The organism is Variovorax sp. P4_B10 (genome assembly GCF_056402375.1).
In genome coordinates, this window is sequence record NZ_JBFUHN010000007.1 from 56,615 (window position 1) to 111,259 (window position 54,645).

57 protein-coding genes (1 of these 57 running past the window's edge) are annotated in these 54,645 nt (G+C 68.0%); 31 read left to right on the forward strand and 26 right to left on the reverse strand.

The window, feature by feature from the left end; translation table 11 throughout:
- The first annotated feature begins 107 nt into the window (after positions 1-107).
- Genes AC1DXX_RS05610 through AC1DXX_RS05635 form a run of 6 tightly spaced genes read left to right on the forward strand, consistent with a single transcriptional unit; the run spans position 108 to position 4,569 of the window.
- On the forward strand, positions 108-1,274 hold the full coding sequence (locus AC1DXX_RS05610) for an MlaE family ABC transporter permease (RefSeq protein WP_478133180.1): 1,167 nt from the start codon (positions 108-110) through the stop codon (positions 1,272-1,274).
- Positions 1,271-2,107 (forward strand): ABC transporter ATP-binding protein, encoded by an 837-nt coding sequence (locus AC1DXX_RS05615; RefSeq protein WP_478133181.1) that lies wholly within the window; start codon positions 1,271-1,273, stop codon positions 2,105-2,107. Before AC1DXX_RS05610 ends, AC1DXX_RS05615 begins: the two co-directional genes overlap by 4 nt.
- 14 nt (positions 2,108-2,121) lie before the next feature.
- On the forward strand, positions 2,122-3,084 hold the full coding sequence (locus tag AC1DXX_RS05620) for an MlaD family protein (protein ID WP_478133182.1): 963 nt from the start codon (positions 2,122-2,124) through the stop codon (positions 3,082-3,084).
- Between the two features lie 5 nt (positions 3,085-3,089).
- Positions 3,090-3,758 (forward strand): ABC-type transport auxiliary lipoprotein family protein, encoded by a 669-nt coding sequence (locus tag AC1DXX_RS05625; protein ID WP_478133183.1) that lies wholly within the window; start codon positions 3,090-3,092, stop codon positions 3,756-3,758.
- 49 nt (positions 3,759-3,807) lie between these two features.
- The gene (locus AC1DXX_RS05630) at positions 3,808-4,029 is read left to right on the forward strand and encodes a hypothetical protein (RefSeq protein ID WP_478133184.1); all 222 of its coding nucleotides are present in this window, start codon (positions 3,808-3,810) and stop codon (positions 4,027-4,029) included.
- A gap of 15 nt (positions 4,030-4,044) precedes the next feature.
- Positions 4,045-4,569: a GFA family protein gene (locus tag AC1DXX_RS05635; RefSeq protein ID WP_478133185.1), complete on the forward strand. Its 525-nt coding sequence runs from the start codon at positions 4,045-4,047 to the stop codon at positions 4,567-4,569.
- Here the strand turns inward: AC1DXX_RS05635 and AC1DXX_RS05640 are convergent.
- Together AC1DXX_RS05640 and AC1DXX_RS05645 are read right to left on the reverse strand one after the other, a co-directional pair.
- A complete protein-coding gene (locus tag AC1DXX_RS05640; RefSeq protein WP_478133186.1) occupies positions 4,566-5,327 on the reverse strand; it encodes an SIR2 family NAD-dependent protein deacylase in 762 nt (253 codons plus the stop codon). The two genes, AC1DXX_RS05635 and AC1DXX_RS05640, sit on opposite strands and share 4 nt — an antisense overlap.
- Positions 5,324-6,205: an IclR family transcriptional regulator gene (locus tag AC1DXX_RS05645; RefSeq protein ID WP_478133187.1), complete on the reverse strand. Its 882-nt coding sequence runs from the start codon at positions 6,203-6,205 to the stop codon at positions 5,324-5,326. Before AC1DXX_RS05645 ends, AC1DXX_RS05640 begins: the two co-directional genes overlap by 4 nt.
- A 136-nt stretch (positions 6,206-6,341) precedes the next feature.
- Here AC1DXX_RS05645 and AC1DXX_RS05650 point away from each other — a divergent pair, with 136 nt between their 5' ends.
- From AC1DXX_RS05650 to fahA, 6 genes are read left to right on the forward strand one after another with little or no spacing between them, the layout of a single operon-like run.
- Entirely contained in the window at positions 6,342-7,301 is a 960-nt protein-coding gene (locus AC1DXX_RS05650) for an MBL fold metallo-hydrolase (protein ID WP_478133188.1), read from the forward strand.
- 59 nt (positions 7,302-7,360) lie between these two features.
- The gene (locus AC1DXX_RS05655) at positions 7,361-8,998 is read left to right on the forward strand and encodes an FAD-dependent oxidoreductase (RefSeq protein WP_478133189.1); all 1,638 of its coding nucleotides are present in this window, start codon (positions 7,361-7,363) and stop codon (positions 8,996-8,998) included.
- Positions 8,999-9,003: 5 nt separating this feature from the next.
- Positions 9,004-9,198 (forward strand): DUF2783 domain-containing protein, encoded by a 195-nt coding sequence (locus AC1DXX_RS05660; protein ID WP_478133260.1) that lies wholly within the window; start codon positions 9,004-9,006, stop codon positions 9,196-9,198.
- Between the two features lie 44 nt (positions 9,199-9,242).
- On the forward strand, positions 9,243-10,550 hold the full coding sequence (gene hmgA, locus AC1DXX_RS05665) for a homogentisate 1,2-dioxygenase (RefSeq protein WP_478133190.1): 1,308 nt from the start codon (positions 9,243-9,245) through the stop codon (positions 10,548-10,550).
- Positions 10,547-11,521, forward strand: a complete 975-nt coding sequence (locus AC1DXX_RS05670) for a Bug family tripartite tricarboxylate transporter substrate binding protein (RefSeq protein ID WP_478133191.1) — start codon at positions 10,547-10,549, stop codon at positions 11,519-11,521. The genes hmgA and AC1DXX_RS05670 overlap by 4 nt, the downstream gene beginning before the upstream one ends.
- A 22-nt stretch (positions 11,522-11,543) precedes the next feature.
- Positions 11,544-12,812, forward strand: coding sequence for a fumarylacetoacetase (gene fahA / locus AC1DXX_RS05675; protein WP_478133192.1), 1,269 nt, complete (start codon positions 11,544-11,546; stop codon positions 12,810-12,812).
- A gap of 47 nt (positions 12,813-12,859) precedes the next feature.
- On the opposite strand, the gene mrdA is transcribed toward fahA, so the two are convergent.
- The 4 genes from mrdA to AC1DXX_RS05695 form a co-directional block, all read right to left on the reverse strand.
- Positions 12,860-14,824, reverse strand: coding sequence for a penicillin-binding protein 2 (gene mrdA / locus AC1DXX_RS05680; protein WP_478133193.1), 1,965 nt, complete (start codon positions 14,822-14,824; stop codon positions 12,860-12,862).
- Positions 14,825-15,000: 176 nt separating this feature from the next.
- Entirely contained in the window at positions 15,001-15,522 is a 522-nt protein-coding gene (gene mreD / locus AC1DXX_RS05685) for a rod shape-determining protein MreD (RefSeq protein WP_478133194.1), read from the reverse strand.
- Positions 15,519-16,478 carry a rod shape-determining protein MreC gene (mreC, locus tag AC1DXX_RS05690; RefSeq protein WP_478133195.1) on the reverse strand — a complete coding sequence of 320 codons (960 nt, stop codon included), beginning with the start codon at positions 16,476-16,478 and terminating at the stop codon, positions 15,519-15,521. The genes mreD and mreC overlap by 4 nt, the downstream gene beginning before the upstream one ends.
- An 87-nt stretch (positions 16,479-16,565) precedes the next feature.
- Positions 16,566-17,609, reverse strand: coding sequence for a rod shape-determining protein (locus tag AC1DXX_RS05695; protein ID WP_007833435.1), 1,044 nt, complete (start codon positions 17,607-17,609; stop codon positions 16,566-16,568).
- Between the two features lie 213 nt (positions 17,610-17,822).
- On the opposite strand from AC1DXX_RS05695, the gene gatC reads away from it, so the two are divergent.
- Genes gatC through gatB form a run of 3 tightly spaced genes read left to right on the forward strand, consistent with a single transcriptional unit; the run spans position 17,823 to position 21,101 of the window.
- Positions 17,823-18,122: an Asp-tRNA(Asn)/Glu-tRNA(Gln) amidotransferase subunit GatC gene (gene gatC / locus AC1DXX_RS05700; protein ID WP_478133196.1), complete on the forward strand. Its 300-nt coding sequence runs from the start codon at positions 17,823-17,825 to the stop codon at positions 18,120-18,122.
- A complete protein-coding gene (gene gatA, locus AC1DXX_RS05705) occupies positions 18,122-19,609 on the forward strand; it encodes an Asp-tRNA(Asn)/Glu-tRNA(Gln) amidotransferase subunit GatA (protein ID WP_478133197.1) in 1,488 nt (495 codons plus the stop codon). The genes gatC and gatA overlap by 1 nt, the downstream gene beginning before the upstream one ends.
- Position 19,610: 1 nt before the next feature.
- Complete coding sequence (gene gatB / locus AC1DXX_RS05710) at positions 19,611-21,101, forward strand: Asp-tRNA(Asn)/Glu-tRNA(Gln) amidotransferase subunit GatB (protein WP_478133198.1); 1,491 nt, start codon at positions 19,611-19,613, stop codon at positions 21,099-21,101.
- A gap of 37 nt (positions 21,102-21,138) precedes the next feature.
- Here the strand turns inward: gatB and AC1DXX_RS05715 are convergent, their stop codons facing one another.
- Together AC1DXX_RS05715 and pyrE are read right to left on the reverse strand one after the other, a co-directional pair.
- Positions 21,139-21,837 carry a DUF4124 domain-containing protein gene (locus AC1DXX_RS05715; RefSeq protein WP_478133199.1) on the reverse strand — a complete coding sequence of 233 codons (699 nt, stop codon included), beginning with the start codon at positions 21,835-21,837 and terminating at the stop codon, positions 21,139-21,141.
- An 11-nt stretch (positions 21,838-21,848) separates the two neighbouring features.
- On the reverse strand, positions 21,849-22,532 hold the full coding sequence (gene pyrE / locus AC1DXX_RS05720; RefSeq protein WP_478133200.1) for an orotate phosphoribosyltransferase: 684 nt from the start codon (positions 22,530-22,532) through the stop codon (positions 21,849-21,851).
- A 12-nt stretch (positions 22,533-22,544) separates the two neighbouring features.
- On the opposite strand from pyrE, the gene AC1DXX_RS05725 reads away from it, so the two are divergent.
- Positions 22,545-23,348, forward strand: a complete 804-nt coding sequence (locus AC1DXX_RS05725; protein ID WP_478133201.1) for an exodeoxyribonuclease III — start codon at positions 22,545-22,547, stop codon at positions 23,346-23,348.
- Positions 23,349-23,351: 3 nt separating this feature from the next.
- On the opposite strand, the gene AC1DXX_RS05730 is transcribed toward AC1DXX_RS05725, so the two are convergent.
- From AC1DXX_RS05730 to AC1DXX_RS05795, 14 genes are all read right to left on the reverse strand, one after another.
- A complete protein-coding gene (locus AC1DXX_RS05730; RefSeq protein ID WP_478133202.1) occupies positions 23,352-24,128 on the reverse strand; it encodes a GntR family transcriptional regulator in 777 nt (258 codons plus the stop codon).
- Positions 24,125-24,793 (reverse strand): cysteine hydrolase family protein, encoded by a 669-nt coding sequence (locus AC1DXX_RS05735; RefSeq protein ID WP_478133203.1) that lies wholly within the window; start codon positions 24,791-24,793, stop codon positions 24,125-24,127. The genes AC1DXX_RS05730 and AC1DXX_RS05735 overlap by 4 nt, the downstream gene beginning before the upstream one ends.
- Positions 24,784-26,379, reverse strand: coding sequence for an ABC transporter ATP-binding protein (locus AC1DXX_RS05740; RefSeq protein ID WP_478133204.1), 1,596 nt, complete (start codon positions 26,377-26,379; stop codon positions 24,784-24,786). Before AC1DXX_RS05740 ends, AC1DXX_RS05735 begins: the two co-directional genes overlap by 10 nt.
- Before the next feature lie 7 nt (positions 26,380-26,386).
- Positions 26,387-27,106, reverse strand: coding sequence for a biuret amidohydrolase (gene biuH, locus AC1DXX_RS05745; RefSeq protein WP_478133205.1), 720 nt, complete (start codon positions 27,104-27,106; stop codon positions 26,387-26,389).
- Positions 27,103-28,095: a formamidase gene (locus AC1DXX_RS05750; RefSeq protein WP_478133206.1), complete on the reverse strand. Its 993-nt coding sequence runs from the start codon at positions 28,093-28,095 to the stop codon at positions 27,103-27,105. The genes biuH and AC1DXX_RS05750 overlap by 4 nt, the downstream gene beginning before the upstream one ends.
- Before the next feature lie 5 nt (positions 28,096-28,100).
- Positions 28,101-29,024, reverse strand: coding sequence for an ABC transporter permease (locus AC1DXX_RS05755; RefSeq protein ID WP_478133207.1), 924 nt, complete (start codon positions 29,022-29,024; stop codon positions 28,101-28,103).
- Entirely contained in the window at positions 29,021-30,082 is a 1,062-nt protein-coding gene (locus AC1DXX_RS05760) for an ABC transporter permease (protein ID WP_478133208.1), read from the reverse strand. The genes AC1DXX_RS05755 and AC1DXX_RS05760 overlap by 4 nt, the downstream gene beginning before the upstream one ends.
- A gap of 15 nt (positions 30,083-30,097) precedes the next feature.
- Positions 30,098-31,216, reverse strand: coding sequence for a BMP family ABC transporter substrate-binding protein (locus tag AC1DXX_RS05765; protein ID WP_478133209.1), 1,119 nt, complete (start codon positions 31,214-31,216; stop codon positions 30,098-30,100).
- 48 nt (positions 31,217-31,264) lie between these two features.
- A complete protein-coding gene (gene hpxZ / locus AC1DXX_RS05770; protein ID WP_478133210.1) occupies positions 31,265-31,645 on the reverse strand; it encodes an oxalurate catabolism protein HpxZ in 381 nt (126 codons plus the stop codon).
- Positions 31,642-32,475 carry an ABC transporter ATP-binding protein gene (locus AC1DXX_RS05775; RefSeq protein WP_478133211.1) on the reverse strand — a complete coding sequence of 278 codons (834 nt, stop codon included), beginning with the start codon at positions 32,473-32,475 and terminating at the stop codon, positions 31,642-31,644. Before AC1DXX_RS05775 ends, hpxZ begins: the two co-directional genes overlap by 4 nt.
- Positions 32,472-33,299: an ABC transporter permease gene (locus AC1DXX_RS05780; RefSeq protein ID WP_478133212.1), complete on the reverse strand. Its 828-nt coding sequence runs from the start codon at positions 33,297-33,299 to the stop codon at positions 32,472-32,474. The genes AC1DXX_RS05775 and AC1DXX_RS05780 overlap by 4 nt, the downstream gene beginning before the upstream one ends.
- Positions 33,300-33,301: 2 nt before the next feature.
- Positions 33,302-34,300, reverse strand: coding sequence for an ABC transporter substrate-binding protein (locus AC1DXX_RS05785; RefSeq protein ID WP_478133213.1), 999 nt, complete (start codon positions 34,298-34,300; stop codon positions 33,302-33,304).
- 13 nt (positions 34,301-34,313) lie between these two features.
- Positions 34,314-36,032, reverse strand: coding sequence for an allophanate hydrolase (atzF, locus tag AC1DXX_RS05790; RefSeq protein WP_478133214.1), 1,719 nt, complete (start codon positions 36,030-36,032; stop codon positions 34,314-34,316).
- Between the two features lie 125 nt (positions 36,033-36,157).
- Positions 36,158-37,021 (reverse strand): M48 family metallopeptidase, encoded by an 864-nt coding sequence (locus AC1DXX_RS05795; protein WP_478133215.1) that lies wholly within the window; start codon positions 37,019-37,021, stop codon positions 36,158-36,160.
- An 81-nt stretch (positions 37,022-37,102) separates the two neighbouring features.
- Here AC1DXX_RS05795 and AC1DXX_RS05800 point away from each other — a divergent pair, with 81 nt between their 5' ends.
- The 6 genes from AC1DXX_RS05800 (at position 37,103) to AC1DXX_RS05825 (ending at position 44,152) form a co-directional block, all read left to right on the forward strand.
- On the forward strand, positions 37,103-38,470 hold the full coding sequence (locus tag AC1DXX_RS05800) for an AmpG family muropeptide MFS transporter (protein ID WP_478133216.1): 1,368 nt from the start codon (positions 37,103-37,105) through the stop codon (positions 38,468-38,470).
- Between the two features lie 143 nt (positions 38,471-38,613).
- Positions 38,614-39,822 (forward strand): beta-ketoacyl-[acyl-carrier-protein] synthase family protein, encoded by a 1,209-nt coding sequence (locus AC1DXX_RS05805; protein ID WP_478133217.1) that lies wholly within the window; start codon positions 38,614-38,616, stop codon positions 39,820-39,822.
- Positions 39,819-40,649: a beta-ketoacyl synthase chain length factor gene (locus AC1DXX_RS05810; RefSeq protein ID WP_478133218.1), complete on the forward strand. Its 831-nt coding sequence runs from the start codon at positions 39,819-39,821 to the stop codon at positions 40,647-40,649. Before AC1DXX_RS05805 ends, AC1DXX_RS05810 begins: the two co-directional genes overlap by 4 nt.
- A 183-nt stretch (positions 40,650-40,832) precedes the next feature.
- A complete protein-coding gene (locus AC1DXX_RS05815; RefSeq protein WP_478133219.1) occupies positions 40,833-41,555 on the forward strand; it encodes a response regulator in 723 nt (240 codons plus the stop codon).
- Between the two features lie 7 nt (positions 41,556-41,562).
- Positions 41,563-42,762 (forward strand): ATP-binding protein, encoded by a 1,200-nt coding sequence (locus AC1DXX_RS05820; protein WP_478133220.1) that lies wholly within the window; start codon positions 41,563-41,565, stop codon positions 42,760-42,762.
- A 142-nt stretch (positions 42,763-42,904) separates the two neighbouring features.
- Complete coding sequence (locus AC1DXX_RS05825) at positions 42,905-44,152, forward strand: O-antigen ligase family protein (protein ID WP_478133221.1); 1,248 nt, start codon at positions 42,905-42,907, stop codon at positions 44,150-44,152.
- A 17-nt stretch (positions 44,153-44,169) separates the two neighbouring features.
- Here the strand turns inward: AC1DXX_RS05825 and AC1DXX_RS05830 are convergent, their stop codons facing one another.
- Together AC1DXX_RS05830 and AC1DXX_RS05835 are read right to left on the reverse strand one after the other, a co-directional pair.
- Positions 44,170-44,379 (reverse strand): zinc-finger domain-containing protein, encoded by a 210-nt coding sequence (locus AC1DXX_RS05830; protein WP_478133222.1) that lies wholly within the window; start codon positions 44,377-44,379, stop codon positions 44,170-44,172.
- A gap of 5 nt (positions 44,380-44,384) precedes the next feature.
- On the reverse strand, positions 44,385-45,335 hold the full coding sequence (locus tag AC1DXX_RS05835) for a branched-chain amino acid transaminase (RefSeq protein ID WP_478133223.1): 951 nt from the start codon (positions 45,333-45,335) through the stop codon (positions 44,385-44,387).
- A 131-nt stretch (positions 45,336-45,466) separates the two neighbouring features.
- On the opposite strand from AC1DXX_RS05835, the gene AC1DXX_RS05840 reads away from it, so the two are divergent.
- The gene (locus AC1DXX_RS05840; protein ID WP_478133224.1) at positions 45,467-46,474 is read left to right on the forward strand and encodes a recombination-associated protein RdgC; all 1,008 of its coding nucleotides are present in this window, start codon (positions 45,467-45,469) and stop codon (positions 46,472-46,474) included.
- A 21-nt stretch (positions 46,475-46,495) separates the two neighbouring features.
- Here the strand turns inward: AC1DXX_RS05840 and AC1DXX_RS05845 are convergent, their stop codons facing one another.
- Complete coding sequence (locus tag AC1DXX_RS05845; protein WP_478133225.1) at positions 46,496-46,924, reverse strand: glycerate kinase; 429 nt, start codon at positions 46,922-46,924, stop codon at positions 46,496-46,498.
- 195 nt (positions 46,925-47,119) lie between these two features.
- On the opposite strand from AC1DXX_RS05845, the gene AC1DXX_RS05850 reads away from it, so the two are divergent.
- On the forward strand, positions 47,120-47,575 hold the full coding sequence (locus AC1DXX_RS05850) for a hypothetical protein (protein WP_478133226.1): 456 nt from the start codon (positions 47,120-47,122) through the stop codon (positions 47,573-47,575).
- 50 nt (positions 47,576-47,625) lie between these two features.
- On the opposite strand, the gene radA is transcribed toward AC1DXX_RS05850, so the two are convergent.
- Positions 47,626-49,014: a DNA repair protein RadA gene (gene radA / locus AC1DXX_RS05855; RefSeq protein ID WP_478133227.1), complete on the reverse strand. Its 1,389-nt coding sequence runs from the start codon at positions 49,012-49,014 to the stop codon at positions 47,626-47,628.
- A gap of 99 nt (positions 49,015-49,113) precedes the next feature.
- Between radA and hpaR the strand changes: the two genes are divergently transcribed.
- The 7 genes in view from hpaR to AC1DXX_RS05890 are tightly spaced (at most 55 nt apart) and all read left to right on the forward strand, a layout consistent with a single transcriptional unit that may run on beyond the window.
- Entirely contained in the window at positions 49,114-49,548 is a 435-nt protein-coding gene (gene hpaR, locus AC1DXX_RS05860; RefSeq protein ID WP_478133228.1) for a homoprotocatechuate degradation operon regulator HpaR, read from the forward strand.
- Positions 49,545-50,195 (forward strand): fumarylacetoacetate hydrolase family protein, encoded by a 651-nt coding sequence (locus AC1DXX_RS05865; RefSeq protein WP_478133229.1) that lies wholly within the window; start codon positions 49,545-49,547, stop codon positions 50,193-50,195. Before hpaR ends, AC1DXX_RS05865 begins: the two co-directional genes overlap by 4 nt.
- A complete protein-coding gene (locus AC1DXX_RS05870; protein WP_478133230.1) occupies positions 50,192-50,962 on the forward strand; it encodes a fumarylacetoacetate hydrolase family protein in 771 nt (256 codons plus the stop codon). The genes AC1DXX_RS05865 and AC1DXX_RS05870 overlap by 4 nt, the downstream gene beginning before the upstream one ends.
- A 55-nt stretch (positions 50,963-51,017) precedes the next feature.
- Positions 51,018-52,010, forward strand: coding sequence for a Bug family tripartite tricarboxylate transporter substrate binding protein (locus tag AC1DXX_RS05875; protein ID WP_478133231.1), 993 nt, complete (start codon positions 51,018-51,020; stop codon positions 52,008-52,010).
- 18 nt (positions 52,011-52,028) lie between these two features.
- Positions 52,029-53,495: a 5-carboxymethyl-2-hydroxymuconate semialdehyde dehydrogenase gene (gene hpaE, locus AC1DXX_RS05880; RefSeq protein ID WP_478133232.1), complete on the forward strand. Its 1,467-nt coding sequence runs from the start codon at positions 52,029-52,031 to the stop codon at positions 53,493-53,495.
- On the forward strand, positions 53,492-54,475 hold the full coding sequence (locus AC1DXX_RS05885; protein ID WP_478133233.1) for a tripartite tricarboxylate transporter substrate binding protein: 984 nt from the start codon (positions 53,492-53,494) through the stop codon (positions 54,473-54,475). Before hpaE ends, AC1DXX_RS05885 begins: the two co-directional genes overlap by 4 nt.
- Positions 54,476-54,478: 3 nt before the next feature.
- Positions 54,479-54,645, forward strand: the 5' end (the start) of a protein-coding gene (locus tag AC1DXX_RS05890) for an aromatic ring-opening dioxygenase subunit LigA (protein ID WP_478133234.1). Its footprint extends 169 nt past the window's final position; 167 of the gene's 336 nt are visible here — the first part of the coding sequence; its start codon is at positions 54,479-54,481; its stop codon lies beyond the right edge, outside the window.

Sequence of the window (54,645 nt, forward strand, 5' to 3'; positions counted from 1 at the left end):
CCTACGCAAACGAGGGGTCTGGAGCACATGGCCGCCGGATGCACCCGGTTACGATGCGCGCATTCCCTGACCCCGATTTTCTGTTTACTTTCTTGCTCACACGCGCCATGTCTTCCGCAACCTCGACTGCCGACGCCCAAGCCGCCGACAGCGCGTTGCCGGGTGTCGCGCAGCAGGATCGGGAAGGCCGCCAATGGACGGTGGCCAGCGGCCGCTGGACGGCGCTGGGCATGTCGTCGCTTCCCGCCTGGCAGGCGCTGTCGAAAAGCCTGGAGGCCGTTCCGCCCGCGGACGACCGCGCCTGGGACCTGCGGCCGATCGAGCAGCTCGACCACATCGGCGCCCAGCTGCTGTGGGAGCACTGGCACCACGAATGGCCTGCCACGCTGGAAATGGCGCCGCAGCACAAGGCCGTGCTCGACCAGGTGGCGCAGTACACCGTCGCCACGCCGGACGAACCGCCGAAGTCGCTGGCCGACCGCGTCCGGGAGTTCTCGCACAACGGCCCGCGCGCGATGTACGCGGCACGCGACTTCATAGGGCTCATCGGCCAGCTCGCGCTCGACGTCTGCACGCTCGTTCGTGCGCCGCACCGCGGACCGTGGCGCGATTTTTCGGGGCACCTCTATCAGTTCGGCGCCACGGCGCTGCACATCACCGCGCTGGTCGGCCTGCTGATCGGCGTGGTGCTGGCCTACCTCATCTCGCAGCAGCTGCGCCTGTACGGCGCCGAGGCCTTCGTGGTCAACATCCTCGGGCTCTCGCTGGTCCGCGAACTCGGCCCGGTGCTGGCCGCGGTGCTGATCGCGGGGCGCTCGGGCTCGGCCATCACCGCGCAGATCGGCGTGATGCGGGTGACCGAAGAACTCGACGCGATGCGCGTCATGGGCATCCCGCACGGCTTCCGGCTCGTGATGCCGCGCGTGCTGGCGCTGGCCATCGCGATGCCGCTGATCAGCCTCTGGACCTCGATGGCGGCGCTCCTGGGCGGCATGCTCGCGGCCGACGCGGCGCTCGACATCTCGCCGTCCTACTTTCTCTCGGCGCTGCCGCGCGCGGTGCCGATCGCGAACCTGTGGCTCGCGTTGGCCAAGTCGGCGGTGTTCGGCATCCTGATCGCGCTGATCGGCTGCTACTTCGGCATGAAGGTCAAGCCCAACACCGAGAGCCTGGGGCGCGGCACCACCTCGTCGGTCGTGACCTCGATCACCGCGGTGATCCTGGTCGACGCGCTGTTCGCAGTGCTCTTCAAGGGCATCGGGTTCCGGGGATGAACATGCCCGCCCGCCCCGACACGACCACCGTGGTGGACATCCGCAAGCTCTGGACGGTGTTCAAGAACGCCGACGGCGAGGAGCAGGTGGTCCACCGCGACCTCGACCTGCACCTCGACCGCGGCGAGGTGCTCTCGCTGGTCGGCGGCTCGGGCACCGGCAAGACGGTGCTGCTGCGCCAGATCCTCGGGCTCGAGAAGCCGACGCGCGGCGCGGTCGAGGTGCTGGGCCAGCCGCCCGGTGAACTCAGCGCCACCGGCGCCGCCAACGTGGGCATGCTGTTCCAGCACGGCGCGCTGTTTTCGGCCTTCAGCGTGCTGGAGAACATCGCCTTTCCGCTGCGCGAGCTGAAGCTGCTGCCCAACGACCTCATCCTCCATGCGGCGCTCGTGAAACTGCAGATGGTGGGCCTCGAACCCCGGCACGCCAACATGAGCCCTGCGGACCTGTCGGGCGGCATGATCAAGCGCGTGGCGCTGGCGCGCGCGCTCATCATGGACCCGCCGCTCCTGCTGCTCGACGAGCCCACGGCCGGCCTCGACCCCGAGGCCTCGGACAGCTTCTGCAACCTGCTGCGCGGCCTGCACCGCGAGCTGGGCCTGACGGTGGTGATGGTCACCCACGACCTCGACACGCTGTTCGACCTGAGCACCCGCATCGCGGTGCTGGCCGACCACAAAGTCATCGTCAGCGGCACGGCACGCGAGGTCATCGCCTACCCGCATCCGTTCATTCACGAATACTTTCTCGGAGGGCGCGGCCAGCGCGCCCTGGAGGCTCTGCATGAGAAACCCGTTGAAACAGCACCGCGGCCCACCGGCGCGGGCCGTTGAAAGGTAGCCACACCATGGAAAACAAAGCCCATGCCCTCGCCGCCGGCGCCTTCGTGCTCGGCCTCATCGCCGCGCTCGTGGGGCTGGTGATCTGGTTCACGCGCGACAACACCGTGCGCAACGTCTACGAACTCTCCACGCGCGACGCGGTCAGCGGCCTGCAGCCGCAGGCCATGGTGCGCTACCGCGGCATCGCGGTCGGCAAGGTGGCGTCGATCGACTTCGACCCCAAGGTGAAGGGCAACGTGCGCGTTCGCATCACGGTCGACCAGCGCGTGCCGCTCACCACCTCGAGCTTCGCCACGCTGAGCTACCAGGGCGTGACGGGGCTGGCCTTCATCGCGCTGGACGACAAGGGCGAATCGAATGTCGCACTCAAGCCGAACGACGACGACCCGCCGCGCATTCCGCTCAAGCCCTCGATGCTCGCCCAGCTGCAGGACCGCGGCGAGGCCATCATCAACCAGGTCGAGGAAGTGACGAAGCGCGCCAACCAACTGCTGAGCGACCCCAACCAGAAGCGCGCGGCCGATGCGCTCGAGAACATCGCGGCCGCCTCGGCCAGCGCCAACACGCTGCTCAAGACCCTCGACGACACGGTGAAGACCGGCTTGAACCCGGCACTGACAAAGCTGCCGGACACGATGGCCTCGGTGAAGAAGGCGGCCGGCGACGTCTCGCGCGTGGCCAACAACTTCAACACCACCGTGGGCCGGCTCAATGCGTCCGACGGTCCGGTCGAGCGCCTGAGCGACGGCACCAAGGCACTGGCGCAGGCGGTCGATTCGTTCAACGCGGCCACCCTGCCGCGCGTGAACCGCGTGGCCGACGACACCTCGCAAGCGGTGCGCCGCCTGGGCCGCGCGGCCGACAGCATCAACGACAACCCGCAATCGCTGCTGTTCGGCAGCGGCGGTACCGCCGCGGGTCCGGGCGAGCCCGGTTTCTCCGCGCCCGCCGCGCGCCCTGGAAGGTGATGAGCATGAAGACGACCCACTCCCTTGCTGCAACCCTCGCGGGCCTCGGCTTCGCGCTGCTGGTCGCCGGCTGCGGCGCGCTGCCGGACAAGCCTGTGCGTTCGACGCTGTACGACTTCGGCCCCGGGCTCGCCGCGACGGCACCCGCGGCGGCGCCAGCCGCAGCCGCCTTGCCCACGCTGGCCCTGGCCGAGTTCGACAGCAACACCCGCCTCGACGGCACGCAGATCCTCTACCGCCTCGGCTACGCGGACGCCAACGAACTGCGGCCCTACGGCCAGTCGCGCTGGAGCCAGCCCCCCGCGCAGCTGCTGCGCCAGCGGCTGCGCGACGCGCTCGCCGAGCGCCGCACCGTGCTCGGCCCGCAAGAAAGCGCAACCATCGCGCGCAGCAAGGGCGAGGTGCCCGACACCCTGCGCATTTCGCTCGACGAGTTCAGCCACTACTTCGATTCGCAGAGCAGCAGCGTGGGCCTCGTTCGCCTGCGCGCCACGCTGATCCGCGGCGCCACCGGCGGCGACCGCGTGCTGGGCCAGAAGACCTTCACGGTGCGCCACCCCGCACCCAGCGCCGACGCGCCCGGCGGCGTGAGGGCGCTGGCCGCGGCCAGCGACGCGGCAGTGGCCGAGGTCGTGCAGTGGCTGGACCAGCTGCAACAACAACCGCGGCAGTAAGCTGTCGTCCGAACGCCGCACTCATTTCAACCACGAGGAGACTCGCCCCATGAACGCAACACGCATCGTTGGCATCCTGCTGATCGTGGCAGGCATCGCGGGGCTGGGCCTCGGCGGCTTCAGCTTCACCAAGGAGACGCACCAGGCCAAGCTCGGCCCGCTGGAGTTCTCGGTGAAGGAGAAGCAGACCGTCAATTTCCCCGCCTGGGCCGGCGTCGCCGCCATCGTGGTGGGCGGCGCGCTGGTGCTGCTGGGCGGCAGGAAGGGCTGAGGCCGGCGCACCGCCATGGCCGACGCCGGCATCGGCGACAGCAACGCCGACGGCAACACCTTCACGCCACTCGACGGCGGCTGCACCTGCGGCGCCGTGCGCTACCGCATGACCGCCGCGCCCCTCTTCGTGCACTGCTGCCACTGCCGCTGGTGCCAGCGCGAAACGGGCTCGTCCTTTGCGCTCAATGCGCTGATCGAGCCCGAGCACCTGCAGTTGCTGCAAGGCACGGTCGACGTCGTGCCGACGCCCTCGGCCAGCGGACGGGGCCAGAAGTACACGCGCTGTCCGCACTGCCGCATTGCGCTGTGGAGCAACTACGCAGGCGCCGGCGATGCCGTCTGCTTCGTGCGCGTGGGCACGCTCGACACACCCGACCGCCTGCCGCCGGACCTGCACATCTTCACGATGTCGAAGCAGCCGTGGGTGGTGCTGCCGCCCGGTGCCCCGGCGGTGACCGAGTACTACGACCGCAAGGACCACTGGCCGGCCGCGAGCCTCGCGCGCTGGCGCACGCTGCGCGACAGGCTGCGAGGCTAGGCGCTCGCCAGCCCCGCCAGCAGCTGCGGCAACAGGTCTTCCGAAGCGCCGCGCAACACCACCGAGGCAGCGTCGTCCAGGTGCGGTAGCGGCTCCATGTTGAGCGTGACGAGCCGGCTGCCGTGCGCCATCGCCAGTTCGGGGAGCTCGGCCGCTGGGTAGACGACGGTCGTGCTGCCGACCACCATGAAGAGGTCGGACTCCTTCGCGGCCACCTGGGCTTCGAGCAGCACGCCAGGGTTCAGCATCTCGCCGAACATCACCACGTCGGGCCGCGCACGCGCGCCGCAGCGCAGGCAGCGGTGGAACGGCCAGGGGCCGCTGCGGTTGCCGCAGCGGTCGCAGCGCCAGCGGCGCAGCGAGCCGTGGAGTTCGAGCACGTCGAGCCCGCCCGCCTGGGTCAGCAGGCCGTCGACGTTCTGCGTGACCAGGCGCGTCGCGGGGCGCAGCCGTTGCAACCGTGCGAGCGCCTCGTGTCCTGGATTGGGCGCGGCCGACTCGACGACCGACACGCGCTGGCCCCAGAACTTCACGAAGCCGGAAGGGTCGCGCTTCAGGTCTTCGGCATGGGAGAACTGCAGGGCGCTCTGGCGCTTCCACAGGCCGTCCGTGTCGCGGTAGGTCGGGATGCCCGAGGCCCGGGACAACCCGGCGCCGGAGAAAACGACGATGCGCCGGGCGGCGCGCAGCAGCGCAATGGCCGATTCGAGAGGAGCAGAAGAAGGAGATGTCGTTTCGGTCGTGAGGGGTCGCGTCATCGCTCTGGTTTTCGAAGATCGGAAGGCCCCGCGGCGGTGGCGCCGAGCCGTTGCGACACGGTGCCCGCGCAGGCCTTGAGTGCGCGCGAGATGTCCCCGTCCCACGCTGTCTGGAAGATGCCGGCCGGGCCGATGGCGGTCACGGCCAGCACGATGGCGCCGGTGTGGTCGAACACCGGCGCGGCCATGGCGCTCACGCCCTCGATCACCTCGCCGTCGGAGCGGCTGATGCCGTGTTCGCGCACTTCCTCGAGCTGGCGCTCGAAGTCGCTCCACGACGGCAGCGGCTGCACCGGCGGCATGCCGGCGGGCGGGGCGGGCTCGGCGGCGCCCTTGCGCTGCTTCTGGCGCTGGCGCTCTTCCTCGAGCAGCTGCCGCACCACCCCGGCATCGAGGTACGCCGCAAAGACGCGGCCCGAGGCCGTGTTGGTGAGCGAGAACACCGTGCCGTGCCGCATGTTCACATGCACCGGCGACGGCGACTCGGCGGTGCGGACGATGGTCGCGCCGCGCGCGCCCCACACCGCCAGCGCCACCGTGTGGCCGGTCTGCTGCGCCAGCGCGCCGATCAGCGGGGTGGCGATGTGCACCGGATCGGCCTGCTGCAGGCTGATGAGCCCCAGTTGCAAGGCCAGCGGTCCGAGCAGATAGTGGCCGCTGGCGCGGTCCTGCTCGATCAGCCCGAGCCGCCCGAAGCTCACCATGTAGGGATGGGCCTTGGCGGCCGTCATGTCGGCTTCGCGCGCCAGGTCTTTCAGCGCCATCGGCCGGCCGTGGTGCACCAGCGCGCGCAGCAACTGGCCACCGACCTCGATGCTCTGGATGCCGCGCTGGGCGGCGCGGTCGGTGTCAGGGGTGTCGCTGGATTCCTTGGTCACGGCCTGCCGATCGTTCGTTCATGAAGAAGGGATTAGACATTAACTGATCCACGGCTTACACTTCGGAAATTCGTTATCCGCGAATTCGTTCGCCTTAAACGAATTTCCTTCCACCCACACAGACCGGAGACACCCGATGAGCCAAGCCAAGAAGTTCGCCAGCCAGGCCGACATGGAAGAGAAGAAGATCACCTTCAGCCAGATCTCGGAACACGCCTGGGCCTATACCGCCGAGGGCGACCCGAACACCGGCATCGTGATCGGCGACGCCTCTGTGCTGGTGGCCGACACCCAGGCCACGCCCGCCATGGCGGCCGACGTGGTGCGCCGCATCCGCGAAGTGACCGACAAGCCCATCAAGTACGTGGTGCTCACGCATTACCACGCGGTGCGCGTGCTGGGCGCGGCCGGCTACGGCGCCCAACACATCCTGGCCAGCCAGGACACGCGCGACCTGATTGTGGAGCGCGGCGAGGCCGACAAGGCCAGCGAAATCGGCCGCTTCCCGCGCCTGTTCCAGAACGTCGAAACCGTGCCCCCCGGCCTGACCTGGCCCACCATGACCTTCACCGGCAGGATGACGCTGTGGCTCGGCAAGCTCGAGGTGCAACTGATCCAGCTGGGCCGCGGCCACACCAAGGGCGACACGGTCGTCTGGCTGCCGCAGGAGCGCACGCTGCTGTCGGGCGACCTGGTGGAGTTCGGCGCCACGCCGTACGCGGGCGACGCCTATTTCAAGGACTGGCCGCAGACGCTGGACAACATTGCCGCGCTCAAGCCCGCTGCGCTGGTGCCGGGCCGCGGCGCCGCGCTCACCACGCCGGCCGAAGTGGCCGAAGGCCTGACCGGCACACGCAACTTCATCTCCGACGTCTATGCGAGCGTGCAGGAAGGCGTGAAGGCCGGGCGCGACCTGAACACCGTCTACAAGGACACCTACGCCAGGCTCAAGCCCAAGTACAGCCAGTGGGTGATCTTCGACCACTGCATGCCGTTCGACGTGAGCCGTGCGTACGACGAAGCCTCGGGCCACGCAGACCCGCGCGTGTGGACGGCGGAACGGGACATCGAGATGTGGAAGGCGCTGGAAGGCTGAGGTCTGGCGCCCTCCCCCAAAAGGGGAAGGAGCAAAGCACAAGAGACACGGAGACATACGTGATCGACTACCAAAGCCTGCGCTTCGACTACCGACGCCACGCCGACCAGGACGCGGCCACGCCTGCCCATCACCCCGTGGTGATCGTCGGCGCCGGCCCGGTCGGCCTCACGCTCGCCATCGACCTCGCGCTGCACCGGATTCCGGTGGTGCTGCTCGACAACGACAACACCCTCTCCAGCGGCTCGCGCGCGATCTGCTTCGCCAAGCGCACGCTCGAGGTGTTCGACCGCCTCGGCTGCGGCGACCGCATGGTCGACAAGGGCGTGTCGTGGCACGTCGGCAAGGTGTTCTTCCATGACGAGCAGGTCTATCGCTTCGACCTGCTGCCCGAACCCGGCCACGAGCGCCCGGCCTTCATCAACCTGCAGCAGTACTACGTCGAGGGCTACCTCGTCGAACGCGCCGCGGCGCTGCCGCTGATCGACCTGCGCTGGAACCACAAGGTGACGGGCATCGAACAGCGCGACGACGGCGCCGTGCTCACGGTGGAGACGCCCGAGGGCGACTACCGGCTGTCGGCCGGCTACGTCGGCGCCTGCGACGGCTCGCGCTCCAACCTGCGCCAACTGCTGGGCCTCGAAGCCAAGGGCCGCGTGTTCCGCGACCGCTTCCTGATCGCCGACATCACGATGGACGCGCAGCTCCCCACGGAGCGCCGCTTCTGGTTCGACCCCTCGTTCCACCCCGGCCAGAGCGTGCTGCTGCACAAGCAGGCCGACGGCATGTGGCGGGTCGACTTCCAGCTCGGCTGGGACGCCGACCCGGTGGAAGAGCGCAAGCCCGAGAACATCACGCCGCGCGTGCGGGCGCTGCTCAACAGCATCGGCTTCGAGGGGGTGCAGTTCCAGATCGGCTGGGCCAGCGTCTACACCTTCGCCTGCCAGCGCATGGAGCACTTCCGCCATGGCCGCGTGCTGTTCGCGGGCGACTCGGCGCATGGCGTGTCGCCCTTCGGCGCGCGCGGCGCCAACTCGGGCGTGCAGGATGCCGACAACCTGGCATGGAAGCTCGCGGCCGTGCTCCAGGGCGAGGCGCCCGACGCGCTGCTCGACAGCTACGCCAGCGAGCGCGAGTTCGCGGCCGACGAGAACATCCGCAACTCCACGCGCGCGACCGACTTCATCACGCCCAAGAGCGAGGTGAGCCGCCTCTTCCGCGACGCGGTGCTGACGCTGACGAAGCGCCATGCCTTCGCGCGCACGCTGGTCAACAGCGGGCGGCTGTCGGTGCCCTCGGTGCTGCGCGACTCGCCGCTCAACACGCCCGACACCGACGCGTTCAAGGGTGCGATGGTGCCGGGCACCGCGGCGGCCGATGCGCCGACCGTGCGGGCCGACGGCAGCACCGGCTGGCTGCTGCGCGAATGCCATGCGGCGCGGTTCACCGCGCTGGTGTTCGGCCAGGGCGACGCGGCCGAACGCAGCCTGCAGGCGCTGAAGGCCGGCGACCTCCCCTTGCACATCGTGCGCGTGGAAGCCGCAACACCCGAAGGCGAACTCGCCATGCAGCGCTACGACGCGCAACCCGGTACCGTGTACCTGCTGCGACCCGACCAGCACGTGTGCGCGCGCTGGCGGCAACCCACGGCAGCGAGCATCCGCGCCGCCATCGACCACGCACTGGCAAAGGCATGAGCACCATGCAACAGCAACTGATCACCACGCCGAACCTCGAGGCCCCCGACGATTTCTACGAGGCGCTCATCGAGGCGCATCAAGGACTCTCCACCGAAGAGAGCCACGCCTTCAACGCGCGGCTCGTGCTCGTGCTGGCCAACCACATCGGCTCGCTCGCCGTGCTGCGCGAAGCCTTCGACGCCGCGCGCGGCAGCTAGCCCCAAGCATTCCAACTTCGTCGCGATTTTCGAAAGAGAACACCATGACCAACGCCAACGCCACCGATCGGCGCTACCAAAGCGGCTTCGGCAACGAATACGCCTCCGAAGCCGTTGCAGGCGCCCTGCCGCAGGGCCGCAGCAACCCGCAGCGCGGTCCCTTCGACCTCTACACCGAGCTGCTCTCGGGCACCGCCTTCACCGCGCCGCGCCACGAGAACCGCCGCACCTGGCTGTACCGCCGCCAGCCCTCGGTGGTGTCGGGCCGCTACCAGCCGCATGCACAGCCGCACTGGACCACCGGCGCCGACCGCGAGATCGCGCTGCCGCCCGAGCCGCTGCGCTGGCATCCGCTGCCGCTGGCCGGCGCCGCGGAAGCCGACTTCATCGACGGCATGCACACCGTCGCCGCCAACGGCGACGCCGAATCGCAGGTCGGCATCGGTTCGCTCATGTACCTCGCGGGCCGCTCGATGGAGCGCCGCGCCTTCGTCAACGCCGACGGCGAGATGCTGGTGGTGCCGCAGCAGGGCCGCCTCGTGATCACCACCGAGCTCGGCGTGCTCGACGTGAAGCCGGGCGAAATCGCGGTGCTGCCGCGCGGCATGGTCTTCAAGGTCGCATTGCCGGACGGCCTCTCGCGCGGCTATGTCTGCGAGAACTACGGCGCGCATTTCCGCCTGCCGGAGCTGGGCCCGATCGGCTCGAACGGGCTGGCCAACGCGCGCGATTTCCAGGCGCCCGTGGCGGCCTTCGAGGAAGACGGCGGTGCCTACGAACTCGTCAAGAAATTCGGCGGCCGCTTCTGGAAGGCGCCGACGAAGCAGTCGCCCTTCAACGTGGTCGCCTGGCACGGCAACCTCGCGCCGGTGAAGTACGACACGGCGAACTTCATGGTGATCGGTTCGATCAGCTTCGACCATCCCGATCCGTCGATCTTCACCGTGCTGACCTCGCCGAGCGACACGCCCGGCACCGCCAACTGCGACTTCGTGATCTTCCCGCCGCGCTGGATGGTGATGGAGAACACCTTCCGCCCGCCGTGGTTCCACCGCAACCTCATGAGCGAGTTCATGGGGCTGGTGCTCGGCGAGTACGACGCCAAGCCGGGCGGCTTCAAGCCCGGCGGCGCGAGCCTGCACAACTGCATGGTGCCGCACGGCCCCGACGAGGAAGCCTTCGACAAGGCCACGCATGCCGACCTCAAGCCGCACAAGCTCGACAACACGCTGGCCTTCATGTTCGAGAGCCGCTACCGCTTCATTCCGACGAACTTCGCGCTGAAGAGCCCGGCGCTCGACACCGACTATGCGGACTGCTGGGCCGGCCTCGAGGACCAGTTCAAGCCATGAAGAAAGCCTTCGCCCTCACGCGCCGCGCAGCGGCCGTCGCCCTGCTGGCCGCGCCGTTCATCGCACACGCGGCGGACTTTCCGTCGAAGCCGATCCGCTTCATCGTGCCCTACGCGCCCGGTGGCACCACCGATCTCGTGGCGCGCACCGTGGGCCAGAAGGTCTCGGAGAAGCTCGGCCAGCCGGTGCTGATCGACAACCGCGGCGGTGCGGGCGGCAACATCGGCATGGATGCCGTGGCCAAGGCCGCGCCCGACGGCCACACCATCGGCTTCGGCGCGATCTCGACCAACGCGCTGAACCCGCACATCTACAAGTCGATGGCCTTCGACCCGCGCCGCGACTTCACGGCGATCAGCCTGCTGGGCACCTCGACCATCGTGCTCGAAGTGCCCGCGGTCTCGCCGATCAAGTCGGTGCCCGACCTGATCGCGGCCGCGAAAAAGACCCCCGGCCTGCCCTACGCCACGGCTGGCGCGGGCACTTCGATGAACCTCGCGGGCGTGATGTTCGCGCAGATGACGGGCACGGAGCTCGTGCACGTGGCCTACAAGGGCAGCGGCCCGGCCATCACCGACATGCTGGGCAACAACATCGGCGTGATGTTCGACAACCTGCCGGCGTCGCTGCCGCACATCCAGGGCGGCAAGCTGCGCGCACTGGCGGTGGCGGGCGCGACGCGCTCGCCGTCGCTGCCCGATGTGCCGACGATGGCCGAAGCCGGACTCAAGGGCTATGCGCTGGAGCCGTGGTTCGGCGTGTACGGCCCAGCGAACCTGCCGGCACCGGTGGTGAAGGCGTTGAACGAAGCCTTCGCCGAAGCGCTCGCCATGCCCGACGTGAAGGCCAAGCTGCAGCAGGCGGGCTTCTCGCCGCGCGGCTCGACCGCGCAGGAGCTGGCCACGCTCACCCAAACCGAATACCAACGCCTCGGCGACGTCGCGCGCAAGGCCGGCATGACCGCCGATTGAACAGATCCACAGAAAGACATCCATGACCGCACTGAACGCCACCCATGACCCGAAGCTGCGCAGCTGGGTCGCCTCGGCCAACGAAACCGGCGCCGACTTCCCGATCCAGAACCTGCCCTTCGGCCGCTTTCGCGCCGCGGGCAGCAGCGAGGCTTTTCGCATCGGCGTCGCCATCGGCGACCAGGTGCTGGACCTGAAGGCCGCCGGCCTGGTCGACACCGACGACATGAATGCGCTGATGAACGCGAGCGTGAAGGAGCGGCAAGCCCTGCGTGCCGCGATCTCGGCGGGCCTCGCCGAAGGCAGCGACAGGCAGGCCGCGTGGTCGAAGGCGCTGCTTGCGCAGGCCAAGGCCGAAATGACCGTGCCCTGCCGCATCGGCGACTACACCGACTTCTACACCGGCATCCACCACGCGACCACCATCGGCAAGCTGTTCCGCCCCGACCAGCCGCTGATGCCCAACTACAAGTGGGTGCCCATCGGCTACCACGGCCGCGCCTCGTCCATCGGCGTGAGCGGCCAGACCTTCAAGCGCCCGCAGGGCCAGACCAAGGCACCCGACGCCGCCGCGCCGAGCTTCGGCCCCTCGAAGCGGCTCGACTACGAGCTGGAGCTGGGTTTTCTCGTCGGCCGCGGCAACGCGCTCGGCGAGCCCATCGCCATCGGCGAAGCCGAAGACCACCTGTTCGGCGTGACGCTGCTCAACGACTGGTCGGCGCGCGACCTGCAGGCCTGGGAGTACCAGCCGCTCGGCCCGTTCCTCTCGAAGAATTTCGCAAGCACGCTGTCGCCGTGGATCGTGTCGATGGAAGCGCTGGCGCCGTTCCGGGCCAAATTCGAGCGGCCGGCGGAAGATCCGCAGCCGCTGCCCTACCTCGATGCCGCGTCGAACCGCGACAGCGGCGCGCTCGACATCACGCTCGAGGTGCTGCTGCAGACCGCGAAGATGCGCGCCGCCGGTGAAGCACCCGCGCGCCTCACACGCGGCAACACCACCGAGGCCTGCTACTGGACCGCCGCGCAGCTCATCACCCACCACACCGTCAACGGCTGCAACCTGCAGCCCGGCGACCTGCTGGGCTCGGGCACGCTCTCGGGGCCGAAGCCCGACGAGGCCGGTTCGCTGATGGAACTCACGCTGGGCGGCAAGCAGCCGATCACGCTGCCCAATGGCGAGAAGCGCACCTTCCTGGAAGATGGCGACATGCTGGTCATGCGCGGCTACTGCGAGCGCGCGGGCGCTGTGCGCATCGGACTGGGCGAAGTCAGCGGGACAGTGGCGGCCTGAGACTTCCCGTGTTGTCCCCTCTCCCAGAGGGAGAGGGAGAAAGACTGTCAGGGCGCGGGTGCGGCGGCTGCAGCCGGCCACGCCACTTCGCTCGCCACCCGCGGCTTGCCCACCGGCGCGGTCGCCTTGCCGATCTTGATGGCCGCCATGTCGGCCTCACTCGGGTACTGGTCCATCAGCCAGTAGTCGAACACGCGGCGCGCAATGGGTGCCGCGGCGCCTGCGCCCCAGCCCGCGTTCTCGACGATCACCGCGACGGCGATCTTCGGGTCGTTGGCCGGAGCGAAGGCCATGAACAGTGCGTGGTCGCGCTGGTGCTCTTCGAGCGCGCGGGCGTTGTACTTGGTGTTCTGCGCCTGCGTCACGGCCTGCGCCGTGCCGGTCTTGCCGGCCGCCTGGTAGCCCGCGCCGGCGAACACGCCGCGCGCGGTGCCGCTGGTGACCACGCTGATCAGGCCCTCGCGGACCACCGCGACGTTGGCCGCCGTGAAGCCGAGGTTTTCCGCCGGAGGCTGCGGCAGCGGCACCACCTGCCCGCTCACCGTGTTGCGCGTGGCCAGCACGAGGTGCGGCTTGTGCTTCAGGCCGCCATCGGCCACGATGGCCGTGGCCTGCGCGAGCTGCAGCATCGTGAAGGCGTTGTAGCCCTGGCCGATGCCGAGCGAGATGGTCTCGCCCGCATACCACTTCTTCTGCTCGGGCCGCTTGTAGGCATTGCGCTTCCACTCGGTGCTCGGCAGCACGCCGCGCACCTCGCCGCCCAGGTCGATGCCGGTGATCTGGCCGAAGCCCAACGGCTTCATGGCGTCATGGATCACGTCCACACCCATCTCGTTGGCCAGCGAGTAGTAGTAGATGTTGCTCGACAGCTGGATCGAGCGGCGCATGTCGACGCCGCCGATGTTGCCCTCGGGACTGCCGAAGCGATGGCCGCCGAAGTTGAAGTAGCCGGGGTCGTTGATCACCACGCTGGGCCCGCGCTTGCCGGTCTGCAGCGCGGCCAGCGCCATGAACGGCTTGTAGGTCGAACCGGGCGGGTAGGTGCCGCGCAGCGCGCGGTTCAGCAGTGGCTTGTCGAGCGATTCGGTCAGCGCCGCCCAGCTTTCGGTGTCGATGCCTTCGACGAACAGGTTGGGATCGAAGGTGGGCTTGCTCACGAAGGCCAGCACTTCGCCGGTCTTGGGATCGATGGCCACCAGCGCACCGCGGCGGTCGCCGAACATGTCTTCCACCAGCTTCTGCAGCTTGATGTCGAGCGACAGCATCACCGTGTTGCCCGGCGTGGCCGGATGGCTCGCGAGCCGGCGCACTGCGCGGCCGCCGGCGGAGGTTTCCATCTGCTCGACGCCGGTCTGGCCGTGCAGCGTCTTCTCGTAGCTCTGCTCGATGCCGAGCTTGCCGATGTAGTCGGTGCCCTTGTAGTTGGCCTGCTCGTCCTCGTCCCAGTCTTCCATCGCGGCCTTCTCGCGCTGGTTGATGCGGCCGATGTAGCCGAGCACATGCGAAGCGAGTTCGGCGTGGGGGTAGTTGCGGAACAGGCGCGCCTTGATCTCCACGCCCGGGAAGCGGTAGCGCTGGGCCGCGAAGCGCGCGACCTCTTCGTCGCTCAGGCGGGTGCGGATGGGAATGGAATCGAAGCTGCGCGAGTCCTCGCGCAGGCGCTTGAAGCGGCGGCGGTCGCGCGGCGTGACTTCGAGCACCTGCGTCAGGCTGTCGATGGTCTCCTCGACATCGCCGACCTTCGAAGGCGTGATTTCCAGCGTGTAGGCCGAGTAGTTCGAGGCCAGCACGATGCCGTTGCGATCGAGGATCAGGCCCCGGTTGGGCACCACCGGCACGATGGCCGTCCGGTTGCTCTCGGCCTGCTCGGCCAGGTCTTCATGGCGCGTGACCTGCAGGTAGACCAGCCGCGCACTCAGCAAGCTGAAGGCAAAAAGCACCGCAAGGCCGATCACGATCACCCGGCGCTTGAAGCGTGCGAGGTCGGCGGCGACATTGCGGATTTCGGTCATGGCGGCGGGAGCTTAGGCGCGTGCAGGCGCAATGGCAAATGCGGGCCCATAGCCGTACAAAAGCGGCGCAGATCCGTCGCAGGACACAGCGGAACGGGCTTTGCCCGGCCGCTGGTGTTGCCCCCGGCGAGGGGGTGGGCACAGCGACACGAAGTGCGCGAAGCCTGGGGGCGAGCTCATAGCGGGCGGTTCTCGTCGGGTTCCGGGGTGCGGAGTTGAGGGGCCAGCAAAAGGGCTGTGACCAGGGGCCAGAGCGCGGCCTCGATGGCCGGCGAGATCAGCACTGTCCAGCCCGGGAACACGCCGCCGCCGATCATCCGCGTGATGACCTCGACCAACTGCGACAGCGCGAAGAGCGGCAGCACCTGCAGCGCCTGCGACGCCACCGGATACCAGAGCAGGCGCCGGTGGATCATGATCGCGAAGAAGCCCAGCGTCGTATAGGACAGCGCATGCTGGCCCAGCATGGAGGCCTGGTGCACGTCCATGCACAGGCCGAAGACGAAGGCCGCGCCGATGCCCACGCGCGAGGGCTGGTGCACGCCCCAGAACACGATCACCAGTGCCAGCAGGTCGGGCATCCAGGCGGCGCGACCGATGGGGATCATGTTGATCAGCAGCGCCACGATGAGGCTGGACCACATGAAGAGCGGGCTGACGGGCAGCAAGAGCTGCTGCTGGCCGGGGCGCTTGATCATCGCGTGCCTCCCGCGGGTTTTTTCTCGTTCTTGCCCGCGCCGGGCTTGCCCTCGGGCCGCTTGCGCTGCGCGGCCGCCGGCGCGGCGGGCGGTGCCGTCGGGGCACCGGTGGGCGCGAGCACCAGCACGTAGCGCGCGGCGGTCACGCGGGCGAACGGCACGCAGTAGATGCGGGCAAAGGCCGAATCGGCACGCCGCTCGATGCGTTCGATCTTCGCGACCGGCAGGCCGGCCGGATAGATGCCGTCGACGCCGCTGGTGGAGAGCAGGTCGCCCTCCTGCAGGTCGGCATTGGCGGCCATGAAACGCAGCTCCAGGCCGCTGCCGTGGGCCGATGCGTCGCCGAAGGCCACGCTGCGCACGCCGGTGCGGGTGTTCTGCACGGGGATCGCCAGGTCGCGGTCGATCACCAGCGTGACTTCGCTCGTGAAAGGCAGCACCTGCGTGACCTGGCCGAGCACGCCGCGCGCGTCGATCACCGGCGAGCCCGGCGCCACGCCCTGCGCCAGGCCCTGGTCGATGACGATCTTGCGGGTGTAGGGGTCGGCCGCGTCGTAGAGCACCTCGGCCGCGCGGCCCGGCGTGGTCGTGGTCTGGCGCAGTTCGAGCAGCTCGCGCAGGCGTGCGTTGTCCTGTGCCAGCGTGTCGGCCTGGCTCGCGCGCTCGGCCTGCATCATCAGCGCCTTGCGGGCGTCGGCTTCGTTGCGCTGGGCGGTCTGCAGGTCTTCGAGATAGCGGCCGCCGCCGAGCACGGCCTGCACCGGCTTGAGCGCCACCCATTGCACCGGGTAGAGCACCGCGCCGATGGTCGTGCGGATCGGCTGCACGAGATGAAAGCGCGCATCGGCCACCATGAGAAACAGGGCCAGCGCGCCGAAGAAGATCAGCTTGCTGAGTGCCGACTGCCCCTGGTTGAACAGGGGTGGCGCTGTGCGATCGAGCGTGCCCAGAGGCATGAATTCAGACCTGGCGGTAGTGCTGCATCAAATAACAAAAGGCCGGCCTGCGCAAGCAGAGGCCGGCCGATGAGGGCGGTCGCGTCCTCACTCGCTCGTGAAGATGCTTCCCAGACGGTCCATGCGTTCCAACGCGATGCCACAGCCGCGCACCACGCAGGTCAGCGGGTCTTCGGCCACGAGCACCGGCAGGCCGGTTTCCTCGGCCAGCAGGCGATCGAGGTCGCGCAACAGCGCGCCGCCGCCGGTCAGCATCATGCCGCGCTCGGCGATGTCGGCGCCCAGCTCGGGCGGCGTCTGCTCCAGCGCGTTCTTCACGGCCGAGACGATGTTGTTGAGGGGGTCGGTCAGGGCTTCCAGCACTTCGTTGCTGCTGATGGTGAAGCTGCGCGGCACGCCTTCGGAAAGGTTGCGGCCCTTGACTTCCATTTCCTTGACTTCGGAGCCCGGGAAGGCCGAGCCGATGTTCTTCTTGATGACTTCGGCCGTCGGCTCGCCGATCAGCATGCCGTAGTTGCGGCGGATGTAATTGATGATGGCTTCGTCGAAGCGGTCGCCGCCGACGCGGACCGAGCCCTTGTAGACCATGCCGCCCAGGCTGATGACGCCCACTTCGGTGGTGCCGCCGCCGATGTCGACCACCATCGAGCCCGAAGCCTCGCTGACGGGCAGGCCGGCGCCGATGGCCGCGGCCATGGGTTCCTCGATCAGGTAGACGGAGGTGGCGCCTGCCGCCTCGGCCGCGTCCTTGATGGCGCGGCGCTCGACCTGGGTCGAGCCGCAGGGCACGCAGATGATGATGCGCGGGCTCGGCGTGAGCAGCGTGCGCGGGTGCACCATCTTGATGAACTGCTTGATCATCTGCTCGGTGATCACGAAGTCGGCGATCACGCCGTCCTTCATCGGGCGGATCGCCTCGATGTTGCCGGGCACCTTGCCCAGCATGGCCTTGGCCTCGCGGCCGACGGCCTGGATCACCTTCTTGCCGTGGGGGCCGCCTTCATGGCGGATGGCGACGACGGAAGGCTCGTCCAGCACGATGCCCTTGTTGCGGGCAAATATCAGGGTGTTGGCGGTGCCGAGGTCGATCGCAAGGTCGGTGGAAAAGTACCGACGGAAAGCTCCAAACATGTGCGGAATCCTCTGAGCACGGCCTGCGCGTCGGCAGGTCGTCGCTCTATTTTTGGGTCGTTTGACGGGGTGAATTGATCGTTTTTGGCGCAAAAGCCGGCGCGTTCGCGGGGGTTGCGGCAAAGGCGGGATAATACCCGAATCCCCTCTGATTCCCGTGTTAGCACCCTCTTCGGCGTGCGATTACCTTCGGTTTTTTGACCGGTTCGACCCATGTCCCTTAGCGCCTCAGACATTGCACGCATCGCCTCCCTGGCGAGGCTGCAGCTCGCTCCCAACGAAAGCGAGCGCATGCTTAGCCAGATCAATGGCTTCTTTGACCTGGTCGAACGCATGCGTTCGGTCGACACCGCCGGCATCGAGCCGCTGGCCCACCCGGTGGCCGCGATCGAAGACATCACGCTGCGGCTGCGCGACGACATCGTGAGCGAACCCGACAACCGCGAAGCCAACCAGAAGAGCGCCCCGGCCGTCGAAGCCGGCCTGTTCCTCGTGCCCAAGGTGATCGAATGATGAGCGGCGAGCTGCACCAGATGGGCGTGGTCGCCCTGGCCAAGGCATTGGCCGACCGCAAGGTCTCGGCCGTCGAAGCCTCGCAGGCCTTCCTCGGCCGCATGAAGGCCCACGAATCGCTCGGCACCTTTGTCGCCGTGAATGAAGAAGTTACGCTGGCCCAGGCCCGCGCGGCCGACGCGCAGATCGCTGCGGGCAACGCCCCGGCGCTGGCCGGCGTGCCGATCGCGCACAAGGACATCTTCGTCACCACCGATTTCGCCACCACCGCCGGCTCGAAGATGCTCGCGGGCTACCGCTCGCCCTTCGACGCGACCGTGGTGCGCCGGCTGGCCGAGGCCGGCGCGGTCACGCTCGGCAAGCTGAGCTGCGACGAATTCGCGATGGGCTCGGCCAACGAGAACGTCGCCGTGCCCGCCGTCGGCCACGACAAGGCCATGCCGGTGCAGAACCCGTGGAACCGCGAACGCATCCCGGGTGGCTCCTCGGGCGCCAGCGCGGCCGCCGTGGCGGCGCGCCTCGCCCCCGCGGCCACCGGCACCGACACCGGCGGCTCGATCCGCCAGCCGGCCTCGTTCTGCGGTGTGACCGGCATCAAGCCGACCTACGGCCGCGCCTCGCGCTACGGCATGGTGGCCTTCGCATCGAGCCTCGACCAGGCCGGCCCGATGGCCCGCTCGGCCGAAGACTGCGCGCTGCTGCTGTCAGCCTTCTGCGGCCCTGATCTGGACCGCGACTCGACCTCGATCGACAAGCCCGCCGAAAACTTCGGCCGCTCGCTGAACGACTCGCTCGAAGGCCTGCGCATCGGCGTTCCGAAGGAGTTCTTCGGCGAAGGCGTGGCGCCCGGCGTGCGCGCCGCGATCGACGCGGCGCTCGCGCAGTACGAGAAGCTCGGCGCGAAGCGCGTCGAGGTCTCGCTGCCGCGCACCGAGCTGTCGATTCCCGTGTACTACATCCTGGCCGCGGCCGAGGCCTCGAGCAACCTGAGCCGCTTCGACGGCGTCAAGTTCGGCCACCGCGCGAAGCAGTACAAGGACCTGTCCGACATGTACGAACGCACGCGCGCCGAAGGCTTCGGCGACGAGGTGAAGCGCCGCATCATGATCGGCACCTACGTGCTCTCGCACGGCTACTACGACGCGTACTACCTGCAGGCGCAGAAGGTGCGCCGCATGATCGCCGACGACTTCCAGCAGGCGTTGAAGCAATGCGACGTGATCGCCGGCCCCGCCGCGCCGACCACCGCCTGGAAGATCGGCGAGCACGGCGACGACCCGGTGGCCGACTACCTCGCCGACATCTTCACGCTGCCTGCATCGCTCGCCGGCCTCCCCGGCATGAGCGTGCCCGCGGGCTTCGACAGCGGCATGCCAGTCGGCCTGCAGTTGATCGGCAACTACTTCGGCGAAGCGAAGCTGCTGAACGCAGCGCACCGCTTCCAGCAAGCCACCGACTGGCACACGCGCACGCCGGAGGGCTTTTGAGATGAGCGAAACCGTGAACACATTCGAAGCACAGCAACAAGGCCGCCCGACCGGCCCGCTGGTGCGCGGCTATGAAGTCATCATCGGCTTCGAGACGCACGCGCAACTGTCGACCGCGAGCAAGATCTTCAGCCGCGCCTCCACGGCCTTCGGCGCCGAGCCCAACACGCAGGCCTGCGCCGTGGACCTCGCGCTGCCCGGCACGCTGCCCGTGATGAACAAGGGCGCGGTCGAACGCGCCATCAAGCTCGGCCTTGCGCTCGGCTCGCACATCGCGCCGCGCAGCGTGTTCGCGCGCAAGAACTACTTCTATCCCGACCTGCCCAAGGGCTACCAGATCAGCCAGTTCGAGATCCCGGTCGTGCAGGGCGGCTCGGTGTCGTTCTTCCTCGGCGAAGAGAAGAAGACCGTGCGCCTCGTGCGCGCCCACCTCGAGGAAGACGCGGGCAAGTCGCTGCACGAGGACTTCATCGGCCAGAGCGGCATCGACCTGAACCGCGCCGGCACGCCGCTGCTCGAGATCGTGACCGAGCCCGACATGCGCTCCACCGCCGAGGCCGTGGCCTATGCGAAGGAGTTGCACAAGATCGTCACCTGGATCGGCATCTGCGACGGCAACATGCAGGAAGGCAGCTTCCGCTGCGACGCCAACGTGTCGGTGCGCAAGCCCGGCGACAAGCTCGGCACACGCCGCGAGATCAAGAACCTGAACAGCTTCAAGTTCATGCAGCAGGCGATCGACTACGAGATCCGCTGGCAGATCGAGGAGATCGAGGACGGCCGCAAGATCGAGCAGGCCACCGTGCTGTTCAACCCCGACACCGGCGAGACGCGCGCGATGCGCGCCAAGGAAGACTCGGCCGACTATCGCTACTTCCCCGACCCGGACCTGCCGCCGCTGACCATCGCGGCCGACTGGATCGAGCGCGTGAAGGCCACGATGCCCGAACTGCCGCGCGCGATGGCCGAGCGCTATGTGGGCGACCACGGCCTGTCGGAATACGACGCGGCGCAGCTCACGCAGAGCCCGGCGCTGGCGCGCTACTTCGACGACGCGGTGAAGGCCGGCGCCACGCCGAAGCTCGCGAGCAACTGGATCACCGGCGAGATGGCGCGCCGCCTCAATGCGCAGGAGATCGGCATCGAGGCCGCACCGGTCGGCGCCCTGCAGCTCGGCCAGTTGGTCAAGCGCATCGCCGACGGCACGCTGCCCAACAATGCAGCGCGCCAGGTGTTCGAAGCGCTCTGGACCGGCGAAGGCAGCGACGTGGACGCAATCATCGAAGCCAAGGACCTGAAGCCGATGAACGACACCGGCGCGCTCGATGCGATCCTCGACGAGGTCATCGCCAGGAACCAGAAAAACGTCGACGAATACCGCGCCGGCAAGGAAAAAGCGCTGAACGGCCTCGTCGGTCAGGTGATGAAGGCCAGCGGCGGCAAGGCCAACCCTGCGCAGGTCACTGAGCTGCTCAAGGCCAAGCTGGGTTGATCGAACCCCGGGGCCCTCGCGGCCCCGGCGGGTTCATTCAGCGTTGCGCGTTCGCGCTCGGGGGGGACGACGGGCCCCAGAGCTTCTTGAGGCGCGCATGCTCCTCGTCGAAGCGCGCATTCACACGCTTCTTCTCTTCTTCCTGCTCGGCGATGAAGCGGGTCTGCACCGCCATGCTCTGCGTGTTGTCATCGAGCTTGCGGCGCAACGCACCCGGCGCCTTGCTCGTGTCCTTCTTGTAGAACTCGAGCTCCTCGTCGATCTTCTTGCGGTCTTCGCCCAATTCGGCAACGCGCTTCTTCGCCGCCTGGATCACCGCGTCGACCTGCACCAACGCCTCGTTGCGCTCGCGGTCGTGCGAGGCGGCATTGGGGTAGCGCACCAGCAGCGCACGCTCGCGCCGGCGCTCGTCGGTCAGGCGGGCCGCCTGCACGGCGGCGTCGCGGGCGCGGTCTTCGCGCTCGGCCATTTCGCGCGCCGAATAAGTGGGCTCGATCTTGCGGCGGGTGAGGCCGTTCGGACTCAGTTCGCGCTGCTCGCGGTCGCTGCAATCGGCAATCGGCCGGTCCGCCGTGAGCGTGCGGCCACGCGCGTCGGTGCAGGTGTAGATGCCGCCGGCGTTGGGGTCCGGCTTCGTCGCCTGCGCCTGCACCGCGCCGGAGAAAGACATGGCCACCAGAAAAACCGATGCCGCCGCCAACAGGCGGGCAGGCTTGCCGTGATCGCGCGTGCTCATCGGTGTGTGCCTCAGCTGGCGCCGTAGCGCGTGCGGTAGGCCAGCACGCGCTCCCGGTGCGCGCCCAAGTCGGCCGCCGCATTGCCCGAGAGGTAGCTCAGCAGGTCGTCGAGCGTGGCGATGGCGATCACCGCCAGGCCCAGCTGGTTGCGCACGTACTGCACGGCGCTGTGGTCCACGTCGACGCCGTTCTCGGTGGCTTTTTCCTGCCGGTCGAGCGCGATGGCCGCGGCGTGCGGCGTGGCACCTGCCGCCTGGATCGCGGCGATCGATTCGCGCACCGCGGTGCCGGCGGACATCACGTCGTCGACGATCAGCACGCGGCCCTTGAGCGGCGCGCCCACCAGGTTGCCGCCCTCGCCGTGCGCCTTGGCTTCCTTGCGGTTATAGGCAAAGGGGTAGTTGCGGCCGCGCCGGGCCAGCTCGGCGGCCACCGTGGCGCCCAGCGGGATGCCCTTGTAGGCGGGGCCGAAGATCATGTCGAATTCGAGGCCGCTCTCGATCAGCCGGTCTGCATAGAATCCCGCGAGCCGCGCGATCTTGGCGCCGTCGTCGAAGAGCCCCGAATTGAAGAAATAAGGACTCATCCGCCCGGCCTTGGTCTTGAACTCGCCGAAGCGAAGCACGCCTGCGTCGAGCGCGAACTGGACGAAGTCCTGCGCCACCGCACTGCTTTTCTCACCATTTACAGCCATTGGAAATTCCTTGTGTTCAAACTGACCAGTCTCAATCTCAATGGCCTGCGTTCGGCCGCCACCAAGGGCGTTGCCGACTGGGTTGCCGAATTGGCGCCGGATTGTATTTGCATGCAGGAGATCCGAGTTCAGGCGAGCGACATCGAAGGCCGCTTCGAGGAAATGGCCGGGCTCAAGGGGCACTTCCATTTTGCCGAGAAAAAGGGCTATGCGGGTACGGCTGTTTACACAAGACACATTCCGAGCGATGTGGTCGTGGGCTGGGGTGACCCCGAATTCGACGCCGAAGGCCGCTACCTCGAGCTGCGCTTCGACACGCCCAGGGCCAAATTCTCGGTCATCAGCTGCTACTTCCCGAGCGGCAGCTCGGGCGAAGAGCGGCAGCAGGCCAAGTTCCGCTTCCTCAAGGGCTTCTTCCCGCACCTGATCGCGCTCAAGAAGGAACGCGAATTCATTCTTTGCGGCGACATCAATATCGCCCACAAGGAAATCGACCTCAAGAACTGGCGCGGCAACCAGAAGAACAGCGGCTTCCTGCCCGAGGAGCGCGCCTGGATGACGAAGCTGCTCGACGCCGGCACCGACGGCGCGGGCCTGGTGGACGTCTACCGCATGCTCAAGCCCGACACCACCGCCGAGGCCTACACCTGGTGGAGCAACCGCGGCCAGGCCTACGCGAACAACGTGGGATGGCGGCTCGACTACCACCTGGCCACGCCGGCCACGGGTGCGCTGGCGCGCACCGAGGCGATCTACAAGACCGTCAAGTTCAGCGACCACGCACCGATCACGGTCGAGTACGACTTCACGCTGTAGAGCTCAACGCGGCGCCGAGACCTTTCCGGCGTGCCGCGCCAGATGCACCTGATGCAACGTGATCTTGCGCACCTCCGCCTGGCTGGTTTCGATGTGCGCCCGCAGCAGCATCGCGGCCTGGTCCCCCCGGTTCGCGCGGATGGCCTTGAGGATTTTTCCATGCTCCTCGTAGGTGGCCTCGATGCGCGGCTGCTGCGTGAAGTCGAGCCGGCGGATGATGCGGATGCGGTCGGTCACGTCGCTGTGCACGCGCGCCATCTCGGCATTGCCGGCAGCCGCCACCAGCGCGCAGTGAAAGGCCTCGTCCCACTGGGCGACCTGGGCCGTATCGGTGCTGCGCTCGGCCACCGGCACGAGCCAGATGCCGGCCAGCGTGTCGAGCAGGCTGCGGTCGACGCGATGGTCGGCTTCGCAGATGCGGTGCACGGCGGTGGTTTCGAGCACCATGCGCAGGTCGTAGAGCTGCTCGAACTGGTCGAAGTCGAAGGGCAGCACGCGCCAGCCGCTGCGGAACAGCACTTCAACGAACCCCTCCTGCTGCAAGCGGAAGAGCGCCTGCCGCACGGGCGTGCGCGACACGCCGAGCCGGTCGCTGATCTCGTTTTCGGTGAAGCGGTCGCCGGGCACGAGGATGAAGTCGGCCACGTCGCGCTTGAGCTGCGCGTAGACCTCGTCGGCCCGTGTACGAAAAACGGCCGTATCGGCAGCGGGTGTGGGGGAAGCAGGGCGAGGTCGGACGGTAGACACGTGTGAGATGGTAGTCGCTGCCAGCGGCTTCATGCCGTGCTGTTCAGGGCCGCAAGCAGCGCCGCGCTCGGCGCGGTCCAGCCGACGATGCCGCCCTGGGCGCGAACCATGGCCAGCGTTGCCGCCTTGAAGGCCGGAAAGTAGCTCTCGGTGCAGTCTTCGAGCAGCAGGCTGTCGTAGCCGCGGTCGTTGGCTTCGCGCATGCTGGTCTGCACGCAGACTTCGGTGGTGACGCCGCCGAACAGCAGGTGGGTGATGCCGCGCTGTTGCAGCAGTTCATGCAGGCCGGTGGCGTAGAACATGCCTTTGCCTGGTTTGTCGATGACGACTTCGCCTTCGACCGGTGCGAGCGCTTCGATGATCTGGTTCCCGGGTTCACCGGCGACGAGGATGCGGCCCATCGGGCCTTCGTCCCCGATGCGCAAGGTCGGGTTGCCACGGTTGCGTTTGGCGGGTGGGCAGTCGGAGAGGTCGGGGCTGTGCGCTTCTCTCGTGTGGACCACGAGCCCTCCTGCGTTTCGCCATGCCCGCAGCGCCGTCTTCGTGGCCGGGACGATGGCCTCCAGCAGCGACACGTTGTTGCCCAGTGTTTCGCCGAAGCCGCCGGGCTCGATGAAGTCGCGCTGCATGTCGATGAGAACCAGCGCCGTGCGCTTCAGCTCGAATTCGTAGGCGAAGGGGTTTGCCTCTATGCGCATGCTCGCTCCGGCTCGTGATGTCCACCGCCCATGTGCGCGCCGATCACATGCCGCTCGGCCCCTTCGGCCGAAGTCTCGAACACGATCCGCCCTTCGCTCATCACGACGATGCGATCCGCCAACTCCAGCAGTTCGTCGAGGTCTTCGCTGATCAGCAGCACCGCCCCGCCCTTCTCTCTCACTTGCACGATGCGTGCGTGAATCTCGGCAACGGCGGCGAAGTCGAGACCGAACACGGGATTGGCCGCGATCAGCACATTGATATCGCCAGCCAGTTCGCGCGCCAGCACCGCGCGCTGCACATTGCCACCCGAAAGACTTCGGATCGGCGCGCCCTCGCCCTGCGTCTTGACGCCGTACTCGGCGATCCACTCGCGTGCCCGGTTGCGCCAGAACGGAAAGTTGAGGACACCGCCTCGCGACAAAGGCGGCCTGTCGAAATCGCGCAGCGCCATGTTCTCCGCCACGCTGAGGTCACCGACGCAGGCGTTGCGCAGCGGCTCCTCGGGAAGGCTGCGCACCTTGAGACTGCGGTTCTCGGCGCGGCGTGCGTTGTAGGGCTGCCCCATGACGGTCACGCGGCCGGCCAGTCGCGGTCGCTGCCCGACCAGGGCCTCGACCAGTTCGCGCTGGCCGTTGCCGGAGACGCCCGCCACGCCAAGGATCTCGCCCGCGCGCACGGACAGGCTCAGGCCGTGCAGCGCGAGCGTGCCGCGATCGCCCTGCGCCTCGAGGCCTTCGACCTTCAGTGCGACAGGAGCTCCATCGGTCAGGATCTTTCTTGTGGCAGGGGAAGGTGCCGACGGCGAAGACACCGCGCCCTCGCCCCCCATCATGGCCTGCGCCAGCTGCGCCGGGCTCGTGTCCGCCACGCGGCAGTGATGCACCGCCTTGCCGCGCCGCAGTACCGTCACGCTGTCGGCATACGCCATCACCTCTCTGAACTTGTGCGTGATGATGAGCACAGTGCACAGGCCGCTTCTGGCGAACTCGCGCACATGGCCCAGCACCTCGTCGGCCTCCTGCGGCGTGAGCACCGAAGTCGGCTCGTCGAGGATCAGCAGGCGCGGCTTCAGGTAAAGCTGCTTGAGCAGTTCGAGCTTCTGCTTTTCGCCCGCTGCGAGTTCCGAAGGCCGCACATCGAGATCGAGGCTGAAGGGCGTGGTCGCGAGAAAGTCCGTCAGCTCCGCGCGCTTCGTCTTCCAGTCGATCAACGCGGGCGTCTTGCCGCCCGCGAGCAACAGGTTCTCGGCCACCGTCATGCCCGGCGCCAGCGTGAAGTGCTGGTAGACCATGCCGATGCCCAGCGCGCGCGCCACGATGGGGTTCGCGATGTCCTGCTCGCGCCCGTCGATCAGGATGCTGCCCTCCTCCGCGCGCTGGAAGCCGGCCACGCATTTCACCAGCGTGCTCTTGCCCGCGCCGTTCTCGCCGAGCAGCGCATGCACCGTGCCGGGTTCGACGCGCATCGTCACGCGGTCCATCGCGGTGAAGTTGCCGAAGCGCTTGGTCAGCTCGTAGGTGTCGAGCGCGAGCGCGCCGCTGCCGGCTGGTAACGCGCCGATGGCGTGGGGAGTGGCACTCATGGGTGCGTCAGGCCAGCGTGGCCAGCAGTGCCTGCGACGTGGTGTGCGCGCCGAACACGCCACCCTGCATCGTGATCATCTTCAACGCCGCGAGATGGTTTCCATGGTCGGTGGCGGCCGTGCAGTCAGAGAGCAGCAGGCACTCGAAGCCGCGGTCGTTGGCGTCGCGCATCGTGGTGTGCACGCACACGTCGGTGGTGATGCCCGCGAGGATCAGGTTCTCGATGCCACGCGTGCGCAGGATCAGCTCGAGGTCGGTGGCGTAGAACGAGCCCTTGCCGGGCTTGTCGATCACCACCTCGCCGGGCAGCGGCGCAAGCTCGGGAATGATGTCCCAGCCCGGCTGGCCGCGCACGAGGATGCGGCCGCACGGGCCGTCGTCGCCGATGCCTACGCCGTTGGCGCCGATCTGGCGCGAGCGCCAGCGCTTGTTGGCCGGAAGGTCCGCGAGATCGGGCCGGTGGCCTTCGCGCGTGTGGATGATGTGAAAGCCCAGCGGCCGCAGCACGGCGAGCGTGCGCGCAATGGGCTGGATGGGCGCCTGCACCAGAGAAAGGTCGTAGCCCATCACATCGACATAGCCGCCCTTGCCGCAGAAATCGGTCTGCATGTCGATCACGATCAGCGCGGTGTTGCCGGGGCGCAGGTCTCCGTTATAGGGCCAGGCATAAGGCTCGGCAGCCACGTGGCGTTCGGAAGCGATGGTCGTGGTCATGGCTGTGCTCATCCTTGGTAGTTGCGTTCCGGCGGCGCGAAGCCGCAGCTCGTGCCGTCGGTCACCTTCACCTCGGCGCTCCACGGCAGCCTGTAGGTGCCGGCGGCCATGTCGTGCATGTAGGTGTAGGGACAGTCCTGCGCGCCGCCCTTCACCGCGACGTAGCCGCGGTGGTAGAGCTGGTAGATGTTGTTCTCCACGCCCCAGCCGGTGCGCGCCTCGCGCACGAGGTCGGGCCGCAGCTCGGCGGTGACGATCTCGTCGACGCGGCCGCCGCCCTCGACCAGCACCGTGCCGTCGAAATTGCAGAACATGCCCTCGCCCATCGAATCGAAGCTCCCGTCGCTGCCGCACAGGCACACGCTCGCGGTGTAGGCGAGGTTGCAGAAGGCGTTGGCCTGGTTGGTGATGCGCCACGCATGGCGGATCGGCGCGGTGTAGCCCGCCGTGCGCAGGATGATGTCGGCGCCCTTGTACGCGGCCTCGCGCGCCATCTCGGGGAACATGCCGTCATGGCAGATGATGAGCGAGAGCTTGCTGCCGTTGGGCCCGTCGCACACGGGAATGCCGAGATTGCCGGGCTCCCAGGGCTCGACCGGCACCCACGGGTGCAGCTTGCGGTAGTAGAGCTTGATGGCGCCCTGGTCGTCGATGATGAGCCCGCTGTTGTACGGATTGCCGCCGGGGTTGGCTTCCATGATCGAGAAGCAGCCCCAGATGCGGTGCTCGACGCAGGCGCGCCTGAAGGCCGCCACCTCGGGGCCGTCGAGCGTGCACATGATCTCGGGGCTGGTGTCCATCGAGAGGCCGTGCAGCGCGTACTCGGGGAACACCACGAGGTCCATGGTCGACTGGTTGCGGCGCGCCTTGCCCACCATGTCGCAGATGCGCTGCGTCTGCGCGGCCAGGTCGGCCTGCGTCTTCACGTTCGGTAGTTGCAGCTGCACCAGGCCGACGACGACGCCGTGCGCCGATTTGTTGAGGCCGCCCAGACCGCTCATGACGTTCAGCTCCTTGTCGATGAAAGTTCGCCGGGGCTGCCGACAGCCGCACTGCCCGGCTTGCAGGTGAGCACCAGGATCACCAGCGTGAGCACGTAAGGCACGGTGTTGAACAGGTGATAGCCCCAGCCGATGCCGATGGATTGCAGCGCCGGCCCGATGGCGCCGGCACCACCGAAAAGCAGCGCCGCACCCACGCAGCGCAGCGGGCTCCAGCGCGCGAAGATCACGAGCGCGACGGCGATCAGGCCCTGCCCGCTGGAGATGCCTTCATTCCAGCTGCCGGGATAGAACAGCGTGAGCGATGCACCACCGAGCCCGGCAATGAAACCGCCGGCCGTCGTCGCCGCAATGCGCAGCCCCGCGACCGAATAGCCGAGCGCACGCGTCGCCTGCGCCGAATCGCCCGCCATGCGCACCAGCAGGCCGGCGCGCGTGCGCGCAAAGCCCCACCAGAGCAGCACGGCCAGCGCCACGCCCACCGGCACCAGCGCGTTGAGCTGCAAGGCAGAACGCACCACGGGGTTGTCGCTCCAGAAACCGAGCGGAATCGCGGGAATCTGCGGCGCCTGCGGCTGGATCAGCGGCTTGCCCAGGTAGAACGCAAGCCCGGTGCCGAGCAGCATCAAGGCGATGCCGGTCGCCACGTCATTGACACGGTCGAGCGAGCACAAGAGACCGTGCAGCAGCGCGAGCACCGCTCCCGCCACCGCGCCGATCAGCACGCCGAGCCAGGCCGAATCGGTGAGGTAGGCACCGCCGAAGGCCGCCATGGCCGAGAGCACCAGCACGCCTTCGAGCCCGAGGTTGATGCGGCCCGACTTCTCCGTGAGGCACTCGCCCAGGCTCACGAACAGAAAGGGGGCGCCCACACGCAGCGCACCGCCGACGATGCCGGCCACGAGCGCGATCCACTGGTCGACGGTCATGCCGGATTCCCCGATGCGCGGAACATGCGCGCACGCAGCGCCTTCCAGTCGACCATGCGCAGGCCCTCGCTCGCAAGGATCAGCACGAAGGCAATGCCCTGCAACACCAGCACCGACGCATCGGGCAGCCCGAGCCGCCGCTGCAGCAGGCTGCCGGCCGCGCCGAAGCCGCCGAACAGGATCGCCACCGGCACGATGGCCACCGGGTTGTGCCGCGCGATGAAGGACACGAGGATGCCCGCGTAGCCGTAGCCCGCGATCAGCGAGGCATTGGCATTGGTGTGCACCGCCGCGACTTCGACCGCACCCGCAAGCCCCGCGCAGGCGCCGCCCAGACCGCAGGCCCCGAGGATGAGCCGCGTGGCCGGCAGGCCCACGAGCTGCGCAGTGCGCGGATTGCCGCCGACCACGCGCACCGAAAAGCCCGAGGCCGTCGCGCGCAGCCACCATCCGAGCCCGAGGCAGGCCACGACGCCGATCGCCAAGCCCCAGTGCACGTCCGAGCCGCCGATGCCACCGATCAGCAGTCCGTCGTTCAGCGCGTGGGTCGATGGCTTGTTGAGGCTCGCCGGATCGCGCAGCGGCCCTTCGACCAGGTGTTTGAAGATGCCGATGGCGATGTAGGCCAGGAGCAGGCTGCTGATGGTCTCGTTGATGCCGCGGTACTGGCGCAGATACCCCGCGAAGGCGATCCACACTGCGCCGGCCAGCGCGCCGGCCATGCAGACCACCACCGTGCCCACGACATTGCCGGGCAGCGGGACCGCGTGCGCGAACGCCGCGCAAGCCAGCCCGCCCAGCACCAGGGCGCCCTCGCCGCCGATGACGATCAGCCCCGCACGCGCCGGCAGCGCCACGCACAGTGCGGTGAGCATCAGCGGCGCAGCGCGCTGCAAGGTGTTCTGCCACGAGAACCAGTCGCCGAACGCGCCCTTGAACAGCGTGGCCCAGACCTCCACCGGATCGACACCGGCAAAGGCCACCAGCACGCCGAACAGCAGCAGTGCCGCCGCGATGGCGAACACCGGCAGGGCGAATTCCTTGAGCGCGTGGCGCATGGGGATGCCGCGGGATCAGGCCGAACCCAGAACGCCTTCGACGAGGTAGTTCATCTTCTCGAGTTCGAGGTCCGTCTGCTTCAGCACCTTGCCGGCCGGCACCACGACCGCGCCCTTGTTGTCCTTGATGCCGTCCTTGAAGATGTCGAAGGTGCCCGCGATCATCTTCGCCTTGATGTCGTCGGCCTGCTTCTTCGCGGCGTCCGGCACCATGGGTCCGTAGGCGGACATCTTCACGTAGCCTTCCTTCAGGCCGCCGCGCAGGAAGTTGGGATGCGGCTTGCCGGCTTGGGCGGCCTCGATGGCGGTCTTGTAGGCGGTGAGCCAGTTCCACTCGGCGCCGGTGAGGTACGCGTTGGGCGCCAGCTTGGCCTGGCTCGCGTGATAGCCGCAGACCATCTTGCCGCGCTTGGCAGCCGTCTCGACCACCACCTTGGGGCCGTCGACGTGCATGGTGAACACGTCGCAGCCCTGGTCCGCGAGGCTGTTGGTGGCCTCGGCCTCCTTCACGGCCATCGACCAGTCGCCGGTGAAGATCACGCTGCAGGTGATGCCGGGCTTGACCGAGCGCGCACCGAGCGTGAAGGCGTTGATGTTGCGCAGCACCTGCGGAATCGGCTTGGCGGCAACGAAGGCGATCTTGTTGCTCTTCGTCATGTGCGCAGCGATCACGCCGTTCAGGAACTGGCATTCGTCGATGTAGCCGAAGAAGCTGCCGGCGTTCTTCGGATGCTTGCCTTCGGTCCAGAGGCCGCCGCAGTGCGAGAAGCGCACGTCGGGGTTCTTGGGCGCGACCGCGAGGATGTGCGGGTCGAAGTAGCCGAACGAGGTGGGGAACAGCAGCCTGGCGCCGTCCTGCGAGATCATGCCGGCCATGGTCTTCTGCACGGCCGCGGTCTCGGGCACGTTCTCCTCTTCCACCACCTTGATGCCGGGCAGCTTCTTGATCTCGGCCGCTGCCATGGCGTGTGCCTGGTTGTAGCCGTAGTCGTCGCGCGCGCCGACGTAGATCACGCCGACGGTCAGCGGCTTGGCCTGCGCGCTGGCGAGGGCGCTCCAGCCTCCGAGCGTGCCGGCGGCGCCGAGCGCAGCCAGGGACTTGAGGGAATCACGACGATTGATTTGGCTTGTCATGGCGTTCTTTCCAGAGGTTGAAGGAAGTGCAAAAAATGTGCCGCGCGTTCAGGCCGGCAGGCTCACGTGGGCGGCGACCACGCGCCAGCCTTCGGCGGTGCGTATCCAGGTCTGGCTCTGGCGGCCGATCTGGCGGCTGCCTTCGCGATGGAACTCGACATTCGCCGTCGCGAAATCGCGGCCGAAGGTGGTGATGACGGTGCGCAGCAGTTCGCGCGGCGGACTCTGTACGGGCAGCGAGGCGCGGAAGGCGCGGATGTCGGCGTGGCCATAGTGGCTTTCGGAGAAGCCGTAGCGCAGCGTGTGCGGGCTGTTCCAGAACAGCGCGTCGAGCACCTCTCGCTGGTTGGTCACCAGTGCTTCTTCATACCGTGCGAACACGGCGCTGACTTCGGCGTGCACCTCGGGGATGTTGATCTCGAGGGTCATCGACGCACCTCCCGCTGGAAGATGTCGAGGCTCAATTTCTTCATCGCGACGAAGTGCTCGGTGCTCAGCGTCTCGACGGTGCGTGGGCGCGCATCGCCGTAGCGCAGGATCTCGGCCACCCTGGTCGGCCGCTTGGTCAGCAGCAGCACTTCGTCGGCGAGGTAGACGGCCTCTTCGAGGTCGTGCGACACCAGCAGCATGGTGGTGCCGGTCTGCATGAACACCTCCTGCAGCTTCTCGCGGATGAAGAGCGTCATCTCGAAGTCGAGCGCGGAGAAGGGCTCGTCGAGGAACAGCACCTCGGGATTGGGTGCGAGCGCCCGCATGATCGATGCGGTCTGCTGCTGTCCGCCCGAGAGCTCGTACGGAAAGCGTTTCAGGTCGAACTTCACGTCGAACGACGCCACCAGCTCTTCCATGCGCCGATCGACCTCGGCCTTGCTTCGCCCCTCGAGCTTCAGCGGGTAGGCGATGTTGTCGATGGTTCGCATCCACGGAAACATCGCTTCGCGGTAGTTCTGGAACACGTAGCCGATCTTGGTGTCCTTTCGCTGCTTGCCGTCGAACAGGATCTCGCCCGCGTCGATGGGAATCAGGCCCGCGATCATGTTGATCAGCGTGGACTTGCCGCAGCCGTTGGGCCCGAACACCGAGACGATCTTGTGCTTCGGAATGTCGAGGTCGAAGTTCTCGTACAGCTGCCAGCCCGCGAAGTACTTGGTGAGGCCGCGGAGGGTGATGTGCGTGCCGGCCGGGCCGGGCTTGAAGGCCGGCTTGGGCACGTCGGCGTACACCGGGCCGTTGATGACGATGTCCTGTGTGACTTTCATCTTCCGCTCCAATGCACGATGCGGCGCTCGGCGATAAGGAAAAGAATGTTCAACGCATAACCGAGCGCACCCGCCGCGAGGATGGCCGCGTACATGCTCTTCACGTTGAGCACCTGCTGCGCATCGATGATGCGGTGGCCAAGGCCCGTGTCCGAGCCGATGAACATCTCGGCCACGATGACGATCACCAGCGCCATCGACACCGCCGAGCGCAGGCCCACGAAGCTGGGTTGAAGGCTTTCCCAGATCAACACGTCCTTGAAGACCTGCCAGCGCGAGGCGCCCATGACGCGCGCCGCCATCACCCGCTGCTTGCGGGCGTTGATGACGCCGTAGGCGCTGTTGAACACCACGATCAGCAGCGCACCGAAGGCGGCGATGGCGATCTTGTTGACGTCGGACACGCCGAAGATCAGCAGGAACAGCGGAATCAGCGCGGACGACGGCGTCGAGCGGAAGAAGTCGATCAGGAACTCGACGCTGCGGTACGCCTTCTCGTTGCTGCCGAGCAGCACACCCAGCGGCACGCCGATCACTGCCGCAATGGCAAAGGCCTGCAGCGTGCGCCACACCGTCATCGCGAAGTCGGTGAGCAGCGGTCCGCCTGCGAGCCCCGTGATCAGCGCGGCGATGGTGTCGGCCGGCGTCGGCAGCAGGATGGGTTTGATGAAGCCGAGCCGCACCACCAGGTCCCACACGATGAACAGCACCACGGGGCCGATGAAGGGCAGCAGGCGGTCGCACAGCGGCGGCTTCGGTGCCGCTGTGGCGGCGCTGGCCGGCGGAGTCCACGGCGCGGCCGTGGTCGTGCTTGCGTCGGCCATGCTCAGGCTTTGTAGAGCAGGCCGTCCACCAGCACCTTCTTTTCGAAGATGCCCTTCTCGGTGAACAGGTCGTAGAACTTCTGGAAGTACGCGACGTCGCTCGGCTTGAACTCGTTGTAGAGCATGTACGAAGCGAGCGGCACCTCGGCCGTGAGCTTGCCTTCGATGGCGGTGTAGCCCTTCATGTACTGGCGTGCGTCGTCGGGCCTGGTGCGCACCAGCTCCACGCCGCGCGCATAGGCCGCGATGTACTTCTTCGCGACCTCGGGGTTCTTCTTGATGAACTCGGTGGTGAGACTGGCCGCACCGCCATGCCACGGCGCCATCGGGTCGCCGAGGATGTACTTCGCAACGACACCCGCTTCGATCACCCTGGTGGTGCCGTTCATGCGGCCGACGGTGCCGGTGGGCTCGAGCGTGTAGCAGGCATCGACCTGGCCCGCGACCAGTGCGGCCACGTGCTGGCCGATGGGCAGCTCGCTCACGACCGCGCCCTTGGCGCCAGCGCGCTCCAGCATGGTCTTGCACAGCGTGACGTTCTGGATGCCGGGACCGGAGGCGACCTTCTTTCCGGCCAGTTCGGCCATGGTCTTGACCGGGCTGTCCTTGGCGACGATGAATTCGTCGAGCACGAATTTCGCGTTGCTCGGGTTGGTGCAGAAGATCTTGAAGAGGCCCGGCTGCGCGATCTCGCCGATGGCGAGGTTGGCCGAGCCGGTGCCGTTGGCACTGCCGTCGCAGCGGCCCGCGAGCATGCCCTCCATGACCTGCTGCGCCCCCGCAAACTTGAGCGGTTCCACGTCGAGCCCCGCCTCCTTGAAGTAACCGCTGTCCACCGCCGCGAAGAACGGCAACCCTGCCGCCACGGGCCAGAAGCCGATGCGCAGCTTGGGTGCGGCCTGCGCGCGCACGATGGCGGGTGCGGCCAGCACGGCCAGGCCCGCGGCGCCGGCCTGCAGCAGCTGGCGGCGCGACGCGGAAGATTTTTCGAGGGTGCTCATCGGGGCTCCTGGATCAGTTGGAAATGGCAGGGGCGCGGCTGGCGACATAGGCACGCCAGCCACCGTGGTGGGTCACGTCCTGCGCGCCGGCCAGTGCGTGGGCCTCGCAGATGAAGCCGTTCACCCAGGTGCCGTCGGCCAGCTCGACGCTGCCCAGGCCGAGCGGCGGCGGAATCAGCGCGAGGAAGCTGCCGACCTGCGCGATGGGCATGGCCCACACCTCGAGCGCGATGGCGCCGCCGCCTTCCGCACAGCGCTGCAGGCCCGGCTTGGGTGGCGTGGTGCCCGGCAAGGCGAAGAGGCGGTAGGCGGGCGATGTGGCCGCGGTGCGCAGCAGCGTCGCGCCGCGCTCGGTGAGCTGGCCGTTGAGCGGCATGCCCGAGAGGTGGGCGCCGACCACGGCAATGGGCAGGGTCTGCGGGGCCGGGGCTGCGAGCCCCGGCAAGGGGCGCGGCGCGGGCAGTGGCAGGCCGGTCGCGCCCTGCGCAAGGCCGGTGGCGTGGTGATAGCGCTGGCCCAGTTCGGCCAGCGCCAGGTCGCTGCCGCTGGGGCCGATCAGCGTGATGCCGAAAGGCAGGCCGTCCGCGCGCAGGCTGCTCGGCACCGAAAGCGCTGCGTAGTCGAGCAGGTTGACGAAGTTGGTGTACGCGCCGAGGTTGCGGTTGAGCACGACCGGATCGGCGCGCATCTGTTCGCGGGTGTAGTGCGTGGGCGCGGTGGGCACCAGCAGCACGTCGATGTCGCGCCACATCGGTTCGACTTGTTGCGCGATGGCGCGCAGCTGCGTTTGCGCGTCGAACACATCCGCGGCCGTGTAGCTTTTTCCGCTCGCGAGGATGCTGCGCACCGGTTCGATCACTTCGTCGGCGTGCGCATCGAAGAACCCGCGCACCGCGGCGTAGCGTTCGGCGACGAGCGCGCTTTCATAGAGCAGCGCAGCCGCCTCGGCGAGCGGTCCGTAGGGAATGGCGACGGCCGTGCCGCCCAGGGCCACGAGCCTCGCCTGCGCATCTCGGAAGGCGTCTTCGGCCGCGGTGTCGCCGAAGAAGCTCAGCGTGTCGGGCACGCCGAAGCAGAAGCGCGCGGGCAGCGGCCTGCGGCGCATGGCGATGTCGCGCGAATACGGGTCGCGCGCGTCGTGGCCGGCGGCGGCCATCATCACGTCGACGACCAGCGCCACGGTGCGCGCGAAGATGGAAACGCAATCCGCGCTCTGCGCGGCGGGCAGGACGCCGAAGGTGCTCAGCAGGCCGCGCGAGGGCTTGAGACCGACGATGTTGTTGAGCCCGGCCGGCACGCGGCCCGAGCCGGCGGTGTCGGTGCCGAGGGCGAAGTCGACCTCGCCGGCCGCCACCACATAGGCCGAGCCGGAACTGGAGCCGCCCGAGACATAGCGCGCGTCGAAGGCATTGGGCACTTCCCCATACGGCGAGCGCGTGCCGTTGAGGCCGCAGGCGAACTGGTCGAGGTTGGTCTTGCCGGCCAGCGATGCACCGGCTTCGAGCAGGCGCTGCACCACCGCTGCGTGCGCCGCGGGCCGGCGGTCGAAGGCCGGGCAGGCGGCGGTGGTGGGCACGCCGGCCACGTCGATGTTGTCCTTGACCGCGAAGCGCAGGCCGGCCAGCGGCAGGGTCACGCCCGGGGTCTCGCTGGCCACGGCGCCAACCACGGGCGCCGCGAATTTGGCAATCCAGGCAGCGGCAGTCAGCGCGTTGTGTTCATGCACCATCATCAGGCATCCAAACTTGTGTACAAGTCAAGATGCAAGCAATATGCCAGCCTGCGTGAGGCCTGCAATCGGAAGCTTGGATTCGGGATTTACCCCCTCTCCCCCTGGGAGAGGGAGTCATGCATCAATCAGCTTCGCCTGGCGTCGCGGTAGAGCTTCTCGACCTTCGGCAGGTTCGCTTCGAGCTTGGCGATGCGGTCGGGGCCGCTCGGGTGGGTCGAGAGGAAACTCAGGGCGCCCTGGCTCTTCGAGGCCGCGGCCATCTTGTTCCACAGCGTGACCGAGGCCTTCGGGTCGTAGCCCGCGCGCGCCGCGAGTTCGAGGCCCACGAGGTCGGCCTCCGTCTCGTCGCTGCGGCTGAACTTGAGCGTGAGCAACTGCGTGCCGGCGCGGGCCGCGAGGTCGCCCATCTGGCCGAGGCCGAGCAGCTGTGCGCCGATGGAGAGCGCAGCGCCGGTGCCGGCGCTCTTGGCCAGGCGGGCGCGGGCATGCTCGCGCAGCGCGTGGGCCATCTCATGCCCCATCACCATCGCGGCCTCGTCGTCGCTGAGCTTGAGCTGCTCGAGGATGCCGGTGAAGAAGGCGATCTTGCCGCCGGGCATGCAGAAGGCGTTGATCTGCTTGCTGCCGATCAGGTTGACCTCCCACTTCCACTCGCGCGCACGCGTGTTCCAGGGCGTCGCAAAGGGAATGAGCCGTTGCGCGATGGTGCGCAGCCGCTGCAGCTGGGCATTGTTGTCGCCTGCGAGTGCGCCCTTGGCGCGGGCCTGTGCGAGCAGCTGGCCGTATTGCTGGACACCGGCCGCCTCGATCCGGTCCGCCGGCACCAGGTTGCGCGCCATCGAGGCATTGCCGACGTTGACCTGCGCGAACGCCGGGCCACTCAGGGCGGCACCGGCCGCCGCCAGCAGGAAGGCCCGCCGCGGCTGCCAGGGCGAGGCGGAAGAGGCTGGAGGGCTGGCGGAAAGGGGGCGTTCGCATCGTGTGCACATGGCTTCGGATGATAGGAACAAATGAAGAAGAAAAGGCCGGCTGGCCGATGCCCCCGGCGGCTCATGGACAATCCGGGGTTCATGTCCGCCACGCCTGTAGAAACCCCCACCGCCCCCAAGCCGCCCTGGCGCGATGCCCTGAAGGTCTACCTCGAGCCTGCCACCCTGCGCATGCTGGCGCTGGGCTTTTCGGCCGGGCTGCCGCTGCTGCTGGTGCTGGGCACGCTGAGTTTTCGCCTGCGCGAAGCGGGCATCGACCGCACCACCATCGGCTACCTGAGCTGGGTCGGGCTGGCCTACGGCTTCAAGTGGGTCTGGGCGCCGCTGGTCGACCGGCTGCCGCTGCCGCCGCTGACCACGCTGCTCGGGCGCCGGCGCGGCTGGCTGCTGCTGGCGCAGGGCGTGGTGATCGCAGGGCTGATCGGCATGGCGACGAACGACCCGCGCAACGGGCTCACGCCGCTGGTCTGGTGCGCGCTGCTGGTGGCCTTCGGCTCGGCCACGCAGGACATCGCACTCGACGCCTTCCGCATCGAATCGGCCGAGACGCGCAAGCAGGCCGCGCTCGCCGCCGCCTATCAAACCGGCTACCGCCTCGCGATGATCTGGGCCGGCGCCGGCGTGCTGTGGGTCGCGGCCTGGGCCGAGGTGGCGCCCGCGGCGGCCGTCGCGGGTGCGGCGGCCTATCAGAACGGGGCCTGGAAAACGGCCTACCTGGTCATGGCGGCCTCGATGGCGGTCGGCGTGCTCACGGTGCTGCTGTCGCCCGAGCCGGTGCGACGCGAACTGCCCAAGGCGAAGAACGCGGCCGAGTGGCTGCAGAGCGTGCTGATCGAGCCTTTTGCCGACTTCATCCGCCGCTACAGGTGGCAGGCCGCGCTGATCCTCGCGCTGATCGCCATCTACCGCATCAGCGATGTGGTGATGGGCATCATGGCCAACCCCTTCTACGTGGACATGGGCTTCACCAAGGACGAGGTGGCCACCGTCAGCAAGATCTACGGCGTGATCATGACGCTGGCCGGCGCCTTCGTGGGCGGCGTGCTGTCGATGCGGCTGGGCGTAATGCGCGTGCTGATGCTGGGCGCGGTGCTGAGTGCCGCGAGCAACCTGCTGTTCGCCTGGCTGGCCTCGCGCGGCCACGACCTGACGGCGCTGATCGCGGTGGTCTCGGCCGACAACCTGGCCGGCGGCATCGCCTCGGCGGCCTTCATCGCGTACCTGTCGAGCCTCACCAACATCAGCTATTCGGCCACGCAGTACGCGCTCTTCAGTTCGCTGATGCTGCTGCTGCCGAAGTTCATCGCCGGCTATTCGGGTGTCTTCGTCGATGCCTACGGCTACAGCAGCTTCTTCACCGCCACCGCACTGCTGGGCGTGCCCGTGCTGGTGCTGGTGGCGCTGGCTTCCCGGCTGACAACGACCACAAGCGCCTCCGACCGTCAATAGGGCCCTGGCCCTAGGCGGCGTCTATAGGAAACAGCCGACGCAGCGCGGCGTGCACTGCTGGTAGGCTGTGACATTCATTGCGTGAAAATTACGCCTGTCGCTCCCCGACGCCCTTCCGCTTGCCGCCTGCCCCAACATTCATCGTGCCTTCCCGTATTTCTCCCCTCCAGATCAGCGCCTACACGGCCACCTCGGCCGTGGGCGTCGGCAAGGCGTCGCTCGCCGAAGCGCTCGAGCAATCGCGCAGCGGCCTGCGTGCCAACGATTTCGGCGACGCGCCGCTGCCCACGTGGATCGGCCGCGTCGACGGGCTCGAAGACATCCGCCTGCCCGAGGCGCTGGCCTCGTGGGACTGCCGCAACAACCGGCTCGCCTGGCTGGGCCTGCATGCGGATGGCTTCATCGAAGCGGTGGCGGCGGCACGTGAAAAGTACGGCGCTTCGCGCATCGCGCTAATCCTCGGCACCTCGACCTCCAGCATCGGCGAGACCGAGCTGGCCTACACCCAGCTCGACGCGGACGGCATGTTCCCGATGGACCAGCGCCGGCCCGCGGTGCACACGCCCCACTCGCTGGCCATGTTCGTGCAGCAGGTGCTGGGCCTCGACGGCCCGAGCGAGACGATCTCGACCGCCTGCTCGTCGAGCGCCAAGGTGTTCGCCTCGGCCGAGCGGCTCATTCGCCTGGGCCTGGCCGACGCGGCCGTGGTGGGCGGGGCGGACACGCTCTGCGGCAGCGTGCTGTTCGGCTTCAACTCGCTCGAACTGGTGTCGAGCGAGCCGTGCCGGCCTTTCGATGCCGGCCGCAAGGGCATCAGCCTCGGCGAAGCGGCGGGCTTTGCGCTGGTCGAGCGCGTGCAGACCGGCGCGGCCGCTTCGCCGCTGCACCTGCTGGGCTATGGCGAGGCCAGCGACGCACACCACATGTCGACCCCGCACCCCGAGGGCCTGGGCGCCGAGCGCGCGCTCGACGAGGCGCTGGAACGCGCCGGCCTCGCCCCTGAAGCCATCGACTACATCAACATGCACGGCACCGCGAGCCAGAAGAACGACGAGGTCGAAGGCGCGCTGGTGGCACGCCGCTTCCCCGCAAGCACGCACGCGAGCTCGACCAAGGGCTTCATGGGCCACACGCTGGGCGCCGCAGGCATCGTCGAGGCGGTGATCAGCCTGCTGGCGATCGAACGCGGCCTGATGCCGGGCACGGTCAACACCCACACGCTCGACGAAGGCTTCGGCCCGCAGATCAAGCTCGAGCCCGCGCATGGCGAGGTGCGCTATGCGCTCTCCAACTCCTTCGGTTTCGGCGGCAACAACTGCTCGCTGGTGTTCGGCAAGGCAGAAGCGGCATGAGCACCACCGCAACGCCCCCCACCCTCTACATCGAAGGTCCGGCTTTCTGGACGCCCACGCTTCCGGGCTGGGACGCCGCGCGCGCAGCCTTCCGCGGCGAGGGCACGCTGACCGATCCGCCCGCGAAGCGGCCCTCGCCGCAGGTGCTGGCCCCGGCCGAACGCCGCCGCGCGCCCGACACCGTGGCGCTGGCGCTCGAAGTGGCGGCCGCCGCGATGGCGGCCTCGGGCCGCAATGCGGCCGACGTGCCCTGCGTGTTCATCTCGGCGCACGGCGACCTCTCGATCAACGACTACATGTGCAGCACGCTCGCCACCGATCCGACGGTGCTGTCGCCCACGCGCTTTCACAACTCGGTGCACAACGCTGCGGTGGGCTACTGGACCATCGGCACCGGCTGCATGGCCGCCAGCAATTCGGTCTCGGCCTACGAGAACAGCTTTGCCGCCGGCCTGCTCGAAGCGGCCGTGCAATGCGCGGCCGACCAGAGCCCGGTGCTGCTGGTGGGCTTCGACACGCCCACGGTCGGCCCGCTGACCTCGGTGACCGAAAGCCGCGGGCTGCTGGCGGTGGCCATGGTGATCGCACCCGCGCGCACGGAGCGCACCGTGGCCGCGTTCAACTGGTCGCTGGCGAGCGGCACTGCCGGCACGCCGACCGCACCGCGCTCTGCGGCCGCGGCCACGCTGGCGGGCATCAATCCGATGGCCGATGCGCTGGGCCTGTTCGAGTCGCTGGCGCAGGTCGAGGGCAGCGCCGGGGTGCCGATCCAGCTGCCGCTGTCGGGTTCGCTCGCGCTGCGGCTGCAGTTGCACGGCGCCGGCTGAGGCCGGCCGGTCGGCGCGGGCCGCACCCCGCGCGTTGCTGATTTGCGATCGAACGAGGCATGTAGCGCCCATGGATACTGGGCAGGGCGCTATGTTTTTCGCAGCACTTCCGGTTGACCGCCCGACGCTGCGTTTACCCAACTTTACGGAGCGTTCAAGCCCGCTTGCTCCCCGTGGACCACCATGAAGCGCATGAGCACCCCCCAACTCCTGATGATCGAAGACGACGCCCGCCTGGCGCAGATGGTGGGCGAGTACCTGACGCAGTCGGGTTTCGCCTTCAACCACGCCGGCGACGGCGCCAGCGGCCTCGAGCAGCTGCAGCAGCACGCGCCCGACCTCGTGATCCTCGACCTGATGCTGCCCGACACCGACGGGCTCGAGGTGTGCCGCCGCATCCGCGCCCTGCCCGGCCCCATTTCCAAGGTGTCGGTGCTGATGCTCACCGCCAAGGGCGACCCCATGGACCGCATCATCGGCCTGGAGATCGGCGCCGACGACTACCTGCCCAAGCCCTTCGAGCCCCGCGAGCTGCTGGCGCGCATCCGCGCGGTGCTGCGCCGTCGCAGCGAGAACGCTACCGAGACCGAGGCCTCCACCGTGATGCGCTTCGGCACGCTGGAGATCGACCGCAACGCGCGCACCGTGTCGGTGGCCGGCGTGCTGGCCGACCTCACCTCCTACCAGTTCGACCTGCTGGTCGCGATGGCCGAGCGCGCGGGCCGCGTGCTCACGCGCGACCAGATCATGGAAGCCGTGCGCGGCCGCGAGCTCGAGGCCTTCGACCGCTCGATCGACGTGCACATGGGCCGCATCCGCGCCGCCATCGAGGTCGATGCGAAGAACCCGAAGCGCATCCTCACCGTGCGCGGCGTGGGCTACGTGTTTGCGAAACAACAGGATTGACCGGCTGATGCTGCGCGGCCTCTATTCCCGCCACCTCTACGTCCGCATCTGGCTCGCGGTGGTGGGCGGCGTCGTCATCCTCACGCTGATGGCCAACTGGATCGTGCGCGAAGCCGCAGAGGCCGAGCGCGAACGGCTGGCCCCGGTGCCGCGCAACGTGGTCGTGCTCGATGCGCAGGACCGGACGATCGGCTCCGGCACCGCATTGCGCGTGCCGGGCCAGGGACTGGAATTCGATGTGACGCTGAGCGACGGCAAGGCCATCACGCTGCGCGTGGCGCCGCGCGAGCGGCCCACCGGCAGCGGCGGCTTCACGCCGTGGCGCACGCCCTTCGGGCTGGGCTGGATGATCGCGCTGGTGGGCGTGGCAGTGGCACTGGGCGTCTACCCCATCGTGCGGCGCATCACGCAGCGGCTCGAATCGCTGCAGCGCGGCGTGCAGCGTTGGGGCGAGGGCGATCTCTCGGTGCGCGTGACCGAAGAAGGGCAGGACGAAGTGGCGGATCTCTCCAAACGTTTCAACGCGTCGGCCGAACGCATCGAACAGCTGGTGCGTTCGCACAAGTCGCTGCTGGCCAACGCATCGCACGAGCTGCGCTCGCCGCTCACCCGCATCCGCATGGGGCTGGAGCTGATGGGCGAACGTCCGAGCCCCGCCGCGCGCGAAGAAATCTCGCGCAACATCGGCGAGCTCGACCAGCTCATCGACGAAATCCTGCTGGCCAGCCGGCTCGACGCCAGCGAAGCCGACCTGGGCACCATCGAGGCCGTCGACCTGACCGGCCTCGCAGCCGAGGAATGTTCGCAGGTGAATGCCGAGCTCGACCTGGCCGAAGGCACCGACAACGCGACGCTCACCGTGCCGGGCGTGTCGCGCCTGTTGCGCCGCGCGATCCGCAACCTGCTCGAGAACGCCCGCCGCTACGGCGCCGGCGAAATCAGCGTGGAGCTCGGCAGCGCCAACGGCTTTGCCACCGTGCGCGTCAACGACCGCGGCCCCGGCGTGCCGCCGGCCCTGCGCGAACGCATCTTCGAGCCCTTCTACCGCCTGCCCGGCGCCAGCGAGCGCAACGGCGGTGTCGGCCTGGGGCTGGCGCTGGTGAAGTCGATTGCCGAGCGGCACGGCGGCACCGTGCGCTGCGAAGACCGCGTGGACGGTGGCGCGAGCTTCGTCATCCGCCTGCCGGTGGCAGCACACGCCCACTGACCCCGGTCTCGTTCACGGGACGCCGCGGAACCGGCTTCGCCGGGCCGCTGGCGTCGCCCCCGGCGAGGGGGAAGGAGAAAGCGACGCGAAGTGCGCGAAGCCTGGGGGAGTACCAAGCCTGTCCACCTAAAATCCCGCCCCTATGCAGAGATCGCACATCGTTCGGCCCGCGGCCATGTTCTGGGGGCTGGTGGTGTTCATGCCGGTCGGCGTCACCTACCTTTCCGCCTTGCTGTTGCTCGCCACCATGGGGGCCGCCGGCGGGTACAGTGAACGCTTCGCACGCCTGCGCGCCAACCCGCTGTGGTGGCCGGTGGTCGCCTACCTGGCCTGGACCCTCCTCGTGCTGGCCTTCGGGCCGCACTACCCCGAGACCGGCTCCAACCTGTTCCACGGGCTGCGCATCGGTCTCACGATCCTGATGGCGATGGCGCTCACGCGCGAGGAAGCGATCTGGGCGCTGCGCGGCTTCCTGTTGATCGCGGCGCTGAACGTGCTGCTGATCGTCCTCTACTACGCCATTGGCTTTCCGATCTGGTCGCCGCTGCGCGCGGTGGTCATGGAGGTGGGCAACAAGTCGATCAGCAACGCGCTGCTGTTCAGCGTGGTGGCGTCCACGGCCGCCGTGTGGGGCCTGGCGCAGATCGCCGCGCACAGGCCACTGCGCGCCATTCCGGCCTTTGTGCTGATGCTCGGGCTGGGCCTCGTGGTGGCGCTGCCCCTGACCTCGCGCACCTCGGTGCTCGCGCTGCTGCTGGTGGTGCCGGTGGTGTGCATCCACCAGTGGCGCAATCATCTGAAGATGCTGGTGAGCGCGCTGGTGCTGGGGGCCGTGGTGCTGGGGGCTGCGCTTTACCAGTTGCCGCAGCTGCAGCACAAGGTCGAGACCGGCGTGCAGGAAATCGAAGAGGCGCAGGCCGGCGCCGTCTTCAAGGGCAGCTGGGTCATCCGCTATTACATGTACCGCGAAACCGGCCTCATGATCGCCGACCGGCCGCTCGCCGGCTGGGGCATCGGCGGCTGGACCGCCCAGTGGCACAAGCGCGGCCCGGTGCTGTTCGCAGATTCGAACATGCCGCACAACGACTTCCTGTGGGTGGGCGCACAAGGCGGCCTGCCCGCGTTGCTGAGCCTGCTGGTCATCATGGTGGCGGCCGTGTGGCAGGCCTGGAAACGCCCCGACATCGCGGGCCGCTACGCATTGGGCGCGACGCTGATCGCGCTGATCGCCTCGAGCGTCAACTCGGCGCTGCGCGACGCGCAGATCGGACTGGCGCTGCTCTGGATCGCGATGGTGTACCTGCGGCTCGCGCAGGAAAAGCAGGACCCGGCGCCGTGGCGCGACCTGTGGCCGTGGCCGGGAAAACCGGCGCCGGTCCTCGCGCCCTGAGGCCCCGCAGCGTCAGCTCAATGCCGCGCCGACACGGTTTCACCGGCCTTCAGCCGGTACACCGTGCCGCAGTACGGGCACTTGGCTTCGCCGGTGCGCGCTACGTCCAGGTAGACCTTGGGGTGGTTGTCCCAGAGCTGCATGTCCGCCTTGGGGCTGGGGCAGAACACGCCGCCCTGGTGGTTGAGATCCTTGGCCAGGAGTTCGACGACTGCGTTGGTAGACATGGGATTCAGACTTTCGTGAGCCAGTGGGCGTATTTGGGGTTCTTGCCGTTCACGATGTCGAAGAACGCTGCCTGGATCTTCTCGGTGATCGGGCCGCGCGAGCCGCCATCGCCGCGGTTGCCGATCTCGATGCGGTCGAGTTCGCGGATGGGCGTCACTTCGGCCGCCGTGCCGGTGAAGAAGGCCTCGTCGGAAATGTAGACCTCGTCGCGCGTGATGCGCTTCTGCACGAGTTCGATACCGAGGTCCTTGCAGATGTGCAGGATCGTGTTGCGCGTGATGCCGTTGAGCGCACCGGCCGACAGGTCGGGCGTGTAGACCACGCCGCCCTTGACCACGAAGATGTTCTCGCCCGCGCCTTCGGAAACGAAACCGCTCGCGTCGAGCAGCAGCGCTTCGTCGTAGCCGTCGTCCAACGCTTCCATGTTGGCGAGGATGGAGTTCGTGTAGTTGCTCACCGACTTGGCCTGCGTCATCGTGATGTTGACGTGGTGGCGGGTGTAGCTCGAGGTCTTCACGCGGATGCCGCGCCGCATGCCCTCTTCACCAAGGTAGGCGCCCCAGGACCAGGCCGCGACCATGGCGTGGATCTTGTTGCCCTTGGGGCTCACGCCGAGCTTTTCGGAGCCGATCCAGATCAGCGGGCGCAGGTAGCAGCTTTCGAGCTTGTTCTCGCGCACGACCTGTTTCTGGGCTTCGTTGAGCTGTTCGGGCGTGAAGGGGATCTTCATGCGCAGGATCTTGGCGCTGTTGAAGAGCCGCTCGGTGTGCTCGGCCAGGCGGAAGATCGCGGTGCCCTCGGCCGTCTTGTAGGCGCGCACGCCCTCGAAGGCGCCGCAACCGTAGTGCAGCGTGTGGCTCAGCACGTGGATCTTGGCGTCGCGCCAGTCCACGAGTTCGCCGTCCATCCAGATCTTGCCGTCACGGTCGTCCAGCGAGGGGGGGATCGAGCTCATTTCCTGATTCCTTTGGGAGCGGTGTGGGGTGCGACGGGGGGAAGTCGCAAAAGCTTGCGATTTTACGGTGGCGGCCGGAACAGGGTGCCCGACAATGGCCGGTTGTCCAAACCAGTGGAAAAAGGGTTTCCGTGTCCGTATTCAAGAACGTCATCGTCTATCGCATCGAACCTGCCTGGTCCCAAACATTGACCGAGGCAGAAGAAGGGCTCGGCAAGCACCGCTTCGAGCCATGCGGCCCCTCGCAGGAAAAGTCCGCCGGCTGGGCCGAGCCCCGCGGCGAAGCCAACGGCCCGCTGGTCGAATCCATCGACGGCCAGTGGCTCGTCGAATACATGATCGAGAGCAAGACGGTTCCCGGCTCCGTGGTGCGCCGCAAGCTCGACGAGCGCTGCGCGCAGATCGAGGCCACCACCGGCCGCAAGCCCGGCAAGAAGGAAAAGAAGGAGCTCAAGGAGGACATCACCCTCGAGCTGCTGCCGATGGCCTTCACCCGCAGCGCGCGCGTGACGGTCTGGATCGACAAGGCCGAAAACCGCCTCGTGATCAACTGCGGCAACGCCGCGCGCGCCGACGAAGTGGTCACCAGCCTCGTGAAATCGCTCGACGGCTTCGCCGTGGCGCTGATCAACACGCAGATCGAACCGGCCGCCGCCATGGCCAACTGGCTCCTGACGCAGGAGCCGCCGGCCGGCTTCACCATCGACCGCGAATGCGAGCTCAAGGCCTCGGACGATTCGAAGGCCGTGGTGCGCTACGCCAAGCACCCGCTCGACATCGAGGAAGTGCAGAAGCACATCACCGACGGCAAGCGCCCGACGCGCCTGGCGCTGACCTGGGACGACCGCGTCTCCTTCGAACTGACGCATGGCATGCTGATCCGCAAGATCGTGTTCCTCGAAGGCACGGGCGATGGCGCAGCGGGTGGCAAGAAGGAAGACAACTTCGACGCCGACGTGGCGATTGCCACGGGCGAACTGGGCCAGCTGGTGCCGGCGCTGCTCGACGCGCTGGGCGGCGAAGCGGCATTCTCGGCGGCCCCGCCGGACGAAACGCCGAAGCCGGCGGCAGCACCTGCCACCGCACCCACCACCTCGACGCCGGCCGACGCCGTCGAGGAAGAAGACGCGCCGTTCTGAAGGCGCTCAGGCGCAGCGTGATCAGCTCGCCGGCGTTTCTTCTTCGGGCGGTGCCTCGGGCCGCGTCAGCGCCCAGCTCTGCAGCTTGCCGCCGTTGAACACCGCATCGACATACGAGCCACCCGTGTCGGTCCAGCGGTACAGCTCGGGCTGCTCGTCCTTGGGCGAATGCAGCTCGCCGAGTGCGCGCGTCATCGCGATGACGTGCATCAGCGTCACGCCCTGCTTGAGCTTGGCGTTGAGCATCACCGCGCTGGCGACATAGCCCACCGGCCGGTCGGCGGCCCGCTTGAGCACCTGCATGGCGCGGTTGAAGTGCAGCAGCAGGAACATCACGATGGCCCCGCCGGTCAGTGCGACGCCGGCCCAGCCGTAGCTGCGCCACGCAAGGCCAAGGAGGACGATGGCACCCACGGGCACCAGAAATTTCTGGAAATTCATGGCGCGCATTGTCGCCGCCTGCCGACCCTCGCCCCGCCGGCATCATTCGAAAGTTCACATATCGATCGAGGCGCGATTCTGCTGTATCGGCCGTGGCTACCGCCGGGCGCGAAAAACGGTACTCACCGCGAAAAGCACACGGCGCGGTGGCACGAAGCGGCACATTTCATCTCACGGGCATCAACCCGGGCCACTGAAAAGCGTATGAACATTCCGCGTCCTGTCACCTTCATTCGTCTCACCCTCGCCGCCGCGCTCACGTCCACCGTCCTCAGCGGTTGCTACGTGGTGCCGCTCGGACAACCCGCACCCGCGGCGCCGCCCTCGCAGGCTTACGCCGTCGCGCCGGGTCCGGTGGCGCAGAGCTTCAATGCGCGGCTGTATCCGTCGAACGCCGAAGCGGCGCGCTACGGAACCGTTGCAGGCACGGTGACCAACGACATGAACGGACGCGGTCATTTCAACGCGCAGATCGGCGGGGAGCAGTTTCAGGGAGAGGCGACCCGGGTTGCCGGCTCGCGAAATGCCGGTGTGGCAAACGCCAGCGGCAATCGCGGCGGCAACCTGAGTTGCCAGTACACGATGAACTCGGCCACGTTGGGCAGCGGCCAATGCGTGCTCAACAGCGGGCCGGCGTTCACGATGCACATCGGGGGATAGGGAGGGTGGCCCGGCGCGTCACTGGCGCGCCGGGCATTTTTTTTCCAAGATCAATCGAGGCGGCGGACCACGTCCATCGCCTCTTCGATGCGTTCGACGRCATGGATCGTCAGACCTTCGATCTCTTTCGTGCCTTTGCGCGGCGCATTCGCCTTGGGCACGACGGCCACGCTGAAACCCAGCTTGGCCGCTTCGCGCAGGCGCTCCTGCCCGCGCGGCGCGGGGCGCACTTCACCGGCCAGGCCGACTTCACCGAAGGCGATGAAGCCCTTGGGCAGCGGCTTGCCGCGCAGGCTCGAGGTGATGGCCAGCATCACGGCCAGGTCGGCTGCAGGCTCGCTGATGCGCACGCCGCCCACCGCGTTGACGAACACGTCCTGGTCCATGCAGGCCACGCCCGCATGGCGGTGCAGCACCGCGAGCAGCATCGCAAGGCGGTCGCGGTCCAGGCCCACCGACAGGCGGCGCGGGCTCGGCCCGCCGTTGTCGACCAGCGCCTGGATTTCCACCAGCATCGGCCGCGTGCCTTCGAGCGTGACCAGCACCACGCTGCCGGGCACCGGCTCGGGATGCTGGCTCAGGAAGATCGCGCTCGGATTGGTCACGCCCTTCAGGCCGCGCTCGGTCATCGCGAACACGCCGATCTCGTTGACCGCGCCGAAGCGGTTCTTGATCGCACGCACGAGGCGAAAGCTCGAATGCGTGTCGCCCTCGAAATACAGCACCGTGTCGACCATGTGCTCTAGCACGCGCGGGCCCGCGAGCGCGCCCTCCTTCGTGACGTGGCCCACCAGCACCACGGCCGTGCCGCTGGTCTTGGCAAAGCGCGTGAGGTGGGCCGCGCATTCGCGCACCTGGGCCACCGAGCCCGGCGCGGACGTGAGCTGGTCGGAGTACACCGTCTGGATCGAGTCGATCACCGCGATCGCGGGCCGCGTGGCGTCGAGCGTGGCGATGATCTTCTCGAGCTGGATCTCGGCCAGCACCTGCACCTGCGAGTGATCGAGCCCGAGTCGCTTCGAGCGCAGCGCGACCTGCGCGCCGCTTTCCTCGCCGGTGACGTAGAGCGCGTTCTGTCCGGCGCGCTGCAGCGCATCGACCGCCTGCAGCAGCAGCGTCGACTTGCCGATGCCCGGGTCGCCGCCGATCAACGTGACGCCGCCCGACACGATGCCGCCACCCAGCACGCGATCGAGCTCGTCGAGCCCGGTGGGGGTGCGCGCAATGTCGGTGGCCTCGATCTCGGACAGCGTGGCGAGTTCGGAGACGCCCGCCAGCGGCGAGAACTGCGTGCCGAAGCGGTTGTTGGCCGGGCCGTTGCTGCCCGCCACCTGCTCGATCAGTGTGTTCCAGGCGCCGCAGCTCGGGCATTTGCCGAGCCACTTGGGGCTGGTGCCGCCGCATTCGCTGCAGACGAAGAGTGTTTTGTCCTTGGCCATGGGACGAGTTTAGGTGTCCGCACAAACCCTGATGTCCAGCGGCTAGGAAAGAAACGATGAATCATTTAACATGTTAAGTAATTTCGAGAGGCACAGCTTTTGAGCACCACCTTCACGCACCGCAATTTGCCGCGCCTGCTGCTGCAGGCCCGCGAAGCCGTGATGGCCCACACGCGGCCCAGCCTGCGCGAGCACGCGCTGTCCGACCAGCAATGGCGCGTGCTGCGCGTGCTCGGCGAGCACGGTGCGGTCGACACCGGCCGCGTCGCGCGCGAGGCCTTCATCCTCGGCCCCAGCCTCACCGGCGTGCTCGCGCGCATGGAGCGCGACAACCTCATCACCCGCAGCCGCGACCCCGCGGACCAGCGCCGCACCGTGGTCGAGGCCACGCCGCACGGCATGAAGCTGGTGAGGCGCCTGGGGACCAGCATCGAGGCCCACTACGAGTGGATGGAAAAGTCGCTCGGCAAGGCCAAGCTCGCGCAGCTCTACGGGCTGCTCGACGAACTGATCGCACTGGAGCAGCCCTCATGAGCAGCAGCAGCACCGCGCACTACCTTCCGACCGGCACCGTGTACGGCACGCTGCTGAACTTCCGCGCCGAGTTCGAGGCGCTCGCGCCGCAGATGACGCAGCCGCCCTACAAGGCACCGCCGAAGGCGCCGGTGCTCTACGTCAAGACCGCCAACACCTGGAGCCCGCACGGCAGCGCCATCGCGGTGCCCGCGCAGGTGCCCGAGGTGGAAATCGGCGCCAGCATCGGCATGGTCATCGGCGCCGAGGGCGACGTCGAAGGCTTCGTGCTGATGAACGACCTGTCGATTCCGCATGCGAGCTTCTTCCGGCCGCCGGTGAAGTTCAAGTGCGTCGACGGCTTCCTCGGCATCGGCCCGGTGCTGCGCGACGCGCAGGAGGTGGCCGACCCCGCGAACTTCCGCGTCGAGGTGCGCATCAACGGCGAACTCAGGCAATCGATCGACTTCTCGCAGCTCGTGCGACCGGCGCAGCAGCTGCTCGCCGACGTCGGCGATTTCATGACGCTCGCGCATGGCGACGTGCTGATGCTGGGCTGCGACGCAGGCCGGCCGCTGGCGCGCGCAGGCGACCGCATCGAGATCTCCGCCCCCGGATTCGAGACACTGGCCAACACGCTGGTGCCGCAAGAGGAGGAGGCCGCATGAAGCACGCACGCGTCATCTACAAAGGCCGCGAACACGCCGGCACCAGCCACGAATTCAACGGCCAGCCCGACGCCGCCGTGCGCCTGGAAGACGGCCGCGTCGTGCCGCAGGACCAGCTCGTCTGGCTGCCGCCGCTGGCGCCCACCGCGCGCCCGCGCACCATCCTCGCGCTCGGCCTCAACTACGCCGACCACGCCAAGGAACTCGAGTTCAAGGCGCCCGAAGAGCCGCTGGTGTTCGTCAAGGGCCAGAGCACGCTGATCGGCCACCGCCAGTTCACACACCGGCCGGCCGGCGTGCAGTTCATGCACTACGAGTGCGAACTCGCCATCGTGGTCGGCAAGACCGCCCGCAACGTGAAGCGCGACGACGCCTGCGACTTCATCGGCGGCTACACGGTCGCCAACGACTACGCGATCCGCGACTACCTCGAGAACTGGTACCGCCCCAACCTGCGCGTGAAGAACCGCGACACCTGCACGCCGCTGGGGCCGTGGTTCGTCGACGCGGCCGACGTGCCCAACCCCATGGCGCTCGCGCTGCGCACCACGGTCAACGGCACCGTCACGCAGCAGGGCAACACGCGCGACATGATCTTCGACGCGCCCTTCCTCATCGCGTACTTCAGCCGCTTCATGACGCTGTCGCCGGGCGACCTGATCCTCACGGGCACGCCCGACGGCGTGGTCGATTGCAAGCCGGGCGACGTGGTCGTCACCGAGATCGAGCACATCGGCGCGCTGGTCAACACCATCGACGCGGCCTGAAACCGGCGCCGCGCCACCCTTTCCCGTCACACAAGAATCTGCGGAGACAAACGCCATGAACGCCAGAAAGAAGACCCTCGAACTCGCAGCCGCCCTCGTGGCATTGAGCGCCTCGCTGTTCGCGCTCGATGCGCCGGCGCAGACAACGGCGTTCCCCGCCAAGCCCGTGCGCTGGGTGGTGGGCTACCCGGCCGGCGGCGGCACCGACTTCCTCGCGCGCACGGTCGGCGCGCAGGTGTCGCAGCAGGTGGGCCAGCCCGTGATCGTCGACAACCGCCCCGGCGCGGGCGCGATCATCGCGTCGGAGAACGTCGCGCGCTCGCCGGGCGACGGCTACACGGTGTTCTCGGCCGACAACGGCGTGCTGGTCTACAACCCCGCGCTCTACAAGAAACTGCCCTACGACGCCGAGAAAGACTTCGCGCTCGTCGGCATGATGGGCCGCTCGCCGCTCGTCATCACGGCCGCCCCCAATGCCGGCCTGGCCGATGCCAAGGCGCTCATCGCTGCGCTGAAGGCCTCGCCCGGCAAGTACAGCATCGCGACGCCCGGCACCGGCAGCCCGCACCACCTGGCGATGGAGCTGTTCCAGCGCGAAGCCGGCGTGTCGATGCTGCATGTGCCCTACAAGGGCGGCGCGCCGGCGCTGCAGGACCTGATGGGCGGACAGGTGCCGCTGATGATGCTCGACCTGCCCAGCGGCGTGAGCGCGGTCAAGGCCGGCAAGGTCGTGCCGCTGCTCGCGATGTCGGCCGAGCGCATTCCGCAACTGCCCAACGTGCCCACCGCCAAGGAGCTGGGCTACGCCAATGTCGAGGCCTACACCTGGCAAGGCCTCGTGACACCCGCGGCCACGCCCAAGGAAGTGCAGGCCAGGCTCGGCACCGAGCTGCAGAAGGCCATGGGCGATGCCGGCGTGCGCCAGAAGCTCTACGACGCCGGCTGGGAAGCACGCCCCGCCGACGCCACCGAAATGACGCGCTACACCGACGCGGAGCGCAAGAAATGGCATGCCTTGATCAAGGCACGCGACATCAAGCTCGATTGATTGAACCGGACACTTTCCATGCAACAGATCAACCACCTCATCGATGGCAAGTCCGTCACGGGCAAGGACTACTTCGAGACCGTCAATCCCGCCACGCAGGAAGTGCTGGCCGAAGTGGCCTCGGGCGGCGAAGCCGAAGTGAACGCCGCCGTGGCCGCCGCCAAGGAAGCCTTTCCGAAGTGGGCTGGCCTGCCCGCGCCCGAACGCGCGAAGCTGATCCGCAAGCTCGGCGACCTGATCGCCCGGCACGTGCCCGAGATCGCGCAGACCGAGACCAACGACTGCGGCCAAGTCATCGCGCAGACCGGCAAGCAGCTGATTCCGCGCGCGGCCGACAACTTCTACTATTTCGCCGAGATGTGCACGCGCGTGGACGGCTACACCTACCCCACGCCCACGCACCTGAACTACACGCTGTTCCACCCGGTGGGCGTGTGCGCGCTGATCAGCCCGTGGAACGTGCCCTTCATGACGGCCACCTGGAAGGTCGCGCCCTGCCTCGCCTTCGGCAACACCGCGGTACTGAAGATGAGCGAACTCTCGCCGCTCACCGCCGCGCGCCTGGGCGAACTCGCGCTCGAAGCCGGCATTCCGCCCGGCGTGCTGAACCTCGTGCACGGCTACGGCAAGGAAACCGGCGAGCCGCTGGTGGCGCACCCCGACGTGCGCGCCATTTCGTTCACCGGCTCCACCGCCACGGGCAACCGCATCGTGAAGAGCGCGGGCCTCAAGAAGTTCAGCATGGAGCTGGGAGGCAAGAGCCCGTTCGTGATCTTCGAGGACGCCGACCTCGACCGCGCGCTCGACGCGGCCGTGTTCATGATCTTCAGCAACAACGGCGAGCGCTGCACGGCCGGTTCGCGCATCCTGGTGCAGCAATCGATCTACGCCGACTTCGCCGCGAAGTTCGCCGAGCGCGCGAAGCGCATCACGGTGGGCGACCCGCTCGACGAGAAGACCATCGTCGGCCCGATGATTTCGCAGGCGCACCTGGCCAAGGTGCGCAGCTACATCGAGCTCGGTCCGAAGGAAGGGGCGACGCTGCTGTGCGGCGGTCTCGATGCGCCGAGCAACCTGCCGGAGCGCGTGAAGAAAGGCAACTACGTCATGCCGACGGTGTTCGCCGACGTCGACAACCGCATGAAGATCGCGCAGGACGAGATCTTCGGACCGGTCGCCTGCCTGATCCCTTTCAAGGACGAGGCCGATGCGATCCGCCTTGCCAACGACATTCAATACGGCCTGAGCAGCTACGTGTGGACCGAGAACATCGGCAAGGCGCATCGCGTGGCCGCGGCCGTCGAGGCCGGCATGTGCTTCGTCAACAGCCAGAATGTGCGCGACCTGCGCCAGCCCTTCGGCGGCACCAAGGCCTCGGGTACAGGGCGCGAAGGCGGCACGTGGAGCTACGAAGTGTTCTGTGAACCGAAGAACATCGCGGTGTCGCTGGGCTCGCATCACATTCCGCACTGGGGCGTGGCGTGAACGCAGGCCGCCGCGCGCTGCTGCAGGGCGTGGCCGCATTCGCGGCGCTGCCGTCGATCGCGCCTCTCGCGCATGCGCGCGGTGACTGGCCCAACAAGCCGGTGCGCATCGTCGTGCCCTTCACGCCCGGCGGCACCACCGACTTCGTCGCGCGGCTCGTGGCCGTGGAACTCGGCAAGACGCTGGAGCAGGCCGTGATCGTCGAGAACAAGCCCGGTGCAGGCACGGTGATCGGCGTCGATTCGGTCGCCAAGTCGGCCCCCGACGGCTACACCTTCGTCTGCGTGGCCAACAGCTTCACGGCCAACCAGACGCTGGTCCGCAAGCTGCCCTACGACACGCAGAAAGACCTGCGCCCGGTCGCGCTCATGGGCATGTCGGAGCATGTGCTCGCCACGCATCCGAACAGCGGCCTGAAGACGCTGGCCGACCTGCGCAACCTGGCCAAGGCCAAGCCGGGCTCGCTGAGCTTCGCCTCCTTCGGCAACGGCACGTCGGCGCACCTGTCGGGTGAAATGCTCAAGCTGCAGATGGGCCTCGACATCGTGCACGTGCCCTACAAGGGGCAGGGGCCCGCGCTCACCGACCTGCTCGGCGGCCAGGTGACGATGATGTTCGGCAACTGGCCCGAGTTCCGCGGCCACATCCAGAGCGGCAAGCTGGTGGCGCTGGGCATGGCAACCGCGCAGCGCTCGCAGTACGCGCCCGCCATACCCACACTGGCCGAACAGGGTGTGGCCATCGAGTCCAATTCGTGGAATGGCCTGCTGGCGCCCGCCGGCGCGCCCGATGCCATCGTGCTGCGCATGAACGACGAGGTGAACCGCGCGCTCGCGGGTCCTGCCGTGACCGAGGTCTTCCGCAAAGGTGGCATCGCGTCGCAGTCGGACACGCCCGAGCGTTTTGCGGCTTTCATCCAGAGCGAAATCGTGAAGTACGGCGACGTGATCCGCAAAGCCAACATCCAGATGGAAGGCTGAACGATGAGCCTCTATGCGATGCAGAAGTTCCTGTTTGCGCTCAACCGCGAGGCCGAGGTGCAGCGCCGCTATGCCGAAGGCGGCGACACGCGTGCAATGCTGCTCGCCGACTACGACCTCAACGACGAAGAACGCGAAGCCATCAGCACCGGCGACATCGGCAAGCTCTA

Bases quoted from the DNA above. Each gene is read 5' to 3' on its own strand.
- AC1DXX_RS05825 (WP_478133221.1), top strand. From the start codon at position 42,905: ATGCAGAGATCGCACATCGTTCGGCCCGCGGCCATGTTCTGGGGGCTG.
- AC1DXX_RS05795 (WP_478133215.1), bottom strand. From the start codon at position 37,021: ATGTGCACACGATGCGAACGCCCCCTTTCCGCCAGCCCTCCAGCCTCT.
- AC1DXX_RS05775 (WP_478133211.1), bottom strand. From the start codon at position 32,475: ATGAAAGTCACACAGGACATCGTCATCAACGGCCCGGTGTACGCCGAC.
- hpaE (WP_478133232.1), top strand. From the start codon at position 52,029: ATGCAACAGATCAACCACCTCATCGATGGCAAGTCCGTCACGGGCAAG.
- AC1DXX_RS05875 (WP_478133231.1), top strand. From the start codon at position 51,018: ATGAACGCCAGAAAGAAGACCCTCGAACTCGCAGCCGCCCTCGTGGCA.
- AC1DXX_RS05865 (WP_478133229.1), top strand. From the start codon at position 49,545: ATGAGCAGCAGCAGCACCGCGCACTACCTTCCGACCGGCACCGTGTAC.
- AC1DXX_RS05785 (WP_478133213.1), bottom strand. From the start codon at position 34,300: ATGAGCACCCTCGAAAAATCTTCCGCGTCGCGCCGCCAGCTGCTGCAG.
- AC1DXX_RS05845 (WP_478133225.1), bottom strand. From the start codon at position 46,924: ATGCGCGCCATGAATTTCCAGAAATTTCTGGTGCCCGTGGGTGCCATC.
- AC1DXX_RS05630 (WP_478133184.1), top strand. From the start codon at position 3,808: ATGAACGCAACACGCATCGTTGGCATCCTGCTGATCGTGGCAGGCATC.
- mrdA (WP_478133193.1), bottom strand. From the start codon at position 14,824: ATGACCGAAATCCGCAATGTCGCCGCCGACCTCGCACGCTTCAAGCGC.
- AC1DXX_RS05870 (WP_478133230.1), top strand. From the start codon at position 50,192: ATGAAGCACGCACGCGTCATCTACAAAGGCCGCGAACACGCCGGCACC.
- AC1DXX_RS05625 (WP_478133183.1), top strand. From the start codon at position 3,090: ATGAAGACGACCCACTCCCTTGCTGCAACCCTCGCGGGCCTCGGCTTC.
- AC1DXX_RS05715 (WP_478133199.1), bottom strand. From the start codon at position 21,837: ATGAGCACGCGCGATCACGGCAAGCCTGCCCGCCTGTTGGCGGCGGCA.
- atzF (WP_478133214.1), bottom strand. From the start codon at position 36,032: ATGATGGTGCATGAACACAACGCGCTGACTGCCGCTGCCTGGATTGCC.
- AC1DXX_RS05670 (WP_478133191.1), top strand. From the start codon at position 10,547: ATGAAGAAAGCCTTCGCCCTCACGCGCCGCGCAGCGGCCGTCGCCCTG.
- AC1DXX_RS05850 (WP_478133226.1), top strand. From the start codon at position 47,120: ATGAACATTCCGCGTCCTGTCACCTTCATTCGTCTCACCCTCGCCGCC.
- fahA (WP_478133192.1), top strand. From the start codon at position 11,544: ATGACCGCACTGAACGCCACCCATGACCCGAAGCTGCGCAGCTGGGTC.
- hpxZ (WP_478133210.1), bottom strand. From the start codon at position 31,645: ATGACCCTCGAGATCAACATCCCCGAGGTGCACGCCGAAGTCAGCGCC.
- AC1DXX_RS05830 (WP_478133222.1), bottom strand. From the start codon at position 44,379: ATGTCTACCAACGCAGTCGTCGAACTCCTGGCCAAGGATCTCAACCAC.
- gatB (WP_478133198.1), top strand. From the start codon at position 19,611: ATGAGCGAAACCGTGAACACATTCGAAGCACAGCAACAAGGCCGCCCG.
- AC1DXX_RS05615 (WP_478133181.1), top strand. From the start codon at position 1,271: ATGAACATGCCCGCCCGCCCCGACACGACCACCGTGGTGGACATCCGC.
- AC1DXX_RS05730 (WP_478133202.1), bottom strand. From the start codon at position 24,128: ATGAAGCCGCTGGCAGCGACTACCATCTCACACGTGTCTACCGTCCGA.
- AC1DXX_RS05765 (WP_478133209.1), bottom strand. From the start codon at position 31,216: ATGACAAGCCAAATCAATCGTCGTGATTCCCTCAAGTCCCTGGCTGCG.
- AC1DXX_RS05650 (WP_478133188.1), top strand. From the start codon at position 6,342: ATGAGCCAAGCCAAGAAGTTCGCCAGCCAGGCCGACATGGAAGAGAAG.
- AC1DXX_RS05810 (WP_478133218.1), top strand. From the start codon at position 39,819: ATGAGCACCACCGCAACGCCCCCCACCCTCTACATCGAAGGTCCGGCT.
- AC1DXX_RS05750 (WP_478133206.1), bottom strand. From the start codon at position 28,095: ATGAGCGGTCTGGGCGGCCTCAACAAATCGGCGCACGGCGTCGTCGTC.
- gatC (WP_478133196.1), top strand. From the start codon at position 17,823: ATGTCCCTTAGCGCCTCAGACATTGCACGCATCGCCTCCCTGGCGAGG.
- AC1DXX_RS05620 (WP_478133182.1), top strand. From the start codon at position 2,122: ATGGAAAACAAAGCCCATGCCCTCGCCGCCGGCGCCTTCGTGCTCGGC.
- AC1DXX_RS05835 (WP_478133223.1), bottom strand. From the start codon at position 45,335: ATGAGCTCGATCCCCCCCTCGCTGGACGACCGTGACGGCAAGATCTGG.
- AC1DXX_RS05815 (WP_478133219.1), top strand. From the start codon at position 40,833: ATGAAGCGCATGAGCACCCCCCAACTCCTGATGATCGAAGACGACGCC.
- AC1DXX_RS05735 (WP_478133203.1), bottom strand. From the start codon at position 24,793: ATGCGCATAGAGGCAAACCCCTTCGCCTACGAATTCGAGCTGAAGCGC.
- biuH (WP_478133205.1), bottom strand. From the start codon at position 27,106: ATGAGCACAGCCATGACCACGACCATCGCTTCCGAACGCCACGTGGCT.
- AC1DXX_RS05635 (WP_478133185.1), top strand. From the start codon at position 4,045: ATGGCCGACGCCGGCATCGGCGACAGCAACGCCGACGGCAACACCTTC.
- mreD (WP_478133194.1), bottom strand. From the start codon at position 15,522: ATGATCAAGCGCCCCGGCCAGCAGCAGCTCTTGCTGCCCGTCAGCCCG.
- AC1DXX_RS05820 (WP_478133220.1), top strand. From the start codon at position 41,563: ATGCTGCGCGGCCTCTATTCCCGCCACCTCTACGTCCGCATCTGGCTC.
- AC1DXX_RS05760 (WP_478133208.1), bottom strand. From the start codon at position 30,082: ATGCGCCACGCGCTCAAGGAATTCGCCCTGCCGGTGTTCGCCATCGCG.
- AC1DXX_RS05610 (WP_478133180.1), top strand. From the start codon at position 108: ATGTCTTCCGCAACCTCGACTGCCGACGCCCAAGCCGCCGACAGCGCG.
- pyrE (WP_478133200.1), bottom strand. From the start codon at position 22,532: ATGGCTGTAAATGGTGAGAAAAGCAGTGCGGTGGCGCAGGACTTCGTC.
- AC1DXX_RS05800 (WP_478133216.1), top strand. From the start codon at position 37,103: ATGTCCGCCACGCCTGTAGAAACCCCCACCGCCCCCAAGCCGCCCTGG.
- AC1DXX_RS05740 (WP_478133204.1), bottom strand. From the start codon at position 26,379: ATGAGTGCCACTCCCCACGCCATCGGCGCGTTACCAGCCGGCAGCGGC.
- AC1DXX_RS05755 (WP_478133207.1), bottom strand. From the start codon at position 29,024: ATGACCGTCGACCAGTGGATCGCGCTCGTGGCCGGCATCGTCGGCGGT.
- AC1DXX_RS05660 (WP_478133260.1), top strand. From the start codon at position 9,004: ATGCAACAGCAACTGATCACCACGCCGAACCTCGAGGCCCCCGACGAT.
- AC1DXX_RS05780 (WP_478133212.1), bottom strand. From the start codon at position 33,299: ATGGCCGACGCAAGCACGACCACGGCCGCGCCGTGGACTCCGCCGGCC.
- gatA (WP_478133197.1), top strand. From the start codon at position 18,122: ATGAGCGGCGAGCTGCACCAGATGGGCGTGGTCGCCCTGGCCAAGGCA.
- AC1DXX_RS05695 (WP_007833435.1), bottom strand. From the start codon at position 17,609: ATGTTTGGAGCTTTCCGTCGGTACTTTTCCACCGACCTTGCGATCGAC.
- hmgA (WP_478133190.1), top strand. From the start codon at position 9,243: ATGACCAACGCCAACGCCACCGATCGGCGCTACCAAAGCGGCTTCGGC.
- AC1DXX_RS05640 (WP_478133186.1), bottom strand. From the start codon at position 5,327: ATGACGCGACCCCTCACGACCGAAACGACATCTCCTTCTTCTGCTCCT.
- mreC (WP_478133195.1), bottom strand. From the start codon at position 16,478: ATGCCTCTGGGCACGCTCGATCGCACAGCGCCACCCCTGTTCAACCAG.